Annotated in this window: 55 protein-coding genes and 1 tRNA gene (1 of these 56 running past the window's edge); 35 read left to right on the forward strand and 21 right to left on the reverse strand. The window is 52.6% G+C overall.

From position 1 onward, the window contains the following. Nucleotides 1–188: 188 nt before the first annotated feature. Both P9H32_RS00555 and P9H32_RS00560 read right to left on the reverse strand, forming a co-directional pair. A complete protein-coding gene (locus P9H32_RS00555; protein ID WP_322606907.1) occupies nt 189–1,352 on the reverse strand; it encodes a tetratricopeptide repeat protein in 1,164 nt (387 codons plus the stop codon). Next, nucleotides 1,349–1,747 (reverse strand): secondary thiamine-phosphate synthase enzyme YjbQ, encoded by a 399-nt coding sequence (locus tag P9H32_RS00560; protein WP_348534452.1) that lies wholly within the window; start codon nt 1,745–1,747, stop codon nt 1,349–1,351. The genes P9H32_RS00555 and P9H32_RS00560 overlap by 4 nt, the downstream gene beginning before the upstream one ends. 229 nt (nt 1,748–1,976) lie before the next feature. On the opposite strand from P9H32_RS00560, the gene P9H32_RS00565 reads away from it, so the two are divergent. Then, nucleotides 1,977–3,224: a hemolysin family protein gene (locus P9H32_RS00565; RefSeq protein ID WP_322606909.1), complete on the forward strand. Its 1,248-nt coding sequence runs from the start codon at nt 1,977–1,979 to the stop codon at nt 3,222–3,224. Then, nucleotides 3,221–4,207, forward strand: coding sequence for a CNNM domain-containing protein (locus P9H32_RS00570; RefSeq protein WP_322606910.1), 987 nt, complete (start codon nt 3,221–3,223; stop codon nt 4,205–4,207). Before P9H32_RS00565 ends, P9H32_RS00570 begins: the two co-directional genes overlap by 4 nt. Before the next feature lie 11 nt (nt 4,208–4,218). Here the strand turns inward: P9H32_RS00570 and P9H32_RS00575 are convergent, their stop codons facing one another. After that, nucleotides 4,219–4,992: an alpha/beta hydrolase gene (locus tag P9H32_RS00575; protein WP_322606911.1), complete on the reverse strand. Its 774-nt coding sequence runs from the start codon at nt 4,990–4,992 to the stop codon at nt 4,219–4,221. A gap of 9 nt (nt 4,993–5,001) precedes the next feature. Then, nucleotides 5,002–6,006 carry a potassium channel family protein gene (locus P9H32_RS00580; RefSeq protein ID WP_322606912.1) on the reverse strand — a complete coding sequence of 335 codons (1,005 nt, stop codon included), beginning with the start codon at nt 6,004–6,006 and terminating at the stop codon, nt 5,002–5,004. 239 nt (nt 6,007–6,245) lie between these two features. Between P9H32_RS00580 and P9H32_RS00585 the strand changes: the two genes are divergently transcribed. Then, nucleotides 6,246–7,055 (forward strand): N-acetylmuramoyl-L-alanine amidase family protein, encoded by an 810-nt coding sequence (locus P9H32_RS00585; RefSeq protein ID WP_322606913.1) that lies wholly within the window; start codon nt 6,246–6,248, stop codon nt 7,053–7,055. Nucleotides 7,056–7,256: 201 nt separating this feature from the next. Further along, complete coding sequence (thiC, locus tag P9H32_RS00590) at nt 7,257–8,888, forward strand: phosphomethylpyrimidine synthase ThiC (protein WP_348534440.1); 1,632 nt, start codon at nt 7,257–7,259, stop codon at nt 8,886–8,888. 19 nt (nt 8,889–8,907) lie between these two features. On the opposite strand, the gene P9H32_RS00595 is transcribed toward thiC, so the two are convergent. From P9H32_RS00595 to P9H32_RS00605, 3 genes are read right to left on the reverse strand one after another with little or no spacing between them, the layout of a single operon-like run. Continuing rightward, nucleotides 8,908–9,960, reverse strand: a complete 1,053-nt coding sequence (locus tag P9H32_RS00595) for a 2-oxoacid:ferredoxin oxidoreductase subunit beta (RefSeq protein WP_322606915.1) — start codon at nt 9,958–9,960, stop codon at nt 8,908–8,910. A 9-nt stretch (nt 9,961–9,969) separates the two neighbouring features. Next, nucleotides 9,970–11,817, reverse strand: coding sequence for a 2-oxoacid:acceptor oxidoreductase subunit alpha (locus P9H32_RS00600; protein WP_322606916.1), 1,848 nt, complete (start codon nt 11,815–11,817; stop codon nt 9,970–9,972). Nucleotides 11,818–11,846: 29 nt separating this feature from the next. Then, on the reverse strand, nt 11,847–13,640 hold the full coding sequence (locus P9H32_RS00605; RefSeq protein ID WP_348534441.1) for an FAD-dependent oxidoreductase: 1,794 nt from the start codon (nt 13,638–13,640) through the stop codon (nt 11,847–11,849). A gap of 574 nt (nt 13,641–14,214) precedes the next feature. Here P9H32_RS00605 and P9H32_RS00610 point away from each other — a divergent pair. From P9H32_RS00610 to P9H32_RS00675, 14 genes are all read left to right on the forward strand, one after another. Beyond that, nucleotides 14,215–14,670: a division/cell wall cluster transcriptional repressor MraZ gene (locus P9H32_RS00610; protein ID WP_322606918.1), complete on the forward strand. Its 456-nt coding sequence runs from the start codon at nt 14,215–14,217 to the stop codon at nt 14,668–14,670. A 68-nt stretch (nt 14,671–14,738) separates the two neighbouring features. Then, on the forward strand, nt 14,739–14,939 hold the full coding sequence (locus P9H32_RS00615; protein ID WP_322606919.1) for a hypothetical protein: 201 nt from the start codon (nt 14,739–14,741) through the stop codon (nt 14,937–14,939). After that, nucleotides 14,939–15,868: a 16S rRNA (cytosine(1402)-N(4))-methyltransferase RsmH gene (rsmH, locus tag P9H32_RS00620; protein WP_322606920.1), complete on the forward strand. Its 930-nt coding sequence runs from the start codon at nt 14,939–14,941 to the stop codon at nt 15,866–15,868. Before P9H32_RS00615 ends, rsmH begins: the two co-directional genes overlap by 1 nt. A gap of 1 nt (nt 15,869) precedes the next feature. Continuing rightward, nucleotides 15,870–16,250, forward strand: a complete 381-nt coding sequence (locus P9H32_RS00625) for a hypothetical protein (RefSeq protein ID WP_322606921.1) — start codon at nt 15,870–15,872, stop codon at nt 16,248–16,250. A gap of 43 nt (nt 16,251–16,293) precedes the next feature. Then, complete coding sequence (locus P9H32_RS00630; protein ID WP_322606922.1) at nt 16,294–16,431, forward strand: hypothetical protein; 138 nt, start codon at nt 16,294–16,296, stop codon at nt 16,429–16,431. Between the two features lie 130 nt (nt 16,432–16,561). Further along, on the forward strand, nt 16,562–18,382 hold the full coding sequence (locus P9H32_RS00635; RefSeq protein ID WP_322606923.1) for a peptidoglycan D,D-transpeptidase FtsI family protein: 1,821 nt from the start codon (nt 16,562–16,564) through the stop codon (nt 18,380–18,382). Next, the gene (locus tag P9H32_RS00640) at nt 18,379–19,836 is read left to right on the forward strand and encodes a UDP-N-acetylmuramoyl-L-alanyl-D-glutamate--2,6-diaminopimelate ligase (RefSeq protein WP_322606924.1); all 1,458 of its coding nucleotides are present in this window, start codon (nt 18,379–18,381) and stop codon (nt 19,834–19,836) included. The genes P9H32_RS00635 and P9H32_RS00640 overlap by 4 nt, the downstream gene beginning before the upstream one ends. Continuing rightward, nucleotides 19,836–21,182 carry a UDP-N-acetylmuramoyl-tripeptide--D-alanyl-D-alanine ligase gene (locus P9H32_RS00645; RefSeq protein WP_322606925.1) on the forward strand — a complete coding sequence of 449 codons (1,347 nt, stop codon included), beginning with the start codon at nt 19,836–19,838 and terminating at the stop codon, nt 21,180–21,182. Before P9H32_RS00640 ends, P9H32_RS00645 begins: the two co-directional genes overlap by 1 nt. Before the next feature lie 81 nt (nt 21,183–21,263). Next, the gene (gene mraY, locus P9H32_RS00650; RefSeq protein WP_322606926.1) at nt 21,264–22,403 is read left to right on the forward strand and encodes a phospho-N-acetylmuramoyl-pentapeptide-transferase; all 1,140 of its coding nucleotides are present in this window, start codon (nt 21,264–21,266) and stop codon (nt 22,401–22,403) included. Continuing rightward, nucleotides 22,403–23,689 carry a UDP-N-acetylmuramoyl-L-alanine--D-glutamate ligase gene (gene murD / locus P9H32_RS00655; protein ID WP_322606927.1) on the forward strand — a complete coding sequence of 429 codons (1,287 nt, stop codon included), beginning with the start codon at nt 22,403–22,405 and terminating at the stop codon, nt 23,687–23,689. Before mraY ends, murD begins: the two co-directional genes overlap by 1 nt. Before the next feature lie 59 nt (nt 23,690–23,748). Then, nucleotides 23,749–24,696 (forward strand): muramidase family protein, encoded by a 948-nt coding sequence (locus P9H32_RS00660; RefSeq protein WP_322606928.1) that lies wholly within the window; start codon nt 23,749–23,751, stop codon nt 24,694–24,696. A gap of 21 nt (nt 24,697–24,717) precedes the next feature. Then, a complete protein-coding gene (gene ftsW, locus P9H32_RS00665; protein ID WP_322606929.1) occupies nt 24,718–25,845 on the forward strand; it encodes a putative lipid II flippase FtsW in 1,128 nt (375 codons plus the stop codon). Between the two features lie 2 nt (nt 25,846–25,847). Then, nucleotides 25,848–26,693 carry a class I SAM-dependent methyltransferase gene (locus P9H32_RS00670; protein ID WP_322606930.1) on the forward strand — a complete coding sequence of 282 codons (846 nt, stop codon included), beginning with the start codon at nt 25,848–25,850 and terminating at the stop codon, nt 26,691–26,693. Beyond that, nucleotides 26,686–27,372, forward strand: a complete 687-nt coding sequence (locus P9H32_RS00675) for an RluA family pseudouridine synthase (protein WP_322606931.1) — start codon at nt 26,686–26,688, stop codon at nt 27,370–27,372. Before P9H32_RS00670 ends, P9H32_RS00675 begins: the two co-directional genes overlap by 8 nt. On the opposite strand, the gene rlmD is transcribed toward P9H32_RS00675, so the two are convergent. Next, nucleotides 27,369–28,802, reverse strand: a complete 1,434-nt coding sequence (gene rlmD, locus P9H32_RS00680; RefSeq protein WP_322606932.1) for a 23S rRNA (uracil(1939)-C(5))-methyltransferase RlmD — start codon at nt 28,800–28,802, stop codon at nt 27,369–27,371. The genes P9H32_RS00675 and rlmD overlap by 4 nt on opposite strands. A 115-nt stretch (nt 28,803–28,917) precedes the next feature. Between rlmD and P9H32_RS00685 the strand changes: the two genes are divergently transcribed. Together P9H32_RS00685 and trxA are read left to right on the forward strand one after the other, a co-directional pair. Then, a complete protein-coding gene (locus P9H32_RS00685; RefSeq protein ID WP_322606933.1) occupies nt 28,918–29,424 on the forward strand; it encodes a nitroreductase family protein in 507 nt (168 codons plus the stop codon). Between the two features lie 75 nt (nt 29,425–29,499). Further along, the gene (gene trxA, locus P9H32_RS00690) at nt 29,500–29,820 is read left to right on the forward strand and encodes a thioredoxin (protein ID WP_322606934.1); all 321 of its coding nucleotides are present in this window, start codon (nt 29,500–29,502) and stop codon (nt 29,818–29,820) included. A 359-nt stretch (nt 29,821–30,179) separates the two neighbouring features. Here the strand turns inward: trxA and P9H32_RS00695 are convergent. From P9H32_RS00695 to P9H32_RS00705, 3 genes are all read right to left on the reverse strand, one after another. Continuing rightward, nucleotides 30,180–30,257, reverse strand: a tRNA-Pro gene (locus P9H32_RS00695). A 100-nt stretch (nt 30,258–30,357) separates the two neighbouring features. After that, the gene (trhO, locus tag P9H32_RS00700; RefSeq protein WP_322606935.1) at nt 30,358–31,359 is read right to left on the reverse strand and encodes an oxygen-dependent tRNA uridine(34) hydroxylase TrhO; all 1,002 of its coding nucleotides are present in this window, start codon (nt 31,357–31,359) and stop codon (nt 30,358–30,360) included. Nucleotides 31,360–31,450: 91 nt separating this feature from the next. Next, nucleotides 31,451–31,756 (reverse strand): hypothetical protein, encoded by a 306-nt coding sequence (locus tag P9H32_RS00705; RefSeq protein WP_322606936.1) that lies wholly within the window; start codon nt 31,754–31,756, stop codon nt 31,451–31,453. A 305-nt stretch (nt 31,757–32,061) separates the two neighbouring features. Here P9H32_RS00705 and P9H32_RS00710 point away from each other — a divergent pair, with 305 nt between their 5' ends. From P9H32_RS00710 to P9H32_RS00765, 12 genes are all read left to right on the forward strand, one after another. Next, nucleotides 32,062–32,799: a DUF975 family protein gene (locus tag P9H32_RS00710; RefSeq protein WP_322606937.1), complete on the forward strand. Its 738-nt coding sequence runs from the start codon at nt 32,062–32,064 to the stop codon at nt 32,797–32,799. 23 nt (nt 32,800–32,822) lie between these two features. After that, nucleotides 32,823–33,974, forward strand: a complete 1,152-nt coding sequence (gene tgt, locus P9H32_RS00715; RefSeq protein WP_322606938.1) for a tRNA guanosine(34) transglycosylase Tgt — start codon at nt 32,823–32,825, stop codon at nt 33,972–33,974. Continuing rightward, nucleotides 33,975–34,322 (forward strand): preprotein translocase subunit YajC, encoded by a 348-nt coding sequence (yajC, locus tag P9H32_RS00720; RefSeq protein ID WP_322606939.1) that lies wholly within the window; start codon nt 33,975–33,977, stop codon nt 34,320–34,322. It begins immediately after the preceding gene. A gap of 14 nt (nt 34,323–34,336) precedes the next feature. Next, the gene (gene secD, locus P9H32_RS00725) at nt 34,337–36,784 is read left to right on the forward strand and encodes a protein translocase subunit SecD (protein WP_322606940.1); all 2,448 of its coding nucleotides are present in this window, start codon (nt 34,337–34,339) and stop codon (nt 36,782–36,784) included. 39 nt (nt 36,785–36,823) lie between these two features. Then, nucleotides 36,824–38,101 carry a cation diffusion facilitator family transporter gene (locus P9H32_RS00730; RefSeq protein ID WP_322606941.1) on the forward strand — a complete coding sequence of 426 codons (1,278 nt, stop codon included), beginning with the start codon at nt 36,824–36,826 and terminating at the stop codon, nt 38,099–38,101. An 80-nt stretch (nt 38,102–38,181) separates the two neighbouring features. Further along, nucleotides 38,182–38,541, forward strand: coding sequence for an Hpt domain-containing protein (locus P9H32_RS00735; protein WP_322606942.1), 360 nt, complete (start codon nt 38,182–38,184; stop codon nt 38,539–38,541). 20 nt (nt 38,542–38,561) lie between these two features. Beyond that, the gene (locus tag P9H32_RS00740; protein WP_322606943.1) at nt 38,562–40,178 is read left to right on the forward strand and encodes an ATP-binding SpoIIE family protein phosphatase; all 1,617 of its coding nucleotides are present in this window, start codon (nt 38,562–38,564) and stop codon (nt 40,176–40,178) included. Continuing rightward, nucleotides 40,178–40,912, forward strand: coding sequence for a sugar transferase (locus P9H32_RS00745; RefSeq protein WP_322606944.1), 735 nt, complete (start codon nt 40,178–40,180; stop codon nt 40,910–40,912). The genes P9H32_RS00740 and P9H32_RS00745 overlap by 1 nt, the downstream gene beginning before the upstream one ends. A gap of 15 nt (nt 40,913–40,927) precedes the next feature. Next, nucleotides 40,928–41,269 carry an STAS domain-containing protein gene (locus P9H32_RS00750; protein WP_322606945.1) on the forward strand — a complete coding sequence of 114 codons (342 nt, stop codon included), beginning with the start codon at nt 40,928–40,930 and terminating at the stop codon, nt 41,267–41,269. Nucleotides 41,270–41,280: 11 nt separating this feature from the next. Further along, nucleotides 41,281–42,699 carry an NDP-sugar synthase gene (locus P9H32_RS00755; protein ID WP_322606946.1) on the forward strand — a complete coding sequence of 473 codons (1,419 nt, stop codon included), beginning with the start codon at nt 41,281–41,283 and terminating at the stop codon, nt 42,697–42,699. Continuing rightward, nucleotides 42,696–44,414: a single-stranded-DNA-specific exonuclease RecJ gene (gene recJ / locus P9H32_RS00760; protein ID WP_322606947.1), complete on the forward strand. Its 1,719-nt coding sequence runs from the start codon at nt 42,696–42,698 to the stop codon at nt 44,412–44,414. The genes P9H32_RS00755 and recJ overlap by 4 nt, the downstream gene beginning before the upstream one ends. Nucleotides 44,415–44,556: 142 nt before the next feature. Beyond that, on the forward strand, nt 44,557–46,275 hold the full coding sequence (locus P9H32_RS00765; protein ID WP_322606948.1) for a PTS sugar transporter subunit IIA: 1,719 nt from the start codon (nt 44,557–44,559) through the stop codon (nt 46,273–46,275). A gap of 207 nt (nt 46,276–46,482) precedes the next feature. Here the strand turns inward: P9H32_RS00765 and P9H32_RS00770 are convergent, their stop codons facing one another. The 5 genes from P9H32_RS00770 to P9H32_RS00790 form a co-directional block, all read right to left on the reverse strand. After that, nucleotides 46,483–46,857, reverse strand: a complete 375-nt coding sequence (locus P9H32_RS00770) for a hypothetical protein (RefSeq protein ID WP_322606949.1) — start codon at nt 46,855–46,857, stop codon at nt 46,483–46,485. 1 nt (nt 46,858) lies between these two features. Next, nucleotides 46,859–48,289: an RIP metalloprotease RseP gene (gene rseP / locus P9H32_RS00775; RefSeq protein WP_322606950.1), complete on the reverse strand. Its 1,431-nt coding sequence runs from the start codon at nt 48,287–48,289 to the stop codon at nt 46,859–46,861. A gap of 35 nt (nt 48,290–48,324) precedes the next feature. After that, a complete protein-coding gene (locus tag P9H32_RS00780; RefSeq protein ID WP_322606951.1) occupies nt 48,325–49,200 on the reverse strand; it encodes a phosphatidate cytidylyltransferase in 876 nt (291 codons plus the stop codon). Between the two features lie 12 nt (nt 49,201–49,212). Beyond that, nucleotides 49,213–49,944: an undecaprenyl pyrophosphate synthase gene (gene uppS, locus P9H32_RS00785; protein ID WP_322606952.1), complete on the reverse strand. Its 732-nt coding sequence runs from the start codon at nt 49,942–49,944 to the stop codon at nt 49,213–49,215. 76 nt (nt 49,945–50,020) lie between these two features. Beyond that, nucleotides 50,021–51,298 (reverse strand): adenylosuccinate synthase, encoded by a 1,278-nt coding sequence (locus tag P9H32_RS00790; protein ID WP_322606953.1) that lies wholly within the window; start codon nt 51,296–51,298, stop codon nt 50,021–50,023. Between the two features lie 279 nt (nt 51,299–51,577). Between P9H32_RS00790 and P9H32_RS00795 the strand changes: the two genes are divergently transcribed. After that, entirely contained in the window at nt 51,578–51,823 is a 246-nt protein-coding gene (locus P9H32_RS00795) for a hypothetical protein (protein WP_322606954.1), read from the forward strand. Between the two features lie 73 nt (nt 51,824–51,896). On the opposite strand, the gene ribF is transcribed toward P9H32_RS00795, so the two are convergent. The 5 genes from ribF to P9H32_RS00820 form a co-directional block, all read right to left on the reverse strand. Beyond that, complete coding sequence (gene ribF, locus P9H32_RS00800) at nt 51,897–52,823, reverse strand: riboflavin biosynthesis protein RibF (RefSeq protein WP_322606955.1); 927 nt, start codon at nt 52,821–52,823, stop codon at nt 51,897–51,899. After that, a complete protein-coding gene (gene truB, locus P9H32_RS00805) occupies nt 52,820–53,548 on the reverse strand; it encodes a tRNA pseudouridine(55) synthase TruB (RefSeq protein WP_322606956.1) in 729 nt (242 codons plus the stop codon). Before truB ends, ribF begins: the two co-directional genes overlap by 4 nt. Beyond that, entirely contained in the window at nt 53,535–53,930 is a 396-nt protein-coding gene (rbfA, locus tag P9H32_RS00810) for a 30S ribosome-binding factor RbfA (RefSeq protein WP_322606957.1), read from the reverse strand. The genes truB and rbfA overlap by 14 nt, the downstream gene beginning before the upstream one ends. A 96-nt stretch (nt 53,931–54,026) precedes the next feature. Next, entirely contained in the window at nt 54,027–54,512 is a 486-nt protein-coding gene (locus P9H32_RS00815) for a 3D domain-containing protein (RefSeq protein ID WP_322606958.1), read from the reverse strand. Then, a complete protein-coding gene (locus P9H32_RS00820; RefSeq protein ID WP_322606959.1) occupies nt 54,509–55,234 on the reverse strand; it encodes a biotin--[acetyl-CoA-carboxylase] ligase in 726 nt (241 codons plus the stop codon). Before P9H32_RS00820 ends, P9H32_RS00815 begins: the two co-directional genes overlap by 4 nt. Nucleotides 55,235–55,367: 133 nt before the next feature. Between P9H32_RS00820 and P9H32_RS00825 the strand changes: the two genes are divergently transcribed. Continuing rightward, on the forward strand, nt 55,368–55,598 hold the full coding sequence (locus P9H32_RS00825) for an OadG family protein (protein ID WP_322606960.1): 231 nt from the start codon (nt 55,368–55,370) through the stop codon (nt 55,596–55,598). 35 nt (nt 55,599–55,633) lie between these two features. Continuing rightward, nucleotides 55,634–57,443, forward strand: partial view of a biotin/lipoyl-containing protein gene (locus P9H32_RS00830; RefSeq protein WP_322606961.1) — the 5' portion only. Its footprint extends 2 nt past the window's final position; the window shows 1,810 of its 1,812 coding nt (coding positions 1–1,810); it begins with the start codon at nt 55,634–55,636; the stop codon is cut by the window's right edge — 1 of its three bases falls inside, at nt 57,443.

Genomic DNA, 57,443 nt, shown 5'->3' on the forward strand with positions numbered 1-57,443 from the left:
GGGTGGTAAAAATATACCCGTATGTTTCAGCAAGTGGTATGACTTTTTATTCTCAGAATGAATGGATCGCCTCTGCCGAACTGAACAGTTTGCAGACTGTGCGGCGACGAACTTCTTTTCAATGAAGCCCGGAAAAATAACAAGATTGCCTTGTTATCCGCATGGTAAAAATTTCCGTCGGAAACGCATCAGCGTTTTCGGGCATCGGAAATATATTTCAGCATTTGTTCACCTTTTGCTGGGTCGCTGCTGACCAGTTCTTTGGCTTCACGTTCGGCATCATTCCATTTTTTCTGTTTGGCATACGCGAGCGAAAGCATGTAGCGCGCATCGGAAAAGGCGGGATCCAGATTTACGGCATTATTGCAGGCGGTGGCGGCGTTTCCGAAGTCGCCCTTCGCATAAAAGGCCAGCCCCATGTTGTAATAAGCACTTTTCTGTTTGGGGTCGGCCATGACGGCTTTTTTGTACTGGGCAATGGCTTCATCGTATTTCTTCTGGCTGTGCAGGCGGGAGCCTTCCGCGATATAACGGGCGGCTTCTGCAGGATTCACCCGTGTGGCTGTATTGCTGTTTGCGGGTGACGTTACCGGTTTTCCGCCGAGACGGGCAATGGCGTTGTTGGCGGCGGGGGTATGGCTTCCGTCAGAGCCGGCTTTCGCGAGGTATTGCTTGTAATAAGTCATGGCTGCGGTGGTGTTTTTGGCATACCACTCATAGATAGAGGCCAGATTGTACAGGGCCGGGGCGTAGTCGGGATAGGCGGCGGTTACCTGCTTCAGGCGGGCAATTGCGCGGTTGCTGTCTTTCGTCTGGTGCAGTATGGCCAATGCGAGTGCATTTTGAGTGGCTGGATCCTGCGGGTTCAGCGTTGCCGATTTGGTCAGTTCTTTCGTGGCTCCGGCCCAGTTTCGTTTGCGCAGTTCAATCATGCCGAGAATGGCGAGAGCGGTCTCGTTTTTCGGTTCTGCACCCAGCACATTCTGCAGGGCCACCTCTGCGTCATCCAGCTGGTCACTGTGATAGAGCGCAATGCCGAGGTTCAGGTTGGCTCCCGATAAGGTTTCGGTCAGGTTGACCGACTGACTGAAGGCCTCTGCTGCGGCATCCGCTTCGCCCAGTTCCCAGAGTACCAGGCCGAGTTCATTCAGTGCCGCAGATTTTTTTTCGTTTTCAGAGGTGCGGTTGATGGATTTTTCCAGCAGCGAGCGGGCGCGGACGAGATCACCGTTTTCCCAGGCGCTCATGGCTTTGGCATACTCTTTTTCACCGGTTTTGGATCCGCATCCGGCAAACATCACCAGTGCCGCAAAAATGCCGGTGCATGTGAATATCACGTTCTTTATCTTCATTGTTCCGAAATTCCTTTAACCCACACTTGCCGTGTGCGGGGTCCATCAAACTCACAAAAGTAGAGGCTTTGCCATGTTCCAAGCTGCAGTTTTCCGTTGGCAACAATGACCTGTACCGAATTACCCATCATACTCGCTTTTACATGGGCTGCCGTATTCCCTTCAAAATGCCGGTAGCCACCTTCCCAGGGCACCACACGGTCGAGTACCTGCTCCATGTCTGCTGAGACATCGGGGTCAGCATTCTCGTTAATGGTTATCCCCGCGGTCGTATGCGGGATGAAAACCGTAATTATACCTTCCTGAAGTCCTGTTTCTAGCACATATTCTGCCACTTGGTGATCGATCTTCAAAAAGTCTGTTCGTGCGCGAGTCTGGAGGGAAAAGCTCTTCATGAGTATGAACATATCCGAACCCTGCAGATTTAGAAGCGGAAAGTTTTGCAGAGGCTGAAAAATATGCCGCATGATGATGGGCTTTCATTCAGAGAGTATGATCGTGTCTCCCGAATGGACGGGCGGTATCGTATTTTTGCCGGCAGGATGGCTTTGAATTTATGGGGTATATCGCTTAAATGAGGGGATGAAAGGGAAGGGCTAATTGGGTTTTCCAGAGGAACATATTTTGACGTTGAGCGGGATGGCGGTACTGCTGTTGTGCTCTGCTTTTTTTTCGGGAACGGAAACGGCCTTGTTTTCGCTGAGTCGGGATCAGATTAAAAAACTGCGCGCCCACGGACGGCATGTTGATCGGTTGCTGGTTCTGTTACGGGACAATCCGGCGGGACTGCTGGTGGCTATTTTATTTGGCAACCTCGTCGTGAATATTCTGTTTTTCTGTATGAGTGCGTCCTTTGCGCTCGAAATCGGGAACACATACGGCGAGTGGTGGCAGGCGCTGATCGGTTTTGCGGTGCTGGTGACGGTTATCCTGAGCGGAGAGATCTTTCCGAAAGCGATTGGAATATCGTTTCCGGAACGTATCGTGAGGCTGAATTCACCGCTGTTGAGTTTCTGGTTTCATTTTATGGGTCCGGTTCGGATGGCGCTGGAAATCATTACCCGGAAAATGGAGCCTTCCGAAGAGCATGATAACCGCATCGATTCCCGGGAACTGAAAATGCTGATTGAGGTGACGCACCACGATCCAACCTTTGGAAAACAGGAAAAGGCGATTGTGGAGGATATTGTGAATCTGCCGGAAATTCGGTTGCGCGAAATTATGGTGCCGAGGGTGAGGCAGCTGTTTCGCCGGGCTGATGCCCCGGCTGGAGAGGCTTTGGCTGAGGCGGCGGAGCAGGAGCTTGAGCTGATTCCGATTTATGAAGAGGACGAGGATAATATTGTCGGTGTGGTGGAGGTGAGTGATCTATTTGCAAATTCAGATCCCGACAAACCCTTGAAGTTGTTTTCCCGTCCGGTGCGTTTTGTGCCGGAAACCAAACGCGCCGATGCCATGTTGCGTGAATTTATGGATGAAGAACTGCGGATGGTCTGCGTGGTGGATGAATATGGGGGACTTGCGGGAACGATTATGCTGGAAGATCTGCTTGAAGAGGTGGTGGGCGAGTTCGATGCCATGGAGGTTCCGCAGGTTGAGCAGCTCAGCGAAACGACATATCGGTTGCAGGGGAATCTAGGCATTCGCGAATGGCGCAGCCTGTTTGTCGGCTTTCTTCATGAAGAGATGATGCGCGATTTGGCGCTGGATACCTTGAGCGGTCTGGTGGTCTCGCTGTTGAAACGGCTTCCGGCTACGGGCGATGTGGTTGAGGTGGGCAACCTGCGTTTTACGGTGGAGCAGGTGCGCTCAAACCGGATCGAGACCGTTTTGCTGGAATTGGTTATGGCTGATGATGGAGGTGACGCATGATCAGTACCGTCACCGTCATTCTGCTCGGCTTTGCTTTTTCCGCCTTGTTTTCGGGAGTGGAAACGGGAAGCTATACGATCAATCGCATCCGGCTCGAAAGGCGGGTGCGGGAACGGAAGACATCGGCTGTGATTCTGCAGAACATGCTGGCGCAGTCGCACATCTTCATTTTCACCGTACTGATCGGAAATAATCTTGCCGTTTACCTGCTTTCCGCGGCCGTGACCGATCTTTATATTTCTTCCGGAGTTTCCTCGGGGAACCTGCTGCTCGGCTTTATTCCATGGAATGCTGAAACTGCCGCAACGCTCACCCTGATGTTTCCGCTTTTCCTGTTTGCAGAAGTCGGGCCGAAAAATCTGTTCCGGAAAAAGGCCGATGTGCTCATGTATCGTTTTGCCGGCCTGATGAAACTGCTGGTCTGGGGGTTTTATCCGTTCACCTGGCCGCTCAAGAAAATCTTCAGTCTGTTGACCCATGGCTCAAAAGACGCCGGGCGCGACCTGCACCGGCTGTCGCCCGATGCGCTCAAGGAATATTTTTCGACCAGTGAGCGGGAGGGGGTCATTTCTTCGGAGCAGAGCCGTATGATGGATAATGCAACAACGATGCATAGTATTCCGGTGCGTATGCTGATGTCGCCGATCAAAAAAGTGCCGGCGCTTCAGGATTCCGCCACCGTCGGTGACTTTAAAAGGCTCGTTGCCCGGCGCGAAACCACCGAGGCGATACTAATGCATCGGCACATGGCGGTGGGTATGATTACGATGTTTTCGCTCATCAACCGTAATCTGGAGGATGACGAACCGCTTAAACCCTATGCCGACGATCTGCTGTATATTGAAGAAAACCGCAATCTGAAATCGGCTTTTTACCGGCTTCGAAAACATCCGCGCCACCGAGCAGTGGTTACGGATGCCCGGGGGCATCCGGTCGGGTTTATCCGGCTCGAAGATATTGCGCGGTATATTGTGAAGAAATAGACGACTGCGGTTCAGCTGCCGGTCGGTGAAAGCGGTTCAACGGGCAGCCACTCCAGTACGCGCCGGATGGCTGCATCCCAGTAGTCCCATTTATGTGCACCTGCGGATTCCTCGTAGGTGAGATAAAGCCCTTTCTCCGACGCGGCCTCGCGAAAGCGGACCGAGTCGGGGTGGAGCCAGTCGTCGACTCCGCAACACACATAGAATTCGGTGTCGGGGATGGTTTCCAGATTCCGGACGGCATGGATCAGGTCGTTTCCAGACTCTGGAACTTTTTCGATGGAATCAAAGACCGCACCGAATGTGCGCAGTCGGGGTTCATCCCAATCGTCATTAATATGTGCGGCGAGATCGAGCGCGCCGGAAAGCGATGCCGCATGCGAAAAGAGATCGGGACGTCCCAGAGCCAGTTTCACGGCGCCGTATCCACCCATGGATGTGCCGGCCACAAACGTATTCTTCCACGTATTGGAAACCCGGAACCACTGGCTGATGCGGGCGGGAAGTTCTTCAGAGAAAAAGGTCCAGTAGTCCGAACCATGGGCCATATCGGTATAAAAACTCTTGTGGGCATCCGGCATGACCACAACGAGGTTGAGGTCCATTACATAACGTTCAATGGAGGAACGGCGGATCCATGAGGTGTGATCGCCGGAAAGGCCGTGCAGCAGATAGAGTACGGCGGGCGGCGTTTTCCAGGCCTCGGAACGTTCGGGCAAAATAATGTTCATGCCGACCGATTGCTGGAGAGAACGGGCATAAAAATGGGTTTGTAACAGGGCCATATTCAATTCCTATATGGATTGATCCGATTCGTCGGGCTGGCGGATGGCCACCAGGGTATCACCGAGGCGGAGACGCATTTCGGGACCGGGGTCGAATGCTGTGGTGCCATCGTTGTGTTTTACGGCAATCACCAGCGCGCCGAGGGTCTGACGAACACGTGCTTCGGCGAGCGACTGGTTGAGCATGGTGCTGTTATCTCCAATTTCATGTTCGATCACTTCGAGGGCAATGCTTTTATCGCTGGCCACCAGTTCCACCAGATCGACTACATACGGGCGGGTGAGGAGCTGCGTGATCTGATTGACCCCTGTGGAGATCGGCGAAACGACGCGGGATGCACCGGCTTTGTGAAATTTCCGCGTGTTGTCCGGATCGTGCACACGGGCAATTATCCGCAGTTCGCTACTCAGTCCGCTGGCCGTCAGGGTAAGAAAGAGATTGTCGGCATCGGTGCCCAGCGCGGCCACCAGGGATTCCGCCTGCTGCAGGTTGGCCTGCTCCAGAGTTTCTTCTTCTGTGGCGTCGCCGGGAATATGAGGAATACCCAGCTGATCCATCCGTTTGGCGGCATCCTCGTTATCATCAATGACCACAAAAGGTTTTCCTGCAGACATCATTTCGGAAACCAGCCGGGTGCCGGTCCTGCCGTAGCCGCAGATGATTATATGCTGTTTCATTGAGGCGATTTTTTTCATCATGGATCTTCTCCCGAGAACATTGGTTACGCTGCGCTGGAACATGAATTCGGCAAATCGGCCGAGGCTGTAGGCCATGACGCCGACGCCGCCGAAAATGAGCAAGGAGGTGAACATCCGGCCGGCATCGGAAAGGGGATGTACTTCGGTAATACCTACGGTGGAAATGGTGATGACGGTCATGTAGAAGGCGTCAAGAGCGCCCCAGCCTTCAAGTTGCATATAGCCCACGGTTCCGAAAATCAGAATCGCCAGAATCGCGCCGCCGCCGTTGCGGATTCCGGCCCGAAGCTGGTCGTTAATGAGCTTGGTATGCATGGAAACAGTAAAACGGATTCATTCGGCACTTTCCAAACCTAAATTCTTTTTAGTAGCTTGGGTTTTGAGGTTTTATGCATTCATTTACCAGAACAGTTTTTCTCGGCCGTGTGGCCCTTTTTGCGGGAGGATTCGCTGCAGTCAAGACCGAGGCCAGAGCGTCATCAGGGACGGTGTCATTGAGCTATATTGCGCGATTATACTCCATGAAGATCAGTATCTTCGGGAAGAAAATCCGCATGGAAAACAAATATAACCGGGTTGAAATTGAAACCAACAGCCGGCGGGCCTATGTCAACGGCGTTATGATCTGGCTGCATGAGCCTTGCCGGAAACAGAGCAGCGGGTGGGCCATTCGGGAAGTAGATTTTAAGAAGGGCATCGATCCTATTCTGCGTACCTACGCCTATGCGCCGAAACGTATGCCCCGGCTGGTGGTGTTGGATCCGGGGCACGGCGGAAAAGATACCGGATCGATCAGCCCGAAAGGCTATCGGGAAAAGGATATTGTGCTCGATATTTCCCATCGTGTCCGCAAGTTGCTGGAGGCCAAGGGAATCCGGGTTCGCATGACACGTACCGGTGATACTTATCCGCAGCTCGACGCCCGCACCGCATATGCTTACAAAAACGGGGCCGACCTGTTTGTCAGCGTCCATGCCAATGCAGCCGGCGCGACCTCTGCGAGCGGCGTGGAAACATTCATCACTGCCGCTGCCGGATATGATTCGAGCAATCATTACGGGCAGGCCGGCGATAAATTTGCATTTAAAAACAACACCTATGATGCGCTCAACGCCGCACTCGGCTTTTCCATCCACAGTAATATAATGAAAATGACCAAACGCGACGACCGCGGCTTGCGTCGGGCCCGCTATTCTGTGCTGAAGCATTGTTCCTGTCCGGCTGCGTTGGTGGAGTGCGGTTTTTTGACCAATCCCGACGAGGAATCACTGCTTAACACTTCCAGCTACCGGGAGAGCTGTGCGCGCGGTATTGCCAACGGGGTGCTTGGCTACTTTACACTGATGAAGCGGGCCTTGAGATAATGCAGGAATTTACACTCACCTAATACACCTTATTGCAATACGTCTTTTGCGGTTGCAACCCGGTGACGAAGCGCGTAGCTTGGATTTTTATTCGCTAGGGGTGCCTCCGTCGGTTCGGGGGCTGAGATTCCAACCCTTGGAACCTGCGCGGGTTATGCTGCGAAGGGAAGCGATGCTTCTTCCTTTCCGAACCGTGCATTGATGAAAGATTGGTGGTGTATTATGAGCGGTTACGGAAAATATTTTCCCAGGTCTGAAAAAACATACGTGGAAGGATCGCGCCCGGATATCCGGGTTCCGTTCCGGAAAATCAAATTGCACGGAGATAACGAAGATCTCAATGTTTACGACGTCAGCGGTCCCTATACCGACGCCTCCTATGAACCGGATCTGAAACTGGGATTGCCCGCTATTCGTGAACAATGGATTTCCGAGCGCGGGGATGTTGAAGCGCACACGGCCGGCGTTAAAATCCTGACCAATCCGGAAAAGGCCTTCAAAGGGCTTCAGCGCCAGCCGTTGCGCGCCAAAGGCGGTGCTTCCGTTACGCAGCTGACGTATGCGAAAAACGGCATCGTTACCCCGGAAATGGAATTTGTGGCGATCCGCGAGCGGGTCGATGCGGAATTTGTACGCGAAGAGGTCGCGGCCGGTCGTGCAGTTATTCCGCTTAATATCAACCATCCTGAGGCTGAGCCGATGATCATCGGCCGTAAATTTAAAACCAAGATCAATGCCAATATCGGCAATTCCGCGCTCGGGTCGTCCATTGAAGAAGAGGTCGAAAAAATGCGCTGGGCAACGCTCTGGGGCGCGGATACCGTGATGGACCTTTCCACCGGTACGGATATACATGATACGCGTGAGTGGATTGTCCGCAATTCGCCGACACCGATCGGTACCGTCCCGCTTTATCAGGCACTGAAGAAAATCGATGACAATGCCGACGGCCTCTGCTGGGAACTTTATCGGGATACACTCATTGAACAGGCGGAGCAGGGAATCGACTATTTCACCATTCATGCCGGTGTGCTGAAAAAAGATATTCCTGCCGCCAAAGAGCGGAAGCTGGGAATGGTCAGCCGCGGCGGTTCCATTATGGCGAAGTGGATGGTCGATAATGATCAGGAAAACTTTTTGTATACCCACTTCCGCGAAATCTGCGAAATCATGAAAGCCTATGATATTACCTTCTCACTGGGCGACGGCATGCGGCCGGGCTGTATTGCCGATGCCAACGACGAGGCCCAGCTTTCTGAGCTGAAAACGCTGGGTGAGCTGACGAAGATTGCCTGGGAATACGGCTGTCAGGTGATGATAGAAGGGCCGGGCCATGTGCCGCTCGATAAGATTAAAGTCAATATGGATAAGCAGCTTGAAGACTGTTATGAAGCACCGTTCTATACGCTCGGCCCGCTCGTGACGGATATTGCCGCCGGTTATGATCATATTAATTCCGCCATTGGTGGCGCGGTGATTGGCTGGTACGGCACATCAATGCTCTGTTATGTGACGCCGAAGGAACATCTTGGTCTGCCGAACCGTGATGATGTCAAAGAAGGGGTGATTGTTCATAAAATCGCTGCGCACGCTGCCGACCTCGCCAAAGGCGTTCCCGGGGCCATGGACTGGGATGAGGCGATGCGCAAGGCGCGCGGTGAATTTCGCTGGGTGGATCAGTTCAATTTGACGTTTGATCCGCTGCGGGCGAAGCAGTATCGGCTTGAGTCACTGCCGGAAGAAGAGCGCGATAAGACCGACCAGCATTACTGTTCGATGTGCGGTGAACAGTACTGCTCCATGCGGATTTCTGCACAGATCCGGAACTCTTAGTTTTCCAAACGCTGGAAATTCAGCGGTGAAGCTCGTTGATTTTCGCGAGTTCATCCGCTCCGGGGCAGAGCTTTTCCTCATCGAGATCACGCAGCGGGGTTGAGTTGGTATTCATGGTTTCGTGAATTTCCTGCGAACCTTCGTCCATGAACAGAATGCCGGTCAGCACTTTGTCCTGTGCTTTGCATTCCTGCATCATGGTCAGTGCGGATGTGCGGCTGTGAACATCATGCTTGGAATTCATTTTGTGCAGGTTGATCATGGAGCCGTCATGCATTGTGACGCGCTCATCGGTTCCTTCGTTATATTCGGCCGTTATTTCTTCCGCGTGGGGCACATAATCCACCGTATTGGTGGAGGCCATGTGCTGCCGTATGTAGTCATAGGCTTTGGTGGAGCCCGGCACGTTGTTGAACGTGACGCACGGCGAGATGACATTGATGAAGGCGAACCCTTTATGGGCAATGGCGGCCTGAATGATCGGAATCAGCTGTTCTTTGTCACCGGAAAAACTGTTGGCCACAAAGGTGGAGCCGAGCTGCAGGGCAATGGCGCAGAGATCAATCGGTTCGAGCGCATTGGGTTCACCTTTTTTTGATTTCGATCCGATATCCGTGGTGGCGGAATCCTGCCCTTTGGTCAGTCCGTAGACACCGTTGTTTTCACAGATGTACACCATGTTGACGTTGCGGCGGACCGCATGAACAAATTGGCCCATACCGATCGAGGCGGTGTCGCCGTCGCCGGAAACGCCGATGTAGAGCAGGTCGCGGTTGGCCATGTTGGCTCCGGTTGCGACGGATGGCATACGGCCGTGCACCGAATTGAAGCCGTGAGAATTTCCGAGAAAATAGGTCGGCGTTTTGGAAGAACAGCCAATCCCGGAAAGTTTGGCCACGCGGTGCGGAGGAATGGACATTTCGAAGCACGCCTCGATAATCGCGTTGCTGATCGAATCGTGACCGCAACCGGCGCAGAGCGTGGAGACTGCGCCTTCATAATCCTTGGTGGTATAGCCCAGCTCGTTTTTGGGCAGGTTCGGGTGACGGAATGCAGGAATTTTATAGCTCATGGTCAGCTCCTAGTAAAAACGGCTTCGGCGGCGCGGTGAAGTGGTGGTCTGTAAGATCCAGTCGCGGATTTCGTGGCGGATGAAACGGGCTGTGATGGGGCTGCCGTCAAAATGCAGCAACGGGACCAGGCGTTCCGGATCAAAATCATACTCATTGATCAGCAGGGTGCGCATCTGGGCATCGCGGTTTTGTTCAACCACAAAGACATATTCATGTTCCTCAATAAACTGCCCGACTTCATCGGAAAATGGAAATGCCTGAATGCCCATGCTGTCGAGTGAAATGCCGTGCAGGCTGTTGAGGTGGTGGAGGGCTTCCAGCGTCGAGGCCTCGGACGTGCCGTAGTGGATGACTCCCACGGTGCAAGGTTTGTTGGTTTTACGGATAATCGGTTTTGGCACATGTTCACTGGCCGTTTTCCATTTTTTCTGGAGGCGCTCCATATTCTCAATGTACTTCTCGCCGTTTTCCGTGTAGATCGCATATTCATCTTTGGATGTTCCGCGCGTAAAAAATGCCCCTTTTGTCGGATGGGTTCCGGGATAGGTGCGGTATGGTACGCCGTCTCCGTCTACATCCAGATAGCGTCCGAAGCGCTCCGTCATGTTTTCCAGATCTTCTTCCGTGTAGACTTTGCCCCGGTCATATTTCCGGGTGTCGTCCCATTCGAAGGGATCGGACATGTTGTCATTCATGCCGAGATCGAGATCGGACAGTAAAATGACGGGCGTCTGGAAACGTTCTGCCAGATCAAATGCCTTGGCGGTATATTCAAAACATTCTTTCGGCGTAGACGGATAAAGGCAGATGTGTTTGGTGTCGCCGTGCGAGGCATAGGCCGCGGCCAGCACGTCTGATTGCTGGGTGCGTGTCGGCATTCCGGTGGAGGGGCCCGAACGCTGGACATCAATCAGTACAGAAGGAATTTCCGCAAAATAGGCCAGCCCGAGAAATTCATTCATCAGGGAAAGTCCGGGGCCGCTGGTGGCTGTGAAAGCGCGCGACCCGTTCCAGGAGGCACCGATTACCATGCCGATGGCGGCCAGTTCGTCTTCGGCCTGAACGATGGCATAATTTTTCCGGCCGGTCTCCGGATCCATGCGGAATTTGCGGCAGTAGCGTGCAAAGTTATCAATGACGGATGTGGACGGCGTGATGGGATACCAGCCCGCCATGGTGGCACCGCCGTAAACGGCACCGAGACCACAGGCTTCGTTGCCGTCAATCAGGATTTTGTTGCCCACATTGTCGCGCCGCTCAATCCGGTAGGCGATAGGGCAGGCATGCATTTTTTTGGCCATTTCATAACCGGTGGTTACGGCATTGACGTTGGGGGCGATCAGCTTTTGCTTCCCTTTAAACTGGTCGCTGATCAGCTGTTTGAAAACATCAAGTTCCATATCGAACAGTGCGGCGAGCACTCCGACATACATGATGTTTCGGAAGAGCTGGCGGTGGCGGGGGTCATCGTAGAGTTCTCGGCATTTTTCGGTCAGCGGGATGCCGATAAAATCGATGTCGTTTCGGCGGAGAGCCGGTGGGAGCTGTTTGGTGGAGTCATAAATAAAGTAGCCGCCTTTCTCCACTTCGTTGATGTCGCGTTCCATGCTTTGCGGATTCATACCAACCATGATGTCGATGCCGCCGCGGCGTCCGAGGAATCCGTTTTCATTGATACGCACTTCGTACCAGGTGGGTAAGCCCTGGATGTTTGACGGGAAAATATTCTTGGGGCTGATCGGAATACCCATACGGAAAACGGCTCGGCTGAACAGTTTGTTGGCACTGGCCGAGCCGGTGCCGTTGACGTTGGCAAATTTGATGACAAATTTATTGGTGATGATGTCGCGTTTCATGACGGGGGCTCACTTCCAGGGGTTGGAAATTATTGATTTTCTTCATTTTTGCGGTGGTACGGCTTGGGCGAGATATAGAGAAATTTCTGCATATCCCAGGCTGAGGTCGGACAGCGTTCAGCGCACAGCCCGCAGTGCAGGCAGACATCTTCATCTTTCACCATCACCCGTCCGGTTTTCAGATTTTCCGAAACAAAAATCTGCTGTCCGAGGTTCAGTGCCGGAACGGTCAGGCTGCGGCGCAGTTCGGCTTCTTCTTTATTTTGTGTGAAGGTCAGGCAGTCAACCGGACAGATATCGATGCAGCCGTCGCACTCGATACACTTCTCTGCGGTGAATACGGTTTCAACATCGCAGTTCAGACAGCGTTCCGCTTCCTCAAAGGCAGTTGCGGCATCAAACCCGAGTTCCACTTCAACGGTATGACTTTTAATGGCTTCCTGCAGATCGAGGTGAGGTACGGCGTGGCGTTCCTCTTCGGTGACTGAGCTGGCGTAGCTCCAGTCATGAATGCCCATTTTCTGACTCAGCAGGTTGGTGCTCGGATCGGGGCGGTCGGTCAATTCCTGACCGTGGAGGAACATATCAATCGAAAGCGCGGCCTGATGCCCCTGGGCAACGGCGGTGATAATATTTTTCGGTCCGAAGGCGGCATCGCCCCCGAAGAACACCATAGGATTACTGGATTGATAGGTTACTTCATCGACGATTGCCATGCCGCGTTCATCAAAATCGATGCCGATATCCCGTTCAATCCACGGGAACGCATTGGCCTGGCCGATTGCCAATAACACCAGACTGCAGGGAATGGTTTCGGTGCGGCCAACCGGGGTGAACACCTCGCGGCCGTCTTCATCGATGGAATAGTCGATGACTTCGAACGTCATGGCTTTCAGTTCGCCGTCTTCCACAACGTATTCGAGCGGACTGTGGTTTTCAATGATCGGAATCCCTTCGGCCTGGGTGTCTTCAATTTCCCAGGGGGAAGCGACCATGGCGGAGATCGGCGTGCGCAACACGACTTTGACATTTTTGGCGCCAAGACGCAGTGCCGTGCGGCAGCAGTCCATGGCTGTGTTTCCTCCGCCGATTACAATAACGTCTTCCGGAGCTGTGGTAACGTGATCAAAAGCCACCTGAGCCAGCCACTGTACGCCGACCTGGATATTTTTTCCGCCGTCGTGTTCCCAGCCGGGGAGTTTGAGCTGGCGGCCGGTGGGGGCGCCGGTTCCCACAAAGACGGCGTCGTAGCCTTTGTCCGTGAGGGCCTTCATGCTTTCAATGCGCGTATTAAAGTGGGCGTTTACGCCCATATCCAGAATATAGCCGGTCTCTTCGTCGATGACTTCTTCCGGAAGCCGGAAAGAGGGGATCTGCTGACGCATAAAACCGCCGGCGCTGCCGGTGGCTTCGAAAAGATCAATTTCATAGCCGAGCGGCATAAGGTCGCGGCATACAGTTAAGGCGGAGGGGCCGGCACCGATGACGGCCAGTTTAAAGCCGTTTTTTATTTTTGGAATTTTGGGTAGCCGGTCTCTGATGTCCTCCTTCATATCGGCGCAGACGCGCTTCAGGCGGCAGATGGCCACCGGTTTTTCTTCAATGCGGCCCCGCCGGCAGGCCGGTTCGCAGGGGCGGTCGCAGGTTCGACCCAGAATTCCGGGGAAAACGTTCGATTCCCAATTGATCATATAGGCATCGGCATATCTGCCGGCTGCAATCAGTCGAATATACTCCGGAACGGGAGTGTGCGCAGGGCACGCGTGTTGACAGTCTACTACTTTGTGAAAGTACTCCGGGTGGCTCGTATCTGTGGGCTTCACTCTGTATTTCTCCATGCTGCCTGAAAATATGGGGTATTACGCACCAGCTTAACAGGCATTACCTTAGTTTAGGCAATATAAATCACAGAGTTATGAGCATTTCAGCATTAAAATACCTAAATCTGTAAAAAGTTATCACTTATGCCTCAATGGGTATTTTTATATCGGTAAAAAATAGGTTTTTACTGGGAAATTTTAATATTTCTTCATCGAGGGGATTTTTCGGGAAATGGAGTGTCAGGATCGTTAAATCAAGAAAAATACGGTTTGCGGGGCGCTCAGGGGGGAGATATTTCCGGGTGAATGGAATGGTTCTGCTGAAACAGGGGCTTAATCGATATTTTTAAATCGAATAATGGAAGGAGAGTTCCGGGGAGGGTGTTTTTCGGGGAGCAAGGGGGTGTGGGGGAGAGGGGTGGAGTATGTGCCCATTTGTGTTATATTCATTTTGAGGATTCGTGATTTTCCATCTGTAAGGCGAATTACCTTTGAAATAGTGGAATTAATCTTTTGACTGCGGCGGTCTTATGGTGGCATAAAATCCCATGAAAGGGAGCAAGGTGGAGTAAGGATCATGGAAGCACAACAGAATATAGCGTCACTGTTCGTGGGATCGTTTACGCATTCCCTTGATGCCAAGAGGCGTATGATCTTTCCGTCGGCCTGGCGGAATTTGGCGGGGGGATCGAATCAGCTGTTTGCTTTTCCGCATCCGGAGGAGAAGTGCCTCTATTTATATACTGCAGCGGAAATGATGCGGCGTATTGATGAGTTGCGGAACAGTGGATCCATCGATGCGGGCGATCAGCAGGCCATCCGGTCGATTACGGCCGGTGCGGAGTTGCTGACGTGGGATGCGCAGGGGCGTATTCGGATCGGCGAAAATCTGCTGGCCCATATAGAGGTTAAGGAGCAGCTGGTGCTGGTGGGTGCGCTGACGCGCATCGAGCTTTGGAGCGCGGAGAATTTTGATTTAGCGCTGCCGCAGGAATCATCTGCGGCAGAGAATGTGTTTTTTGGTGGATATTAAAAATTAGGAAGGAATGGATTGCCGGCGGTAAACGGATGAGTGGAACCGGCAGTTTTTGGGGAAACGGGATGAGTATGTTGGATGTGGCAAAGTATCTGAGTTATTCGCGTTCGATTGATAATTCAAAAGATCGTGAGCGGGTTTTCAGCCTTAAACAGGTGAATTCCGGCCATCTTTTCTCCTGTCTTTACAGCACGGGACGTCATTGGTGTTTTGGGCGAGAACAAGCTGAAAGCGAACAGTTTCCAACGTTTGGAAAAGGGGCTTAATGCATATTCCTGTCATGCTCAACGAGTGCCTTGAAGCGCTTATTACAGATCCGGCAGGGGTCTATGTGGATGGCACGCTGGGCAACGGCGGGCATTCGGCCGAAATTTTGAAGCGATTGAGTGATGGTGGAACGTTGATTGGGTTTGATCGGGATATTGAGGCCATTGAGCGGGTGCAGAAAAAGCTGTTTAGCGGCGAGGGTAAGCGAGTGGAGCTGGTCCACGATAACTATGCGAACATGGCGCTGCAGCTGGACCGTCTCGGGGTGGAAAAGGTGGACGGGCTGCTGCTGGATCTCGGGGTCAGTTCGTTCCAATTGGATGTGGCCGGTCGCGGATTCAGCTTTCAGCAGGATGCTCCGATTGATATGCGGATGGATCAGACGCAGGGCCGGACGGCGGGTGAGCTGGTGAACCATGCCCCGGAAGCTGAGCTGGCGGATATCATTTACCGGTACGGTGAGGAAAAGGCATCGCGCCGGATTGCCCGAGCCATTGCCGAGGCACGTGTGAAGAAGGAAATTGAAACGACGCTGGAACTGGCCGCGATTGTCGAGCGGGCCAAAGGTGGACGAAAAGGAAAGAAAACGCATCCGGCCACGAAGACCTTTCAGGCGTTGCGTATGGCGGTGAATGATGAGCTGGCGGGCATTGAACAGGTGCTCGAAACGATGATTGAAAATGTTGTGGAAGGCGGGCGCATTGTGGTGCTCACGTTCCACAGTCTGGAAGACCGGATGGTGAAACGTTTTTTTGCGCGGCATGTTCCGCGGGAGGAATCGCTTCAGCAGGGCGGAGTGAAGCGGATCTATGATGAACCGCCTGTGAAATGGATTTGGAAAAAACCGTTGACCGCAACGGAAGAGGAGCAAGCCGTTAATCCGCGGTCGCGTTCAGCTAAGCTGCGCGCTGTGGAGGTGGGAGTATAAAATGGCCGCAAAAAAACGAAAGACCACAAAACGAAAAATGAAGCAGAACCAGGTACAGGTGCCGTTTCCGGTGCTGCTTGCCAATGTTCTTGTGCTGGTGGCGGTCATGGGACTGAGCTACATGTGGCTCTGCTCGCGTTGCGATGCGCTCGGCAGGGACATTAAAGCCAAAGAGGCTGAGCTGGCGCAGGCGCAGAAGCGCCTGGTGAATGAGCAGGACCGCTGGTCTACCATCACATCGCCGGCTAATCTGGAGCGCGCCATTAAGCGGCATCGGCTTAAAATGTCGATGCCGGAGCTCAACCGTGTGGTCGAAGTGGGACACTGGGATGTGACTGCACGCACAGCCATGAATGGCGGAAGCCGCCGCAGCGTACAGTGAGTTCCGGACGCGATAAATTTTAACAAAGAAAGGAAACAGGTAAATGGAAACTGAAAAAGTAAACGTGCTGTATGATAAAAATGGCCAGGCGGTTCGGGTTCAGTTGGACTTCGACCTGTACCAGTGGCTGATCAATCAGGTTGCAGAGCCGGAGCAGTCTTTTGTTGCTGCTGCGCGTTAAGCATCGCCACAGAAAAGAAGGCCTGCATGGGGTATGCAGGCTGATTAGCGGATTTTTTGATTCATTCATTTCCCGTGGTGCGCAGGAGCGCATTGCGGGTTTTTCAGCTTAGAGGGAGCAGGTTTTACGGATGGCAGAGGTGCGGTTCAAGGGCAGGGTTGCCGTCTTGGTGAGCGTGGTGGCGCTGGTTTTTGTCGGTATTGCAAGCCGATTGGCCTTGCTGCATCTGCGCCCTGCGGAATGGGTGCTTGAACCTATTGAAGAGGGGCGCATGTATGAAACAAAGCCCATGGGCAGCCGGGGGCGTATTGTTGACCGCAATGGTGAAATTCTGGCGATGGATCTTGCGGCGTATCATGTTTATGTCGACCCGAAATACATTGCCGAGCATGGGGATCCGGACACCGTCTGCCGCTATCTTTCGCAGGAATTCCGGATTCCTGAATCTGAAATTCGGGAAAAACTGAACCGGACCAATCGGCAGTACGAGCGCATAAAAAAATTTGTTCCCGGGCATCAGTTGAAGCGGTTTACGCGTAAAAACCTGGGGTTGCTGTATACGGTCGCAGATGACCGTGGAAGTGAAACGAACATTTATTTACGTGGTGTCGGTTTGGAGGAGGCTCCGATTCGAAATTATCCGAAAGGGCCGCTGATGGCGCATGTGGTCGGATTTTCGAATCAGGAAGGCGTGGGCTCTGCCGGAATCGAGCAGCGGATGGATGCTTATCTGCGCGGAAAAGAGGGATTGCGAATCAGTAAAAAAGACGGGCGCCGCCGTGAAATCTACAGCGCACGAACGGTGGATATTAAGCCCGAGGATGGGGCGACGGTTACTCTCACGCTGGATCAGCAGTTGCAGTATGTAGTGGAAAAAACGGTGGAAAAAACATGTCGCGAATTCAATGCAAAAGCCGCATGGGCCATTGTGCAGCATGTGCGGACCGGTGAAATTCTGGCCATGGCCTCCTTTCCGACGTATGACCTGAACCGCTATGCCAAGGCTCCGGCGGAGTGGCGGCGCAATCGGGCCATTAGTTTTAACTATGAACCCGGTTCCACAATGAAGGCCGCAGTGATTGCCGCTGCACTGGATAACAACATCGTGAGTGAGGACGATGTTTTCGATTGCGAAAACGGCTATTGGGTCTATGGTGGGAAATCATTGCGCGACAGTCACGGTGAAGGCGAAATCAGCGTTGCGGAAATCATCAAAGTTTCGAGTAATATCGGTACGGCCAAAATTGCGCTTCAGATGGGAAATCAGCTGGTATATGACAGCCTGAAAAAATTTCATTTCGGGGAGCGGTTCAATGTCGGCATACCGGGAGAAGAGGGCGGAATTTTCTATTCGCCGAAACACTGGTCGAAAATTTCGGTTACCCGTATCGGTATGGGTCATGAGATTGGCGTGACGGCGCTGCAGATTGTTTCGATGATGAGTGCCATTGCTTATAACGGGGTTCAGATGCAGCCGTATGTGGTAAAGAAAGTAGTTGCCCCCGACGGTGCCGTTCTTGAAGAGAACAAGCCGAAAGTGCTGGGGCGGCCGATCACACCGGGAGTTGCGCGGCGTATGCAGAACCTGTTGGCCAGTGTGGTGATGGATGAAGGGGGAACCGGCAGCAAGGCCCGGGTGGCGGGGTATACCGTGGGGGGAAAAACCGGAACGGCTCAGAAGATTCGGCCGCGGGAAGAGGGCGGCGGATACTATGCTAAAAATTTCACCTCTTCGTTTGTCGGATTTCTTCCGGTTGAAGCACCGGAGCTTTGTATTGTGGTTGTGGCGGATGATCCGGGAACGTATACGGATACGGGACGCAAAACCGGTTATTACGGGGGCACGGTCTGCGGCCCTGCGTTTAAAGAGATTGCCGAGTTTGCAGTGCGTTATCTTCGGATTGCACCTGATGGAAACCGAATTTATGTGGCGGGGCCGGACGACGAATGAAATTGAAAGAACTGTTGGATAAAATTGAGGCCGTCGGTTTTTCCGGCGGCATGAAGGTCGAGTTCGGGGGAGTGACTTATGATTCGCGCAAGGTAAAGCCCGGGGATCTTTTTGTTGCTGTTTCGGGGTATCAGCTGGATGGCTCGGAGTTCATCACGCAGGCCGTTTCCGGAGGGGCCACGGTTGTCGTGTCTGAGAATCGTCTTGATTTGGGGTCCGGAGTGGCGCATGTGCAGGTTTCCGATTCGCGAAAAGCGCTGGCGGAAATTTCGGCGGTTTTTTACGGGGAGCTTTCTAAAAAAATGAAAGTGATCGGTGTGACGGGGACCAACGGAAAGACGACAACGACTTATATGATCCGCGATATTCTCCGGCATGCCGGTTATAAGACTGGCCTGCTGGGTACCGTGGCTTACGAAATCGGAGGGCGGTCTATTCCTGCTTCGCGTACAACACCGGAGGCTCCGGACATTCATTCCATGTTTGCTCAGATGGACGAGGCGGGGTGCGAGTATGTGGTAATGGAGGTGTCTTCGCATGCTCTCGCGCTGAAACGGGTTCATGGTATTGAATTCAGCATTTCTGTGTTCACCAATCTTACACAGGATCATCTGGACTATCATCACGACATGGAGACCTATTTTGACGTGAAGGCGGAGCTTTTCCGGACGATGGAAAAGAAACAGGGGGGCTCGGCGGTGATCAATATCGACGATTCCTGGGGGCGGAGGCTGATCGGCGAAAAACAGGTTGAGGCGGATATTGTTTCCTATGGTTTTCATGAAAAGGCCACCGCCTTTGTTACGGATGCAACCGTGAGTGCTGATGGGACGCGTTTTAATGTTTCCACCCCGTGGGGAGATACGAATATTCACTTGCAGCTGCTGGGGCGTTTTAATATCCACAATGCGCTCGCGGCGTTGTGTGTCGGCGGGCTGTGCGGGGTTGATTTGAAGACCGTTGTTCAGGCTTTGGAAAATATGGCAGCCGTTCCCGGCCGGCTGGAGGCCGTTCCGAATCGTAAAAATCGAAGTATTTTTGTGGATTATGCGCATACGGATGATGCGCTCAATAATGTGCTCACCACGCTGCGCGAAATCTGCAGAGGAAAGCTGGTGGTGGTCTTCGGCTGCGGAGGCAACCGCGATCAGGGCAAGCGGGAAAAGATGGGGCGTGTGGCGGCCGCGCTGGCGGATTGGAGTATTGTGACGTCCGATAATCCGCGCGATGAAGAACCTGAAGCGATTGCAATGGATATTTTGAAGGGGTTTGCGTTATGTCAGCAGGTTGAAGTTGTGCTGGATCGCCGCGAAGCGATTGCAAAGGGGATTGCTATGCTGGATCGTAAAGATGTGCTGGTGGTGGCGGGTAAAGGACACGAAACCTATCAGGAAATAAAAGGTGCGGTTATTCCCTTTGATGATCGGGATACCGTTAAGGAGTTGATTCGATAATGCGCAGCTTCCGGCCAGGAGAATTATCGCAGTGGGTTTCCAGACTCTGGAAAAACGGTATGCCGTCGCAAAGCATTACGGGAATTAGCCACGACACCCGTAAGATTCAATCCGGGGAGCTTTATGTGGCGATCCGGGGGGCGCATTTCGACGGGCATGAATTTGTGCAGACCGCTCTTGATAAAGGTGCGGTTGGTGCGTTGGTGGATGATCGTTTTCAGGGATTGGAAAACTGTCCGTTGCTTCAGGTTTCCGACACAATCAAGGGCTTGCAGGATATGGCGGCCGGTTATCGGAAAGAATGGATTTCGTCCACCGTTGGAATCACCGGGAGTGTTGGGAAAACCACCGTGAAAGAAATGTGTGCTGATGTGTTGTCGATGGACGGGCTGACGCACCGGACCGAAGGGAATTTCAACAACCATATCGGGCTGCCGCTCACGATGCTCAATATGCCGCAGCGCGCACGGTACGGCGTTTTTGAAATTGGAATGAATCAGCCCGGCGAGATCGGGCCGCTCACTGGCCTGCTGCGACCGAAATACGGTATTATTACCACCATTGGAAATGCACATCGGGAGGCATTTCAGTCGCTGGAGGATATTGCTCATGAGAAAATGAGGCTGGCGGAGCGGATTCCCGATTCGGGGCTTGTTTTTCTCGACCGTGATAGCCGATGGTTTTCGATGATTCGTCAGCACACGCCGGCGGAGGTTGTGACGGTTTCATTTGAAGGCGAGGCGGATTACACGGGCCGGCGAAGCGGGGAACGCATTATGACGGTGGAGGGGTTTGCTTATACGATCCCGAAACCCGGCGAGTATATGATGCGAAATGCACTCTTTGCTATTGCGCTGGGTCTTCAGCTGAAGCTCTCTCCGGAGGAAATCAATGAAGGGCTTTCCCGGTTCAAGGCTCCGCCGATGCGCTGGGAGAAAACGATCGTGCACGGCATTCATTTTATTAACGATGCCTACAATGCGAATCCCCTTTCAATGCGGGCCAGTCTGAAAACCTTTGCTCAACTTCCGGGGGTCGGGCGGCGCTGGGCGGTGATCGGCGGAATGCGTGAGCTGGGCGCGGTGTCCGGCGATGAGCATGCCGAGCTGGGTCGGTTTGTTGACGGGCTGGGACTTGACGGTGTGATTACGGTGGGCGAGCTTGGGGCGCAGATTCTATGCGACCGGGTGCCGGGATTTTTCCAGACCTTGGAAAAAGCCGAAGCGGCCGCGATATTAAAAGAACAGCTCTCTGCAGGAGCCCATGTGCTGCTGAAGGCATCGCGCGGCGAGGAGCTTGAAAAAGTGATTGGATATTTTGCTGAAATGTCCGGTCCGGAAGGCTAGACGGAACGCGGGCGGCCCGAAGAGGGCTGTTTTTCCGTCTTTTAATCTGAATGGAAATTTTTGAACTGAAGGAACATTGTAATGCTGTACTACCTTTCGCTGTTGGAGGGGACGCTCTCTGAGCTTCGCCTTTTTCAATACATCACTTTTCGCACGCTGGGTGCGGCCTCAACAGCTTTTATTATTTCGCTGCTTTTTGCTCCCTTTTTGATCCGGCAGCTGAAGATTGTCAATTTCGGGGATCAGGTTGAAGATGATCGGGTCGGGGCACTGGATAAAAGCAGGAAAGTGGGGACGCCCACGATGGGCGGACTGTTGATTATTCTTTCGACCTCGGCGGCAACGCTGCTCTGGGCGGTGCCGACGAATATCTATGTTTTGATTTCGCTCGGAACGTTTGTGCTTATGGGAATGATCGGTTTTGCCGATGATCTGCTGAAAATAAAACGCCGCAACGGGCTCAGTGTGAAAATGAAGTTCGGTGCTCAGCTGATTTGGGCTGTGGTTGTTTTTGCGGTGCTTTGGATGGTGCCTGAAACGCGTGAACGGGTGACCGATCTGATGGTGCCTTTTTTCAAAAATCCGGTGGTTCAACTGTCGATGATTCCGGCCTTTCTTTTTATGTTTTTTGTGCTCGTCGGAGCATCGAACGCGGTGAATCTGACGGACGGTCTGGATGGCCTGGCTATTGGGTGCTCAAATTCGGTGGCCGTGGCGTATCTGATTCTGACCTACATGGCGGGACATTATAACTTTGCCGAATACCTGCAGGTTCCTTTTGTTAAAGGCAGTGGTGAGTTGACGGTATTCTGCGGGGCCCTGCTGGGCTCCGGTCTTGGCTTCCTCTGGTACAATTGCCATCCCGCCAAAATTTTCATGGGCGATACCGGGTCGTTGGCGCTCGGCGGTGCAATCGCCATGCTGGCCATTCTGATCAAACAGGAACTGCTGCTTGTGATCGTGGGCGGTGTTTTTGTGGTGGAGGCTGCCAGCGTGGTTATTCAAAGCGGCTGGTTTAAATTTACAAAGAAAAAATACGGCGAAGGCCGCCGGGTTTTCAAATGCGCGCCGCTGCACCACCATTTTGAGTTTGTTGAAAAAGAGCGGGCTATGGATCAGAATCGCGCGCCGGAACTGGTGGAAACCATTATTGTAACCCGCTTCTGGATTCTCTCCATCATCTTTGCCCTCATCGGCGTGGCTACTTTGAAGATTCGATAATGACCGAATATCGTTCAGCATTGATTTTGGGATTCGGGCGGTCGGGCCGGGCGGCGGAGGCGTTGCTGCAGTCGGAGGGCTGCGCCACAGTGGTGGCATCAGATGACCGGATGGATGACGCAGCATTTTTCCAATGTCTGGAAACGGTGGATTTTGATGTATGCATTGTCAGTCCCGGTTTTGCGTTGGACCATCCTTGGATGATTGCCGTGCAAGGGGCGGAAATTCCGCTTTTATCTGAGCTGGAGCTGGGCTGGTCGCGGCATAAGGGAAAAACGATCGCGCTGACGGGATCCAACGGAAAGAGCACCGCCGTGAAATGGATCTGTGAGAGTCTGGTTGCATCCGGGTTGAAGGCGGAAATCGGCGGGAATTACGGCATTCCGGCAAGTGAGGTGGTGCTGGAATATCCGGATCTGGATTGGCTGGTATTGGAAGTCAGTTCATTCCAGCTGGAAACCGTACGGGAATTTTATGCCGATATTGCCGTCGTATTGAATGTGCTGCCGAATCATCTCAACCGCCACGGCACAATGACCTGTTATCTGGAAACCAAGGCCCGTATTTTCGGAATATCGGAGGCGAGTCGAATCTGCGTGATACCGCATGAGTTGCTGAGCGATTTCCGCGGTGCGGTTTCCGGCGAGCGAAATTGGGTGACGTTCGGAGCGGGCGGCGTTTATCAGTTTTGCAGCGGGCAGGTTTTCCATGGATTGAAAAATGTGCTGAATCTCACGGGAACTCTTTTTGATTCGCCGGTCATCGGTAGCTGCACGGGGGCCGCCGCTGCGGCCGCCTTTGAAGCTGGGGGGCTGGAAATGCAGACTTTGGAACGAAGTGCGAAGAGCTTTAAACCCTTGCGCCATCGGCTTCAACGACTGGGTGAAGTGCGCGGGGTGTTTTATGTAAATGACTCCAAGGCGACCAACCTTGCGGCCATGACGGCGGCGCTGGGGGCGATCGGCCGCGATATCCATTTGATAGCGGGAGGTTTGCCGAAGGAAAGCGACTACACTTTTGTTAAAGAAATACTGGCCGAACGGGTAAGGACGATATACGTTATCGGGCAAGCATCTCGAGCGATGTTTGAGGCTTGGAGTACGGTTTGTCCGTGCGTGGAGTGCGGTACACTCGAAGAGGCTTTCGGCCAGGCCGCGCAGGCGGCAGAAGCCGGGGAAACGGTTCTTCTTTCACCTGCTTGCGCAAGCTTCGACCAGTTTGACAGTTTTGAGGAACGCGGGGAATGTTTTGAAAGACTGTTTAATGGTGTGAAACATGCTGGATGAGGTGCTTCGTTTAGATAAGTAAACAGCGGGCGTCTGGGACGTCGAAACAGGAGTTTAACATGAAAATCGGATCTTCATTTTTTATGGCCGTCGCCGTATTGAGCGCATTGGCGCTGACGCAGGGCTGTGTCACTACGGAATCGCAGGGAAGTGTTCGCGGCCCGGGGGCTAAAACAAAAGGCCCTTTCTGGCACAATCACAAAAGTAAATCAGCTGACGAGGGCACGGCGGTTGCGCTGGAACCGTATGAGTCTTACGAAGACGCCGGAGCTGATCTTTATGTAATGGAAGATGATATCAGCACCTCCGATTACCAGGGCGGCCCGAATACCGGTGCGTCATCATATGGCGAAACCGAAGTGTATATTGTCCAGAAAGGCGATGTGCTTTCCCAGATCGCCGTGGACTGCGATACCACGACGGCCACGCTGGTTCAAATGAACGGTCTGTCTAATCCGGATGTGCTTTATGTCGGGCAGGAACTGCGGGTTCCGGCCGGCAGTAAGGGTACCGTATCCAAACCGACCGGAACGGTAAAATCCGGTGGAATCTACATTATCCAGAAAGGCGACACGCTATCCGAAATTGCGCTGGCCGCCGGAGTTACCCTCAACGATCTGCGTGAGGTCAACGGTCTCAAGGGCGATGTGATCATGGCTGGCGAGGAACTGAATATTCCGTCGTATGGCAAGGTGCCGAGCAGCGCAAGAAAGGCGAGATCGACGAAAACCGTTAAATCAGATCCGGAACCGCAAATGACTGAGCCGGAGCCGCAAATGACTGAACCGGAACCGCAGCCTTTGGCTGCATTTGAAGATTCTGCACCGGCTCCGATTGTTGAAGTGGATAATATCGTAGTTGATGAAGTCATGTATCCGGGGGAAACCCTCGACGACAAAGCGCGTCAGTATGGTGTTTCCAAAGCCGAAATCATGCGTTTGAACGGTATTACCGACGAGTCCCAGATTCGTGAAGGTCAGACCATCCGTATTCCGGTTTCCGACTAAAAAACCGTTTGGCGGGAATCAATGCGCAGAACGATTTCGCTGTTTATCGCTATTGTATTGATTCTCGTCACGATCGGCATTCTGATTCTCGCGAGCGCGAGCTCGGCGAAGTATGACGATGCCACCTATTTTGTGCGCCGCCAGCTGATGTGGCTGGCGGTTGCTTTTTGCGCGGGTGCTTTGGCTGCGCGTTTTGATTACAGTCACTATAAAAAGCTGGCCATACCACTGGCTGTTTTTTCCGTATTTCTGCTGGTTCTTGTCCGTATTCCGGGCATTGGCAGTAATATCAACGGAAGCTGGCGCTGGATCAAAATCGGGCCTATATCTGTCCAGCCTTCGGAAATCGCCAAGGTGGGCATCATTATGCTCTTTGCTTGGTGGCTTGCCCGGAATCAGCGGCGGATCGATGAGCTTAAACGCGGTATTCTCGTCCCGTTTGGTCTGCTCGGTATTTTTGCGATACTGCTGGTATTGGAGCCGGATTTCGGAACCACCATGTTGGTTTCGTCTGTGGCGGTCAGCATGATGTTTCTCGGCGGTGTGAGTGTGGCTCCACTGCTCATTACCGGTATCACCGGGCTGCTGGGCGTGGCGATTTTGATCTTTATGAATCCGGAGCGCATGAGCCGGATTCTTGCGTTTCTTGATCCGCAGAAATATGAAAAGGATAAGGCCTGGCAGCTCATCAATTCCCTGCGGGCCTTTGCCGGCGGGGAAGTCAGCGGCGTCGGTTTCGGAAACAGCATGCAGAAATATCACTATCTGCCGGAAGCGCACACCGATTTTATTTTTCCAATCATTGGAGAGGAACTCGGCCTGATTGCTTCGCTGATTGTGGTTTCCATGTATATGCTTCTTTTTATTTTCGGTCTGCGCATTGCGTTCAATGCCAAAGATGATTTCGGGCGGCTGCTGGCGTATGGGATAACGCTGATGATTACTGTTCAGGCGCTGATTAATTTTGCGGTGGTTACCGGCTGCGTGCCGACCAAAGGGCTGGCCCTGCCTTTCATCAGTTACGGGGGGTCAAGTCTGGCCATCTCCGGGGCGATGATCGGGATCCTGATCAATGTGGCGTATGCGGGAATGAAATCCCCGTCAAAATCGGCCCGCAACCCCTTTAAAGACCGTGTGAGGAAAGTTTAACCATGAACGATGAATATGAACTGCTCGACAGTGGAAACGGAAAAAAGCTGGAACGCTATGGCGATATTATTCTGGAGCGTCCCGCTGCGCAGGCAGTCTGGGCCCCCCAGTTTTCCAATCGCTGGAAAAATGCGACGGCGCGTTTCGACCGGGTAGGCGGGCTGAACTGGGAGGGGCGGAATAAAGTGTCCAAACCCTGGAATGTGAATGTTGCCGGGGTCACGATGAAATTATCGGCCACCGATTTCGGTCACATCGGTGTTTTTCCGGAAACGCGTGCGCTCTGGAAATGGATTCGTGAAATGCTGGATAAACAGGCAAAGAAAAAAGGACGAGCTCTTAAATTTCTGAATCTATTTGCTTATTCGGGGGGAGCGACACTGGCGGCGGCGCAGTCGGGGGCGCAATGCTGCCATTTGGATGCTTCGAAAGGGATGGTGGACTGGGCACGCGAAAATGCAGTGCTCAATAATTTGACCGATGCGCCGATCCGCTGGATTGTGGATGATGTGATTAAATTTCTGCGCCGTGAAGTGAAGCGTGGTAATCGGTATGACGGGATTCTGTTGGATCCGCCGTCGTTCGGGCGCGGCAAAAAAGGCGAGCTTTATAAAATTGAAGATCAGTTGAGAACCACGCTCGATCTGGTGGATCAGGTGGTTTCCGATGACCCCTCATTTGTGATTCTTACATCGCATACGCCCGGCTTTTCGCCGATTGTGCTACGTAATCTGCTGGCGCAGTATCATGACCGCGGCACCTTTGAATGTGGCGAAATGCTGCTGACGGGTAAGCCGGATGTGAATGACTTGCCGAATGGGAACTGGGCCCGCTGGATTAATGAATGAGATTCAATATAACGCTGCAGAACTTGATGAATTGATTCTGTTTGCAGATAACCATCTGCTGGCCGTGAATAAGCCGGCCGGCCTGCTGACGCAGGACAGCGGCACGGGGCTGCGGAATCTTGAAGACTGGGCGCGTGAGTGGGTTCGGGTGGATAAAAACAAACCCGGCGCAGTTTTTCTGAATGCGGTACACCGGATCGATAAAGTAGTGAGCGGCGTTGTGTTGTTTGCCCGTACCAGCAAAGCGCTCAGCCGGCTGAACGAAGATGTCCGCAAGCGTAACGTGAAAAAAGTCTATCATGTATTGGTGGAAGGGGATCCGGGGAAACCAACGGATAAGCTGGTTCACTGGCTTTCCCATGAAAATCATAAAGCCCGAATCTGTAAAGAGGGGCATAAAGGTGCTCAGCGCGCGGTCCTCAGCTACCGGAAACGTCCACCGGTTGGAAACTTCCAGTGTTTGGAAGTGGATCTTGAAACCGGGCGCTATCACCAGATCCGTGCACAGCTTTCGGCCATCGGATGTCCGATTGTCGGTGATGCAAAATACGGCTCAAAAACGAAGTCGCCCGACGGAGCAATCGCCCTCCACAGCAGGGAGCTGCATGTGATGCATCCTACGCAGAAAGAGTGGATCAAAATCGAGGCTCCGTATCCGGAGCATTCTTTCTGGCATTAAATCCGTTCGAAACGGGCGACGGATTCGACATGGTTGGTCTGGGGAAACATGTCGATGGGCTGGCAGGAGACGAGCCGGTATTTTCCTTCTTCGCAGAACATCTGTCCGTCGCGGGCGAGTGAGGCCGGGTTGCAACTGACGTAGACGATGACGGGCGGAGCGATTTCCAGAAGCATTTTGACGGCTTTGGGATTCATTCCGGCGCGTGGCGGATCGGTGATGACGACGTCGGGAGCGCCGAAGGCATCGAGCTCGGGTTTGATGGTTTTGAAGTCCTTCATATCGAGCTGGATAAATTCACAGTTTTCGACAGCGTGGCGTTTGGCGTTTTCGCGGGCATCGTTCACGGAGCTTTCAACCAGTTCAACACCGAGCACTTTTTTGCAATGGCTGGAAGCAAAGAGGGTGATAGAACCCGTGCCGCAGAAGAGGTCATACACCAGATCGGTCGTTTTGAGCTGTGCGGCTTCCAGGATCTGGAAATAGAGTTTTTCAGCCTGGACGGTATTCGTCTGGAAAAAGGAGTTTGCTGAAATGCGATACGTGTAGTCGCCGAGGGTGTCCTGAATATAACCGGGACCGTGGAGGATGTATTCTTTTTCTCCGAATGCCACGGTATTTTTGGCGGAGGTGATATTGTTGACAAAGGTGGTCAGTTTTTCGCCAAGTGCATCCTGCAGTTTGGCGCTCAGTTTTTCCATCAGCTCCGGGTTGTGCGATGAGGTGACGAGGTTGACCATAAATTCGCCGGTGTTTCCGCCGTGGCGGACGACGAGGTTGCGCAGTTCACCGGTATGAGTGTGGGTGGAGTAGATGGGGAGGTCTGCTTTGTGTTCGAGGCAGAACGCACGGACCGTGTTTAGGGTCTGATTCATTTCCGGGGTGGAGAGGTCGCAGTGGTCGATGTCGATGGCTTTTGAAAAGCAACCGGGGGCGTGGAAGCCGAGGGCGAAATCGAGAGGTTTTTCGTGTTCGTCGGGCTCCAGGTTCATTTCATCAGGCGTGAGATAACGCAGATCGGTGAATGAGAAGTCCATTTTGTTGCGGTAGCCGAAGAGTTCCGGGGCGGGCAGGCAGGTGCGGCATTCAATATCCTTGAATCCGCCGAGGTGGTGGAGTGCATCCTGCACCTGTTTGCGTTTGAGGCGAAGTTGTTCGGCATAGTCCATATGCTGCCATTTGCACCCGCCGCATAGACCGAAGTAGGGACAGACCGGATCGATGCGGTGGGGGGAGGGTTTAACCAGTTCGCGCATCCGGGCTACGAGATATTTCTTTTTTATTTTGAAAATCTCTGCTTTCACCGTGTCGCCGACGGCGGCGGGACCTTGTACGAATATGGAAATTCCGTCATCCAGCCGCCCGAAGCTCTGATTCTTGTCGCCCAGATCGAGAATTTCGACCTCCACCATCTGTTTCTTTTTATACATAGCGGGCGAGACCATAGTGGAGCAGGGCGGTTGGGGCAAAAGTAAAGTCGGGGGGAATTCGGATTGATGCCGTGCGGCAGGGGCGTATTCTATGTTTTTTAACTACGGGGAAATTATGGAAACGATTAAAAATATCATGTCGCGCAGAAGTGTGCGCAGCTGGACGAAAGAGCCGGTTGCGGAGGAAAAAAAGAAAATCATTCTGGAGGCGGCCATGAATGCGCCGTCGGCCGCCGATGCACGGCCCTGGCATTTTGTGACGATGGATGATCCGGAAATTATCGGGCAGTTCACCGCGATGGGCGGAACGGAGATGCTCGCGGAATCGACCTTTATGGTGCTGGTCTGCGGGGAGCAGGCGAAAGAGATCTATCCGGGGTTCTGGCCGCAGGACTGTTCGTGTGCAGCGCAGAATATGCAGCTGGCGGCGCATGACCTTGGGGTTGGCTGTGTGTGGATTGCTGTTCATCCTCTGGAAGAGCGGGAAAAAACCTTTCGTGAAATTCTGGGGATTCCGGATCAGATCACGCCGTTTGCGTTGCTGGCCATGGGTATGCCGGCGGAAAAGCATGCGCCGGAATACCGATACGACGCAGCACGGATTCATTTAAACAAATGGTAACGTTTTGGTATTTTATTTTTGAACACAACGTGGAATGATTCGTCTGAGCTTGTAATTAACAATTGGAGAATAAAAATGGCAGAAGGCGTAATTGAACTGGATGGCAACGGCTATGAGGACGCAACCAAGAGCGGTGTCGTGTTGGTTGATTTCTGGGCACCTTGGTGCGGGCCTTGCAAAATGCAGACCCCGATTTTGGAAAAAGTTGCGGCAGAAGTTGGTGAAAAAGCGGTAATTGCCAAGGTCAATGTCGATGAAAATCCGGAGCTGGCTGCCAAATACGGCATTCGCTCCATTCCGACTTTGATTCTGCTCAAGGATGGCGAAAACAAACAGCAGTTTGTCGGCCTCCAACAGCAGGCGGCGCTGGTTTCCGCAATCGATGCCGAACAGTAAATTTTCCACACGCTGGAATTATAGAAATCCCGTCTTGCCGACGGGATTTTTTTGGTTTTGAGGGCTTTTGTATTGAGCATAACGCTGATGTATATCAGCAATCTGAGCAACGTGCTTATGAAATAAGCCGCTTTGGGCATACCTGGGGAGCTATACCTTTCAGAATCTGCATCGAACGCTTGCTACAATATCGGCTCGAACCATGTTCAATGGTGCGGTGAACGGGGTTCTGATCGGTTGCTTCGGAGTTTTTGCCGGCGCCGACTTTTCAACAGGAGTCGAAAGTTACACATTTTTGCCGTCAATGCGTGTGAAAAAAATACTGCGGCAAACTCATTCGAGTTTGCCGCAGTAAAGGTTGGTCGGAGTGACAAGATTTGAACTTGCGACCTCTACCACCCCAAGGTAGCGCTCTAGCCAGGCTGAGCTACACCCCGACACTTAAAGTGGTCAAGAAGGCGCAGAAAGTAGCACGGTGCCGGGGGAGCGTCAATGTCCGGATGAGATAAAAAGAAGCTGGCCGGGGCCGTTCCCGGATTAAGGGGAATCGGTGGTTTTTTTTCGGGCGATTAGGGCCTGTTCTTTTTGCTTCTGTTTCATGAGTCGACGCTGTTCCGCAAGTGTTTTGACTTTTCCTCCGATGTGCTCTTCACCACGTTCGCGGGCAAGGGCGATCTGGCGTTCGCGTTCCTGGAAGCGCGCTTTCCGCTCGGCGGAATAGCGGTCGTGGCAGTGGGGGCAGCTGACGCCTTTGACGTAAAGTTTGCTTTTTTTATCGTCTTCCGTGATAGGCATGCGGCAAGCGTGGCATTGGTCGTATTCACCTTTTTCAAGGTTATGCTTCACAGCAACCCGGTTGTCGAAAACGAAGCATTCACCTTTCCACATGGAGTTCTCTTCGGGCACTTCTTCGAGGTATTTGAGGATGCCGCCTTTCAAGTGGTAGACATCGTCAAATCCAAGTTCTTTGAGGTAGGCCGTGGATTTTTCGCAGCGGATTCCGCCGGTGCAGAACATGGCCACCTTCCGATGTTTGGAAGGATCGAGGTTTTTTTTCACATATTCGGGAAATTCGCGGAAAGATTCCGTATTCGGATTTATCGCATTTTCGAAGGTTCCAATACTGATTTCATAGTCATTTCTCGTATCGATCAGCAGGGTTTCGGGGTCGCTGATCAGTTCGTTCCAGCTCTGAGGTTCTACGTAGGTTCCGACGCTTTTTCGCGGATCGATTCCCTCGATACCGAGGGTTACAATCTCTTTTTTGAGCCGGACTTTGGTGCGGTAGAAGGGGTTGGTTTCATCGCAGGATTCCTTGCAGTCAAGCGTTGCGAGCCGTTCGTCGGTCCTGAGGTAGGCCAGCAGCTCATCAATGGCCGCGCGTGTTCCGGCCACTGTACCGTTAATTCCTTCAGCCGCCAGCAGCAGGGTGCCGCGAATGTCGCGTTCGGTCATAAACTGCAGTAGCGGCTCGCGCAGCGATTCATAATTATTCAGCTCAACAAACTTATATAATGCACATACAACAATCGGTTTCATGGCGCGCGCTTTTAATGACAGGGTTACAGAATTTCAATTCACAATAGGGGAAAATAAGCAATGAAGTATTCGGCTGTCGGAAGCGGGCGGTTTAAAAAACCGTAGAATGAATGAAGAACATCACGGCGAGGGCAAGGTAAAGGCCGCCGGCGCAGGTCATCGGAATCCAGACGAGGATGCGGTGTTTGAAGTGAATCTTCATGCTGCGTTCAGCAAACCAGGTAAGCGCAAAACCGACGGGATAAAGGAAAATGTAGGGCACGATTAGAAATCCTTTGATTTCTTCCAGTGACTGGAATCCGCCGTAGATTAACAGAATGCGGTGAATAACGATTATGATTGCCCAGCTCACAAATAATCCAGATGCCGCGATGTAGGTTTTTCCATATGGACTCATGGTTAGGTCTCTTTGCTGTTTTTTTTAAGCTATCGGGAGTGGCGCATTAGCGCACGTTCTTTTTTGGATTCACTGTAACAGCGGATGGTTGCGGAGGAATCAAATGATTCCGCAGGGGCCGTCGGACGGCGAATGATGTGCCGTTCCGCACGGAACGGCTGTGGGTATTCTGCTGCGGAAATGGAATAAAGTATTTTCAGTCTGCCGGAAGTCAGACTGAGGTGCCGCCGTTACTGTTTGTTTTTCTTGGTTTGGCACGCTGTTTTGGGCAATATGCGCCGTCTTACAATTTTCAAGGGGAAAACATGACGGGATTAAACGATGATGGCGGAGTGCCGAAAATATCGATACCCTCGACCGGCGGGGCGCCCAGTGGCGGGGTCAGCGGCGGCGGGGTAACGCCCAATGGTGATTTAACGGCAGAAGCCCGGGAATCGCTGAGGGGAAACTGGGGCATGGCTGTTCTGGGTTATGTACTTTATACCGCGTTGTCTTTTGCCATTTCCTTTTTTGTCATTGCGGCCACAATCTTTGTGGGCGCGGTTGCCGGATTGGGGGGGGGCGATGCTGAAGCCGCGGGAACGATGATCAGCGGGGTGGCGCAGTTGTTTCAGCTTTTTGTAATGCCGCCGGTGATGGTTGGTTTTTTTGCCTATTATCTCGGGCTTGCTCAGGAGGACGAGGCCCGTCTGGAACTGTTGTTTGCCGGGTTTAAGCGGTTCTGGAAATCGCTGGGTGTTTATTTCTTTTATATGCTCTTTATTTATCTGTGGATGTTGCTGCTGATTATTCCCGGAATTATCAAGTGTTTCAGTTATTCGCAGGCCTTTTTTATTATTGCCGACGATGAAGGCTGCGGGCCGCTGGAGGCCATCAGTCGGAGTAAGGAGATGATGGCGGGGAATAAATGGAAATTTTTCTGCCTCAATCTGCGCTTTATCGGGTGGAGTCTGCTGGCGTTGTTGACGTTGGGGATTGGGTATCTATGGCTGGTGCCCTACATGCAGACCTCTTTGGCCAAATTTTATGAAGATGTGAAGTAAACTCTGAAACTGGAATTTTGAATTTGAAAACCGGAACATTCGAACTGCAAAACACCGACCCCTCCTGCAAAGCGAGGCGCGGAACCTTTCATACGAAACACGGAAAAGTGGAGACCCCCGTTTTTATGCCGGTCGGCACCCAGGCTACGGTCAAGAGCATGTCGCCGGCGGAAATGCACGAGCTGGATTGTGAAATTCTGCTGGGCAATACCTATCATTTGAATGACCGGCCGGGGCCGGATCTGATTGAGCGGCTCGGCGGGCTGCATGAATTTATGGGCTGGGACCGGGCGATTCTGACCGACAGCGGCGGTTATCAGGTGTTCAGTCTGGGTTCGATGAATAAAATCACGGATGAGGGGGTTTCGTTCCGGTCGCATTCGGACGGTTCGAAGCACTTTATCGGCCCGAAGGAATCGATGGAAATTCAGCGGAAACTGGGGTCGGATATTGCCATGGTTTTTGACGAGTGTCCGCCGTATCCGAGCGAGAAGGAATACGCTTGCAAAGCGGTACGCAGAACCCTAGATTGGGCGGCTATTTGCAGGGAAGCGCCCCGGGCGGAAGGCCAGCTGTTTTTCGGTATTGCGCAGGGGAGTGTCTATGCGGATTTGCGTGAGGAGTGTGCAAAGGCGTTGGTCGACATGGAATTTGACGGCTATGCCATCGGCGGTGTGAGTGTCGGCGAACCGGATGAACTGATTATCCGGGGCGTTGAAGATACGGTGGATCATCTGCCGGTTGAAAAACCGCGCTATCTGATGGGGGTTGGTGAAATGGCCCAGATGGTGGAGTCGGTTGCGCGGGGTGTTGATATGTTCGATTGTGTCATGCCCACCCGCCAGGCCCGTAACGGCACGGTTTCCACCCGGCGTGGACGCTACCCTGTGAAAGCGGCCCTCTATAAGGAGGATACGCGCCCGTTGGAGGAAGGATGCACCTGTTATGCGTGTAAGAATTTTACACGTGCTTATGTGCGCCATCTGCTTAATGTCGGCGAGATTCTGGGGCTGAGGCTGATAACGATGCATAATCTGCATTGCTATCTTGAATTTATGAGAGAGATGAGAAAATCGATTGAAGAGGGCCGGTTTGCTGAATTCCGTGCGGAATTCCATGCAGGCTATTCGGTCGTTTGCAAGGAGCACGTTTTAAACGTAAAGGAGAACAACTAGATGAATCTATTACCCCTTACCATCGCGCAGGCTGAGGCGGCTCCGGCGACTGGCGGGTCACCGCTGCAGTTTCCGATCATGATGGTTATTCTGTTCGCGATCATGTATTTCATGATGATCCGTCCGCAGAAGCGCCGCGAAAAGGAACGTAAGGAAATGATCAATTCGGTGAAGAGCGGCGCACGCGTCCTGCTCACGAGTGGAATCATCGGTGAAGTGATCAACGTGAAAGAGAATACGCTGATTATTAAAATTTCGGATAACACCAAAGTTGAGTGTGTTCGCGCAGCCATTTCCCAGATTCTGGAAAAAGGTGAAACACCGGCCGAAATCGAAGCAACGAAGTAAGAAAGGTTTCTGAGATGGACAAAAATAAACTCTGGAAATGGATTACGCTCTTTGCATTGACCGGAATGTCGGTCTGGATGGTGGCGGATTTGGGAGTGACCTGGGGATTGGACCTGCAGGGCGGCTCCAGTTTTACGATTCAGGTTGATGAAGCGGACGTGCGTCAGAAACTGGTGGAAGGCGATGAAACCGTCTCTTCAGTTGATGCGCTCAAGGTGGCTGACGTAAAGAAAAAGGTTCAGGAAACCCAGCAGATTGCGGTGGAAATTATCCGTAACCGTATTGATGGCCTGGGCACTGCCGAGCCGGAAATTTATCCGCAGGGGAACGATCGGATTGTGGTCCGGCTTCCCGGTGTTGATCCGGAAACCCGTGCGGATGCAAAAGCACAGATTTCGCGCGATGCCGTGCTGAGTTTCAAGCTGGTACACAACGACAGTGCACAGTGGGTTGCGGAAGTTTTCGGCGCAGGCCAGATGCCGCCCGGCTTTAAGATGGGCGGACAGGATGGTGCCGGTATCTTTCTGGTGCGTGACCGTGAAGCCATGGCCGATGAAGAGCTTGATCGCGCATTCTTTAAGCGTTTGCGTCGGTTCGGTGACAAACCGGCTGACTTCATGCTGATGGAGGATCGGCATAAGGATAATTCCAAAATTTACCGCCCGGAATTCATCGAGCGCCGCCGCCAAATGGGGGGTGACCGAGTGCAGAATGCATCGGTTATGCCGGATCCGATGACCGGACTGCCGACTATCTCGCTTGAGTTTGATGCTGAAGGCCGTAATGAGTTCGGTCGCGTAACGGAGGAGAATGTGAACCGCCGTCTTGCGGTGATTCTCGATGATAAGCTCTACTCTGCGCCGAATATCAATGAAGCGATTTATGGCAATGCGTCCATTTCCGGAAGTTTCAGTAATGCCGAGGCCCGTAAACTGGCCAATGTGCTGAAAGCCGGTGCTTTGCCGGGCCGGGTGAAAATTGTTGAAGAACGCACGGTTGCGCCGACACTGGGGCACGATTCAATCAGCAGCGGGATCAAGGCGATCGTGATAGGCGGTGTTGCCGTGCTCCTCTTTATGGGAATCTACTATCTGATTCCGGGCATGATTGCGAACTTCTCGCTGATCTTTGTGCTGTTGCTGCTGCCCATCGGCATGGTGGTTTCGTCCGGATTTCTCGGAGCGGCCACGGGATCGTTGCAGGGTGGAGGAATCAGCCTGCCGACTCTGACACTTTACGGTATTGCCGGTATTGTTTTGACCGTGGGTATGGCGGTGGATGCCAATGTGCTTACTTTTGAGCGTATGCGTGAAGAATGGGCCGTCGGGAAGTCCGTTTCCGGAGCGATCAACGCCGGTTACAATAAAGCCTTCAGCACCATTCTGGATGCGAATATCACGACGTTGCTTACTGCCATTATTCTGTTCTGGCAGGGTTCCGGGCCGATTCGCGGTTTTGCGGTGACACTGAGTGCCGGTATTATTGTTTCGATGTTTATCGTGCTGGTTATTACGCGGCTCGGTTTCAATACGCTGGCGGATAACGGCATGCTGAAGAGCATCAAGATGCTGTCTATTCCGGGATTGAAGAATGCAAACTTCAATTTCCTGGGCAGTCGGAAAATTGCCGGAGTGATTTCATTGCTGATTATTATCGGTTCCTGGGGTGTTTTCTTTAAGAAAGGCGATGCCAACTTTGGTGTGGATTTCAAAGGCGGTTCTGTGATCACCTTTGAATTCGATCAGAAGCAGGATATCGAAGTGGTTCGTGCCGCACTGGGTGAGGCCGGATTCCCGACCGCAGGTATTGCTTATCAGTCCGATGTTTCGGGGGGAGAAGTGCTGGAGTTGAAAATCAGTGATTCCGGAGAGGATGCGGAGCCGGCGCTTCAGGCGATTAAAGCGCTCGACGGGGGATATGTTGACGTCAAAAACGACAGCGTCGGTTCCCAGATCGGTTCTGAACTGAAGCGAAAAGGATTGCTGGCCATTATCTGGTCGCTGGTCGGTATTATTATTTATATTTCGATTCGCTTCGAATTTGCTTTTGCCTGCGGCGCAATTACCGCGTTGGCGCATGACGTGTTGATTACGGTTGGTATCTTCTGCGCGCTGGGCAATGAGCTCAGCATGCCGATTATTGCGGCCCTGCTGACGATCGTCGGTTATTCGGTGAACGATACCATTGTTGTGTTCGACCGTATTCGTGAGGATCTGAAACTGGAGAAAGGTAAATCCTATCAGGAAATCGCCAACCTCTCGATCAACCAGACGCTCAGCCGTACATTGCTGACCTCAGTTACCACATTGCTTACCGTCATCATGCTGCTGTTTTTCGGCGGCGGTGCGGTGCAGGATTTTGCACTGGCACTGACGATCGGTATTCTGGTGGGCACGTATTCTTCGGTCTTTGTGGCCACACCGGTGGTGCTGCTTTGGCACAAGGAGAAAAAGGTTCAGTAGACTTCGCATACTGAATTGTTCTATCTTCAGGGCGTTCCAATGATTGGAACGCCCTTTTTAATTATGTCGTTCAGAAAACACAGTTTGCCGTTTCCGATTATGAACTTTCTGCTTCAGCGGGTGGTGCTTCAGGACCTTCCGGCTGAGAGTCATGAGAACCGCACACGGCTCGGTATGCTGGCTGGGTGGGTCAGCGTGGTAATCAGTATTTTCATGGGGAGCGGTAAGTTGTTGCTGGGCATGGCTTCGGGGTCGGTCTCGATGCTGGCGGATGCCACGAATAATTTTACCGATGCCGGAAGTTCATTGGTCATCGCTTTAGGCTTTCAGTGGTCGAGAAAACCGCGTGATGAAGCTCACCCTTTCGGTCACGGGCGCATTGAAGCGGTGGCGACACTGGTTTTGTCCCTTGCTCTGGTTCTAGTGGGTGCTGAAGTTGGGCGGACCGGATTTTCGCGTCTGATTAATCCGCAGCCGGTCGAAGCTCCGCTGTGGGTGCTGGTCATGGTCGGAGTGACCGTTGCGGTTAAGGCCTGGATGGCGGTTTTCGCGCGTCAGCTGGCCCGACTTACAAAATCAAAAGTGCTGGAGGCTGATGCCTGGAACCATGCGTTCGATATTGTCTGCACGCTTATGGTGTTGGGGGCCTTGCTCTGCTCCAGATACGGGTGGGGTGCCGTTGATGGATGGACCGCGATCGGAGTGGCGGCGTTTATCCTCTATACGGGTATTTCTTTTGCAAGAGAGGCCATTGATATTCTTCTGGGCAAACGGCCGGATCCGGAAACTGTCCGCGAAATTCACGATGTGGTTCTCGAAGTGGATGGGGTGATGGGGGTTCATGAAATCATGGTGCATCATTATGGTGATGTGAAGATGGTATCGTTTCATGTGGAAGTGGATGCCCGAATGAGTCTGGTGGACGCTCATTTAATCTCTGAAGATGCTGAGGCAACTGTGGAGAAAACGTTTAACTGGCGGGCGCTGGCTCATTTGGATCCGGTTGATCGGTCGCATCCGTTTTTCGATGTGCTCAGTCGCTGTGTACATGAGTATCTTGAGCAGGAGGATTGTCTGGTGGATGCACATGATCTGCGGGCGGAAGGAGAACATGCCCCCTTTAATGTTTCATTCGACCTGGTTACGGATATGGAAACATCCCGTGCTGAATATGATGGAATTTATGAGCGGGCGCTTCAATGGTTGGAAAGGCGTATTGGCGGACAGGTGAGCGGGGTTGAAATCGGGATTGAAGCCGCCGTGGAGAGTGCCCCGATGGCCCGCAGAGAATTCCAGCTTCCAAGTTCCGGAAAATGATCCATTGCGTATTTGCCACGACCTGTATTGCTGTTATTATTTCAGCCACTTTCACAATTCGATTATAAGCGGAGAAAAACATGGCGCAGATACAGGGAAATACAACCTGGGTAAAAGAATTGATTCCTGAGCTCGAAGCACGAAAAAGCCAGTTTGTTGTCGATACCGATGAAGTGGATGATGAGCTGATTGAGGTTTTTGTGGATGAGCTTCACCGTTTGTCTGGAGAGTTGCAGGAAGGGCTCGATCAAAAAAATACCGAGATGGTCCGCATGGCTGCTCATTCTATTAAAGGCATGGGGGGGACGATCGGTCTTCCCGAAATTTCCGTGCTGGGCCTCGAAATTGAAAACTGTGCAAAAGAAGACCGGCTTTCAGATGCCCGGCGGTTGGTCTCGGCGCTCGCAGACTGGATGAAAAATCTGGTTAATGCCGAATGATTTCCGTATCCAAGGATAATATGCAGGATCTCCCTACCTCCAGGCTGGCTCAACAGTTGTCGGGCCGTGTGCTTGTGGTGGACGATGAATTGCCAAACCGGCTCTATCTTCGAAAACTGTTGGAAGCCAGAGGGTGTGAGGTTTCTGATGCTGTTGACGGCCTGACTGCGTGTGACATTGCGGTCCGTCAGGCCCCGGACCTTATTCTGGTCGATGTAATTATGCCGGGGATGAATGGTTTTGAGCTTTGTGATTTGCTGCGCAAGGAGCCGCGTACATCGCATATACCGGTGATCATGGTGACGGCGAAATCGAAAATTGAAGACATCGAAACCGGTTTTGAACTCGGTGCGATGGATTACATTCGTAAACCGTTTAATCCCCGTGAGTTGGTGTTGCGGGTCGGCAATGCGCTGGCGTTGAAAAAAAGTAATGATGAAATCACCATCTGGAATAAACGTGTTTCGCGTGATCTTTCATTGGCCGGGGCCATTCAGCGGTCGCTCTTTTCCGATATTCCTCATTTTTCACATCGTTTTGAAGTCCGCATTGCCTATGAACCCTGCATGGACGTGGGGGGCGATGCATTTGATATCATTTCACTGCCGAATGGAAAGCATGCGGTCTATGTGGCTGATGTGTCCGGTCATGGGGTTGCGCCGGCGATGATTTCATCGTTGTTGAAAGCGACGGCCAGCGAAATGATTCATCGGTATGCTGACCGGGGTCCGGCAGCAGTCTGCAATGCGCTGAATATGATGTTCCGTCGGCGGATTGATAATCCCTCCTATTTTGCAACCTTGTTTATGGCCATTCATGATGCGGAAACGCTGGAGTGGCGGTGTATGAACTGCGGTCATCCTAACCCGGTGCTGATCCGCGACGGCGAATACGTCAGCCTCGGCCGTGAAGGTGAGGGCGGAGGTGCTCCCGTAGGGTTTCCATTTGGTCCGGAACGTCCGTATACGGAAGAGGATGAGGTTGTTATTCAGGATGAGGGGAATTCTTTTCTCCTTCTTTACACCGATGGTCTCATGGAAGCGCGCCATCGCGAAAGTGGAGAAGAATGCGGCGATTTCATGAAGAAAACCTATCAGAAGGTGGTCTCTCAGCCGGAGCATCCCAATAAGGCGGTGCGACTGCTGCGCGAGCTGGAGGGGTTTGATTTTGATATTGCGGCCGACGATTGCACGGCCATATCGATTCACATGCTTGATCCCCGGCGCATTGTGCTTGAACAAACTGTTCCGAGGAATATTTATCTGGTTTCCGAAGTTGCCCGCCAATCCGAAGCCGCCGTGACCGCGGTCGGGATCTCAGCGAACACCGCGGCCATGCTGCGGCTGCTGGTGATGGAGCTGGGAGCGAACCTCGTGGACCACAGCGGGTTGGGGGAGGAGGATTCTTTCTGGCTGCAGATTCGCGTCGATGGAAAAACCTGTCAGCTCGTATTGCGCGACGAAGGCGCGGAATGGGATCTGGAGGAAGCACTGAATCGGGAGCTCGATGATTCCTACATGGGCGAGCGGGGGCGCGGACTGGCCATAACCAACACCATTACCGACCGGATTGAACGGTATCGCATTCAGACGCAGAATCTGACCTATTGCACCATTGTGGACGAGGAACGGGATTAATGGAGCGTCCCGTATACAGAGCCCGTCGGGAGCTGTTTGACCGGATGGATATTCCGATCACCAAAGCCGATGCACATATTCTCAAGTTTAAACAGCGTTCACGTCTGCTGGTCTGGGAGGGGATGCTGCGCAGTCTGTTGGTGGTAAAACGGGCGGTGGATATTCTGGGAAGTATTGTGGCAATTCTTGTTCTGATGCCCGTGTTTTTTCTGGTGTCGCTCTGTATCCTGGTGGAGGACGGTTTTCCGGTGATCTACATGCAGAAACGTGTAGGATTAAACGGCCGCGAATTCCGGTTCTATAAATTCCGAACCATGGTTCGGAACGCTGATGAACTGCGCCAAGAACTTGAAAATCAGAATGAATCGGGCAATAGCGTTACATTCAAAATGAAGAACGATCCGCGCATTCTGAAGGGCGGTCGCTTTCTCCGCCGTTCGAGCTTGGATGAAATTCCGCAGTTTTTCAATGTGCTCATCGGGGACCTTTCATTGGTCGGCCCCCGGCCGCCGTTACCGGAGGAAGTGCGCAAATACACACTGGCGGAACGCAAGCGTTTGCACGTAAAGCCAGGGCTGACGTGCCTTTGGCAGATCGGCGGCCGAGCGGATGTTCCGTTTAACGAACAGGTCGGCCTGGATATGCAGTATATCCAGAGCCAGAGCTTATTTAAAGATGTCATAATCATGTTGAAAACCATCCCCGCTGTATTATTCGGTCGAGGGGCATATTAGGGAGGTACTTGCGTTATGTTGGTGAATTGCGAGAAGCAGGATGGAATTGGGGTTATACAGGTCAGTAAAGCGCTTACGGCGGCAACGGTGGATGCTTTCCGCGATCAGTTTAATCACTGGTCCATGGCGGAGACGGAAGTGAAGAATTATGTGATTGATCTGGCGGAAGTGGATTTTATGGATTCCGCCGGACTGGGTACGCTGATTGCGGTGCTGAAGCGGATCACGGAGCAGGGAGGCGATATGAAGATTGCCAATCTGCAGAAGAAACCACGGATGGTCTTTGAGATTACACGGGCATACAAGGTGTTTGAGATCTATGAATCCGTGGAAGATGCCATTAAAGGTTTTGAATAGAGTGCTGGTCGATGATTGCCGTAATCAACACCTCTATTCCCTGCGCATGGGCAGGGGATATCAGCGAAAAGCCGTGGGTGCTGCTGCCCATTGCGAACCGGCCGCTGATTGATTACTGGCTGGAGGCCTGCACCGAACAGCACATCAGATCGGTCCATATTGTACTGCACGACGGCGCGGAAGAGGTGGAGCAGTATGTGGGGTCCGGCACCCGGTGGAATGTCAGCGTGGAATATGTTTTTGCGCGCAGCACCGAGACCCCTGTGGATTATCTGCGCTCGATTTCCAGCTATTGGAAAAAGGGACTGCTCTATTTTGGTGGACCTTTCTTTATGCGTCGGCGCCAGGCATTCCGTCCGGAGCGCTTCCGAGAACTTACGGCCTGTCGCAACGATTTCGGAAATCTGCCGTATTTTCTCTATGGTCAAAACGGGGATGATGTGAGCCGGTTGCTGGATGGCTTTGAGGCACCCGGCCGCGGGCTTGAGGCAATACATGTTCATCCCTTCGTCATTGGAACTGTCGGCGATTATTTTGACATCAATATGAAAATGGTTTCGGGTGAATTCACGCGCTACGTTACAGCGGGGTTTGCAACGGCGGATCAATCTTCTGTCGGGTTCAATGTCCGGACGCCGCCATCGAGTTACCTGCGGGCACCGATTATTGTGGGGGACGATTGCCGATTCGGGGCCATGACGACGGTTGGACCCAATGCACTTGTGGCCAATCATGTTATCGTGGATGCCTTCAGTGAGCTGTCCAACTGCCTTGTTCTGGAGGATACATATATTGGTCGGAATCTCGAAATCCGAAACAAAATTGTGGCGGGAAACCGGGTGATTGATCCCGCGGATGGTGCTTTTATTCAGATTGATGATTCGTGGCTGGTTGCCCGGAACCGGCCTGAACTGATGACCGAAGATGTGGTGCGGTTGACGGTGTTGTGGTGTGTGGCATTGGTGCTGGCTGCATTGCAGTTCATTCCGTTTCTGGTGCTGTACCCCTTTATTAAATTATCTGGAGTTGCCGCATTCCGCCGGGAGCTTTTTCATGATCCGCACACGGGATATATCTCGTTGCTGATTTTTGGGAAAATAGCGAACCGCAAATCATTGCTATATCGTATTTTCCGAGCGTTGTCGCTCGACCGTTTTCCGCTCATAATACTGGTGCTTCGCGGCCGCATGTTTCTGTGCGGACAGCCGCCGCTGCGTCATCCCAAGGATGATGCTGTCGTGAAGCAGCTCAAGCGTTACTACCCCGGCGTGTTCTGCTACCGCGATTACAACCACGATTCCGATCTGCTCACCGATGCCCTATGGTATGCGCACATTCGTTCGCTCTATGAGGATCTGAAGATTCTGGTCAAAGCGTTCGTCAGCCGGTTTCTCACGGCCGGCCGTCAAATTCCGGCGGATTCCGAGTGAGCTTCTCTTTCAGACATTGGAAAATTCGGCCGGTTGATGAGGAAACGGTCCGGAAACTCAGTCTGCAGTCGGAACTTCCGTTGCCGTTGGCCCGTGTGCTTGCATTACGTGGTTTCCACACGCCGGAGATGGTTGAGAGGTTTCTGCATCCGAAACTTTCCGGATTGTCTGATCCCTTTTTACTGCCCGATATGGAGAAAGCGGTTTCCAGACTTTGGAAGGCCTTTCAGGGCGGAGAGATCATTACGGTTTTCGGAGACTATGATGTCGACGGAGTCACATCAGCGGCCTTGCTTACCCGCATTTTTGTGGCGCTGGGCGCAAATGTTAAGCCGTTTATTCCGGACCGGCTCGATGAAGGCTATGGACTGTCTGTCCAGGCTCTGGAGCGCTGCATTTCCGAGCATGGATCATCTGTGGTGGTATCGGTCGATTGCGGAGTCAATTCGGTGGACAGTGTCCGGATGGCTCAGACTAGGGGAGTGGATGTGATCGTGACCGATCATCATGAACCCGGTGAGGAGACAGCTCCGGCGTTTGCGCTCATTAATCCAAAATTGGGAACAGTTAAGTCGTTGGAAATGCTCTCGGGCGTTGGTGTGGCTTTTAAACTGGCGCATGCGCTGGTGAAACGCGGCCGCGAACTCGGCGATGCGGCGGCCGCTGTACTCGAGCTGCGTGAATATCTCGATATTGTTTCGTTGGGAACCGTTGCGGATATTGTTCCGCTTCGGGAGGAAAACCGGATTTTGGTCCGCCACGGCCTGACCCAGTTGGCTCGGACGCGATGGCCGGGGTTGGAGGCTCTGAAAAATGTTGCGGGAGTGAAAGGGGAACTCGAAACCTATCATCTTGGATTTCAGCTCGGGCCGCGTATCAACGCTTCGGGACGGATCGGCCAGCCGATGGAGGCGCTTTCTTTGCTGATTACTCCGGATTCGGCACAGGCACAGCGGATTGCCCGGGTTCTTGATGAAACCAATGCGGAGCGTCGGAAAATTGAACGGGAAATGGCTGATGCGGCTTTTGAAGAAATCGACACGTATTTTGATCCTGAAAAACATTTCGGTCTGGTGGTGGCCCGTGAGGGATGGCATCCGGGCGTTGTCGGAATTGTGGCTTCGCGGGTGTCCCGGCATTATAACCGCCCGGCCATTATCATGGGGATCGAAGAGGAAGGGCATGCACGTGGATCGTGCCGAAGTATTGCGGAGTATAACATGCTCGATGGCCTGCAGGCCTGTGCGGATCTGCTCAGTAAATTCGGCGGGCATAAAATGGCGGCCGGGCTGGAAGTGAAACCCGGGAAGCTGGATGATTTCAAAGAACAGTTTAACCGTGCGGTTTTCCAATCGCTGGAAAACGTGGATCTGACTCCGGTTCAGCCTATTGATGCTGTTCTGGAACCGCGGGATGTTAATCAGGAATTTTACTGCGAAATGAAAAAGCTCCGGCCGTTCGGGCAGGATAATCCTGAACCGGTCTGGGCGATGGAAAAAATGTCGGTTTCAGGTTCGCCGCGTGTAGTCGGAGAAAATCATCTGAAACTTTCGCTCGTTTCAAAGGGGTGTAAATTTGATGCAATCGCTTTCAATTTTCCACTCGAAGACCTGCCGCCCGGAAGAGTGGATGTTGCTTTCGTACTCAAGGAAAACTGCTGGATGGGGAATACTACGCTGCAACTGCAGGTGCTGGATATCCGACCAACGAACTAAGCGGCAGTGGTGCGGTTGAGCCGCAACCGCCGTTGCGGAAGAAGTTGCTGTTTAGATCATATATTGATTGCTTGTCTGTCGGGGTGGGGTCTGCCAAAATTGAACGCAATACGCAGAGCGTGCAGTTTACGAAGGGACCAGCGTGGAAGCATTACAGCAGATTTTTGATTCGATTTTACATAATTCGGGACACCTGAGTCCTTTTCTTGTCGTCGGGATATTGATTCTTGCCGGTTTTACGGGCGATTTTTTCGGAAAATTTCTGAAACTGCCGCATGTGACCGGAAATATTCTCGGTGGAATTATTATTGGTCCCACCTGCATGGGGCTGATCGGAACCCATGAACAGCTCGATGACCTGCAACCGATCGCGACGTTTGCCATGAGTCTGGTGGCTGTGAGTATCGGTGGTCACCTGTCGTATCGCCGGATTCATAATTCACTGCGACGCATCATTTCAATTTCGGTGTTTGAGGTGACGTTTTCGGTCATCACTGTGATCTGTGCGGGTAAAATATTCGGAATGGACTGGCCGACCACGCTGCTGCTCGGAGGGATTGCCGCTTCCACAGCACCGGCCACCACGATTGCGCTTATCCGTGAGTCGCGTGCCAAAGGGCCGTTTGTGAAGACGCTTATTTCGGCTGTGGCGCTGAACAATATACTCTGTATCTTGATTTTTGTAATGATGCGCACATTTGTCTCCGCGTATTTCGAGAGCGGGGAAACCATCGGAAAAATCGATGATGCACTGATTTTGTCGGGCTATCATCTTCTGGGTGCTGTGGTGCTGGGCCTGGGGATGGGGTGGATGACTAAATTTCTGGTTTCAAAACCTAAATTTCATGATTTTACCACGATCCTGCTGGCGATCATGCTACTGGATGGATTGGCAGCCTACCTGACCCTCAGTCCGCTGCTGGTCTGTCTGTTTTTCGGAGTCTATTTGGGGAATAGTTCAGAAGTGGCGGAAAAGCAGCTGGGTACGCTCACCCCGTTGGAGCCGACGCTGTACGTCATATTTTTTACGCTGGCCGGGGTCTCCCTGCATCTCGATGCGCTGCTGGCGGTAGGGCTGGTGGCCATGGTTTATATCGGATCGCGGATGCTGGGAAAAACGCTGGGGGCGGCTATCGGCGGAATGGTCGGGAAATGTTCAAAACGGATGTGGACGAATATGTCGTATGCGCTTTATCCGCAGTCCGGCATTGCTATCGGTCTGGTGGTTTTGCTGAGTGATGATGGCTTTGTTCCTGAAGATATCAAACAGGCGGTTGGAGCGATTGTTCTGGCCGGGGTGACGGTGGCTGAAATCATCGGGCCTTTTGCCACGAAAGCGGCGCTGGCCCGTTCGGGAGAAGCAAACCGGGATCGGCAGCGGCTGGTTGAATTTCTGGCCGAGGAATTTATTATGATCAATTTGAGGGCGCTCGATAAGTGGGATGCCATCCGTCAGATGGTCGCTTTTCTGATGAAAACGCACCGGGTTGAGCATATGAGTCAGGACGAGCTGTATCAGTCCGTCGTTGCACGTGAAAAGGAAATGTCCACCGCCATGGGGAAGGGCATCGCTATTCCGCATGGGCATATTGAAAAAGGGCCGGCCATTCAGGGGGTCATGGCCATTTGCCGGGAAGGACTGGAGTTTGATGCTCCCGACGACGGACCGGTGAAGCTGATTATGCTGATCATTACCCCGAAGGATAAAAAGGACATGCACCTGAAAGTGCTCTCCAGTCTTTCCTCTATGATTTCTGACGATGCCATCCGCGACCGGTTAATCTCCGCCATGAGTCCTGAAGATGCCATGGAAGTCATCGAATCCAAAGAAGCCCGCGATTATAATTATTTCCTGGAATAATCGAATTTCGGTCTGCGGTATTATTTCGCAGCGAGCAGGATTTAAAAAAGAGAGGCGGTGTAAGGAAAAGAGGAGGGAAACCTTACACCGCCCAAGTGTGCGCCAAGGCACATACTTATAATCAAGAACGGAGCATCCGGGTTATTATGGACAGCGTTTGCATTTTTTTTCCAGAGGCTGGAATTGGTATGGCTCGACAGGACTGCTCTATTCCGAAAATGTCTGATGCCAGATTGAACTTCCACCAATCACAAAGTTAAGGCGTGCAGAGTTTTCTGACCATTGTATGACCGGGTGGTGTGCATCTGCCGGAACATTGGTATATGCCGGAATATAATGCAGGGTATCCCAGTGTTTTTGGCCGGGTTCGCGGATGTAGATTTTATACGAAGGCTGATGGTCGAAATAAAACTCCGTTTTCAGACGCGCCGTTCTGGAGCCGTTTGGTGACGTCACAATCAGGGTATCTTCGCTGGGCGGGGTAAGAATTTTGTACGCAATAAAGACGATAAAAAGTGAGAAAACGACTTTGCCCAGGTTTCTTGGATCGAAAAAAGGGCGCCTTTTATAGGTGCGCTTCATATTACTTCGCTACTGGCTCTGTCGTCTTCGGTATTTGCGGCGTGGGTTCAGCAACCTGCTCGGTTTTCTGCTCATCACCTTTGAAGAAGCGGCTGATATTCCAGATCCGGTCCGAGTCGCGCCAGGTGAGGATCACCATGGCGGACAGCAGCAGGATGGCGAAAACATTGACCAGCGAAGCCACCAGTTTGGGGTGTACTTTGCGTTTGGTGATGCCTTCCCATAGGGCAAAGCAGATGTGGCCGCCGTCGAGTACCGGAAGCGGCAGGAGGTTAAGCACCGCCAGGTTGATGTTGATGAAACGGATCAGCCCTAGTGTGGTCAGGAGTCCGATCTGCAGGGAAACAAAGATCATCTGGAAAATGGATACCGGCCCGCCGAGTCCGCTGGCCGCCTGTTTGGATTCACTGGGCGTTACCAATGCTTTGAGCAGACGGAAAATGGAGGAGGAATCGCTGTAGATCTGTTTGAAGGGATTTCCGGTCAGGGTCCAGGGCAGACCCAGTGAGCCGCCGAACTGAATGCCGATCATGACCATGTCGTTTTCTTCGCTGTATTCCGGAACGACCGGAATGGTGAGTTTCTCGCCGGCGCGGTCAACATGCATCACAATTTCCGTATCCGGATTTTCCTGAATCAATTCACGGAAATGATTCATTCCGGTAATGACTGTGGCGTTCACTCGATAAATCAGGTCGTTGGCCTGAAGCCCCGCTTTTGCAGCCGGCATATCGGAAACCACAGAAAAAATCTGGCAGGGCTCGGCCTGCTTTACACCGTCGATCAACTGTTCGGGATTTTCTTCCGGGTGGTTGACAGCAAGTTGAAGGGTTCGTTCGCCATCGGTTTCATTATAAACCTCAAAATCAACATCACCGTCGTTTCCGCTGCCGAGCAGACTTTCCACCTGAGTGTCATACCAGCTTTTTACCGTTGTACCGTTCACCGCGCGGACTTCGTCACCAGGGCGCAGGCCCGCAGCGTAAGCAGGACTGTTTTCGGCTACTTCTGCAATGAATACGCCGTTCTCTTCGCGAATTTCCTGCTGGGGCAGCAGCATGACGCCGGTGCCGAGGATCAGGGCAAAAACAATATTGCAGGCCGGTCCGGCAACAGCTACCGCAATTTTGGCCCACGGGGAAACATCGGGCAGTTCTTCGCGCGGGGTTTCGTCGTTATCGCCCTGTACCTTTTCCATACCGGCAGGGTCGAGCTGCGGCAGTGAGACATAGCCGCCGATGGGCAGGGCTCCGATTTTATAGACGATGCCGTCGACCTCTTTTTTCCAGACGGCCGGACCCATGCCGATAGAGAACGCCTCCACTTTCAGACCGCATTTTTTAGCAACGATGAAGTGGCCCCATTCGTGGACAAAAACAGTGATTCCGAACAGGAAGATCATCATGAAGATAATGAAAATGATACCGAGCATTGGAGGGTTCCTTTGTTAAACTGAAAAAGTGAAGATTAAGACAGTGCGAATTTCATGAAGATGTAGAGCAGGGGAGAGGCAAACAGAATACTGTCGATCATGTCCAGGATACCGCCCAGACCATAGACCATGGTGTTGGAATCCTTTACGCCCACGGCCCGTTTAAACATCGATTCCACCAGATCGCCGGCCGTCCCGACAATGGGAATCAGGATGCTGAGAATCAGCGCATGGCCCAGATTGAAACTGAATGCGCCGAGTTTTCCGCCAGAGAGAACCAGCCACAGAATGTTGATGATGAGGCAGAAAACAATACCACCGATCAGGCCCTCCCAGCTTTTGTTCGGGGAAATGACAGGAGACAGTTTATGTTTTCCGAATTTTGTGCCGAAAAAATAACCTCCGGAATCCGACAGTTTCATGCAGGCCAGCAGATAAAGTCCGGCCCAGGCCGGTTCGGAGGGGGCGCCACTGAGAAAGACGCGGATGAAAAAACTCCAGAGAAACGGCACATACATGAAGCCGAGCAGGGTGCCCAGAGCATTGTCGAGGCCCTCGCGCATATCCGGGTAGGCCAGTATGCGGAAAAAGATGGAAACCACCGCCAGCAGAATAGTGGACCAGAGCAGGGTGTCGTGCGGCAGATTACTGCCGGTCAGCGTCGGCAAAACCGGGAATTTGTTCATATACTGCCAGGTAGCGGCCACAAACAGGACCCCGCAGGTGGTGCCCCATTTTTTAGACGCTTTCAGGCCGCCGGCTTCAAGCATGTTGTAGAATTCCCAGGTTGCGACACCGCAGACAGCGGAGAGGACAATCAGACAGACAAAATGACTGGAGGGAACCACACTCATCAGGAAGACGAGAACGGAAGCGATTGATACCCCTATGATGATCCGTTTTTTATCCATACAAAACTCCGGTCACAGTTTCTTGACTCCACCATACCTGCGATCCCGTCCGTTGAAAGCTTCCAGTGCTTGGAAAAACTGTTCTTCCCGGAAATCGGGCCAGTAGGTTTCAGTAATATAAAATTCGGAATAGGAGAGCTGCCAAAGCAGGAAATTGCTCAGCCGCAGTTCGCCGCTGGTCCGGATCATCAGTTCCGGATCGGGAACGTCCGGGAGGTATAGATGATTCGTTATGCTCTCTTCGTTAATCTCCTTGGGCTTCATTGTGCCCGCCTGGACTTTTTCAGCAATTTTCCTGGCGGCCATGGTGATTTCATTTCGTGAACCATAGCTCAGCGCAATGACCAGTGTATGGTCGGTATAATGCGCTGTGGCATCCATGGTTTTCTGTACCCGCATGCGGACCGGAAAGGGGAGGCGTTCAAACTGCCCCATCACACGCAGGCGAATTTTATTATCGTGAAGCTCCTGCTCATATTCATTCAGTGAATGGATCAGCAGTTTCATCAGTCCGTCCACTTCAGCCGGCGGTCGCTTCCAGTTCTCGGTGCTGAAGGCATAAACGGTAATGAATTCAACCCCCGCCTGTGCCGCCGCACGCAATACGGCGCGGACGGATTGGGCACCTTCCTTATGACCTTCGATCCGCGGCAGCCCGCGTTCCTGCGCCCAGCGTCCGTTGCCATCCATAATGAGGGCGACGTGGCGGGGAATTTTTTCCAGGGATTTTAAGTCGAAGTCCATAAGGAATTTGAAGGGTTAAGGTTCAGGTTTTAAGCGGCCTTATTTTTTAATTCAGCCACTTAAAACCTAAAACGGATCAGCGATTCAGAACCAGCGTGCTCGAACGCTTGGGACCAACGGAGAGAATGCTGACGTTTACGCCGGTGATCTTTTCGAGGTATTCGACGTATTTTCTGCACTGCTCAGGAAGTTCGTCCCAGCTGGTGCATTCGGTGGTCGGGGTATTCCATCCTTTAAATTCTTCATAGATCGGTTTGCAGCGTGCCAGCTTGCTGATGGAGGCGGGTACGGTGTCGATGCGTTCGCCGTCGCATTCGTAGGCTACGCAGATCTTGATGGTTTCAACAGCATCGAGAACGTCGAGTTTCATCAGAGCCCATTCGTTGATTCCGCCGACCATGGCCGAATATTTGGCAACGACCGCATCAAACCAGCCGCAGCGGCGCGGGCGGCCGGTGGTGGCGCCGAATTCATCGCCGACTTTGGCGAGATGCATGCCCATATCGTCGAACAGTTCGGTTGGGAAAGGGCCCTCGCCGACACGGGTGGTGTAGGCTTTGACGATGCCGATGCAGCGATCAATGGCCCCCGGAGCAATGCCGGAACCGGCCGGGGCGCCGCCGGCACCGGTACTTGACGAGGTGACAAAGGGGTACGTGCCGAAATCGACATCGAGCATTACGCCCTGCGCTCCTTCGAAAAGAATTTCGTCGTCGTTTTTAACCGCTTCGTTAAGCATCGGAATGGTGTCGCGGATAAACGGTTTCAGATAATCGGCCGCTTCTGAAATGTCTTTAACGACTTCGTCGATATCCAGCGGTTCGCCGCCTAGGGATTCAATAATAGTATTTTTGTCGGCCGTTAATGTACGGACGCGATCGAGGAAATCGGCTTCGAGAATGTCGCCGATACGCAGGCCGATACGGTCGGCTTTATCCATGTAGCAGGGGCCGATGCCGCGCTTGGTGGTGCCGATCTTTTTGCCTTTTTCAAGATTGCCTTCTTTGGTGCCGTCAAGAGCCTTGTGATAGGGCAGTACAATGTGAGCGCGGTCGGAAATAAAGAGGCGGTTTTCAAGTTTGATGCCGCGCTCGACGAGCTCGGAAAGTTCGCTCTGCAGGCCGACGATGTCGACGACGAGGCCATTGCCGATGACGCATTTGCAGTGTTCGCGGAGAATCCCGGAAGGGGTGAGGTGGAGAACGTATTTTTCATCGCCGATTTTTACGGTGTGGCCGGCGTTGTTGCCGCCTTGGTAGCGGACCACCCAGTCAACGTCAGCGGTCAGAACGTCAATAATTTTGCCTTTGCCTTCATCGCCCCACTGGGAGCCGATCAATACTGTCTTGGACATTTTGCAACTATCTCCATTAGTAATTATCCGGTTATCGGAAGATCCGCATCATTCCGCCTTTTTTCTGATAACCACTAAAAAAGCCCGCTTTCACAAGGGGGCTCATGAAGCGGGGAACTTAGGGAAATGGGGGATTCAGGTCAAGTTTTGAGGGGGGTGAATGCATGCCGGATTCGGGGTGGACATGGGCATAAGCATGCGTAATACTTACCGAGATTTTAGTCGTACTGTGGGTTGCAGTGCAAAAAAAATAAAATCCCTAACGAAATAGGAGAGATTATGTTTCTTGAAGTTTATGCCGTAAAACGCAGTGAGTATACCGAGGCCACCGGCGTCTCCCAGGTTCCGGAAAATAAACGCCTTATTGAAATGACCGGTGCGCGAGTGCGTCATTCGAGTCTTTTCCCGGACCGTGCGGAAATTATTCTGCCCAGCAAGTCGACCTTTCTGGCCGCGGAAAGTTATGAGGAAATTCTTCAGCGTATTGCCGAATCCACCGATGGTATCGCGCGTGTAGAAGGCTGATTTTTTCCAGTCTTCGGAAACGGGCCGATCCATTGGGTCGGCCTTTTTTTTGTTTAATCGGTGGCGATAGCGATCAGGCGAGGACTGTGCGTATGGCGGTGATGTCAGCTTCGATCTGTTTTTTCAAGGCATCGGCGTTTTCGAATACTTCGTCGCCACGGATGTATTCAATATAGCTGACTTCGACATGCTGGCCGTAGAGGTCGAGTCCTTCTTTATCAATTAGATGCACTTCCAGCACCTGCGGCTCATTTTCATGAAAGGTTCTTCGATGCCCGATATAGGCCGCGGCGTTATACAGGTTTTGTCCGACGCGCAGTCGGGCTGCATAAATGCCGCGCGGCGGAAGCATCTCATTTTCCGGATCAATGTTGGCAGTTGGAAAACCCAGTTGCCGTCCGAGTTTTTCACCGTGCTCCACTTTTCCAATGGTTGAAACCGGTCGGCCGAGCATGGCCGTGGCATCGGCCAGATGGCCGAGGCGGATGGCTTCGCGGATGCGGGTGCTGGAGACCCGTTCTCCGTTCCATTGTACCTCGGCCAGTGTGGAAAACCATATGTCGCGTTCTGTACAGAGTTTGGTCAGCAGTGTTGCATTGCCGGCGCGATTGCGGCCGAAGGTCCAGTCCTCGCCGACCGAAATTCCAGAGAGGTGAGGAATGGCGGTGCAGAGATTCTCAAAGAAATCGACCGGTTCCTGTTTCATAAAATCTACGGTGAACGGTTGGAGGATGCAGCCGTCGACACCGAGTTTCTGCAGGTAGAGGCTCTGCTGGCCGGTTGTAAAAATAAGCGGCGGCGCTCGATCGGGCATCAGGATTTTGGCGGGGTGCGGGTCAAACGTGAAAACCCAGGTTTCGCCGCCGATGGCCCGGGCATGTTCGCGTGCTTTTTCCACTACGGCACTGTGGCCGATGTGTATGCCGTCGAAACTGCCTGCCGCCAGCACCACCGGGGTATCTTTTTCGTGAAACTCTTCCAGTGCATGGATTATTTTCATTTGATCAAATCTTCCAGAAGGATCATTTTTTCGCAGAGGGTCTCGCGGTCGCACGCGAGAATTTCGTCCATCGTATAGGCTTTGTCAACCGAGAGCGGTCCGGAGGCGGTCCGGCGCAGTGCATCGAGGCTCCCGCCGACGCCGAGTGTTTGGCCGATGTCGAAGGCAAGCGTGCGTACATAGGTTCCCTTTGTACTTTTTACGCGGAATTTCACCAGCGGATTTTCGAAGGAAAGAACGTCGAATTCAAAGACCTCGATTTTGCGCGGCTCCCGTTCGATTTCCTGCCCTTTACGCGCCATTTTATACAGCGGGACGCCATCCTTTTTGATGGCTGAAACCATCGGGGGAATCTGCTCAATCGGGCCCATGAATTTTTCAGCAATCACCTTTTCAACCATTTCGCGGGTGATGTGCGAAGCATCTTTTTCATCCAGGATTTCACCGTCGGCATCCTGGGTATTGGTGGTCACACCAAGGTGCAGAGTGCCTTCGTATACCTTGTCGCCGTTCATGATGCGGTCCGACAGTTTGGTGCCTTTCCCGATCAGCAGTACCAGCAGGCCGGTGGCGAGAGGATCGAGCGTTCCGCCGTGGCCGCATTTGCTCAGTTTGAAATAGTTGCGGATTTTTGCCACCACGTCGTGCGAGGTCCAGTCGGTCGGTTTATCAACCAACAGGATGCCGTCGTAGGGGTCCGGAGCGCGGCGCCTACGATTTCTCATCGTTCTTTTCGCTGTCTTTAAACGCGTCCGGATTTTCGCGTTCCATTTCGTCGAGCATAGCAAGAATATGGTCTCCGCCTTCCAGCGATTCATCCAGAATAAAGTGAAGGCGGGGAGTATATTTGAGTTTAACGCGTTTCACCATCATCCGGATGATTTCCTGCCGGTGACGGTTAAGATAGGCGATCATGCCTTCGCGTTCATCTTCGTGCTCGAAAATGGAGACATAAACATTGGCATCGCGCAGGTCCGGTGCACATTCAACCCGTGTGACCGTTACCGCGGAGGCTTCGAAATCTGACCCCGCATAATTACGGTAGAGATCTTCCGCAATTTCGCGTTTCAGCAATTCATTTACTCTGACTAAGCGTGGTGTTCCCATAATTTCCTCGAAAAACGCGCTACTATAGGGCCCTTTCGGTGAAATGCAATGCAGGTATTTTTCAATTTTCGGCGGAGCGGCGCTTCGGTTCTGTTTCTACCCTCGCGGTTTCCAGACTTTGACGTCTTTCCATACCCGGCCCCAGTGCAGTGCTTTTTTATGCGAGGGGAAGTGGAGATCGATGTGCTGGCCTTTGATGGCCCCGCCGATGTCTTCAACGCGGCCCCAGCCGTAGTCCGGAATATACATAATTGTGCCGAAGGGATAGTAGCGGGTGTCGGCGGCAATGGTGCCCCAGCCGGCTTCGGTGCCGGCGGCGGTGATGCCGACTGCTTTCGGCTGGCCTTTATTCGGGCCGTAGGCGACAACCGGCTGAAATTTCCAGTTGCGTTTCCATCCGCAGCATTTGCCGCAGTTGCAATAACCGGTGGTTTCCATATGAATCACCTCCGGTTTCTGGCTGCGCGGGATTCGGTAGCGTTTTCTGTTGGTTGCGCAACCGGATAGCAGAACAATACATATTGAAATGAAGAGGTACTGCACTGCGGCGCTGCACGCACTCCTATGCTTTGAAATCATCATGAAACATCTCCCGACCAGATGGTTTCCAATCCCTGGGAAGTTTGCAACAGTAATTCGCCGTGATTGCCGAAGCCGGCGAGTGTGCCTTCTTTGTAGAATGCTCCGTCATGTACTTTAAGCGGTTTGCCGATGGGGCCCGCTTTTTCGGTCCAGCTGTTCCGAAGGCTGGAAAATCCTCCGGCATTCCACTGTTCGATCCAGTGCTTTAAAAAGGGAATCAGTTCCTCCAGAGTCCGGGACAGGTTGCCGGCGCGCCCGGATTCGATCAGCATGGAGGTGGCGGGACGGTCAATGGCAGCGGCCTCCTCGGAACTCATGTTCACATTCAGTCCGATTCCCACAATAATTCCGCGTGAGGCTGGCACATCGACGCGTTCGGAGAGAATGCCGCAGATTTTTCGGGTTCCCACGAGTACGTCGTTGGGCCATTTGGGTGCGGCAGCAATATTCCGGCCGTTGAGATAGTCGGCGATGCCCAATGCGGCGGCCATGGTTGAAGAGGCGACTTCAATGAGCGGGCAGTCGGTTTCGACAAACAGTGAAAAGCAGAGGTTGGTGTCGGGCCCGGAGGTCCAGCGACGCTGGGATCTGCCTCTACCTGCTGTCTGATCGCGGGTTGCAAAAACGGTCCCATTTTCCGGGGGAGAATTCTGATAAAAACACTCCTTCATATAGGCATTTGTGGAGGGCAGCCGATCGAACCACTCAATACGATAACTCATTTTTATTAATCCTTTATTTAGATTGGGTTCTATTAATTGGAATTGCTAGCGTTTATCTGTTTTTCACTAGGCATATAAATGGGAAATCCGTATACATGGGGCTCATTTTATCAAAATCAAGGAGATGATAAAGATGGAACTACTGATGCAGGGGGTCACCCTGATGGTTATCGGTATGGCAACAGTGTTTGTCTTCCTCGTTCTGTTGATCGCCGTGATGGCTGCATCAGCAGGATTCTTCAAAAAATTCGCCCATCTCTTCCCGGAAGAAGTGGTCGAAACCAGGTCATCTGCAGCGGCAACTGCAGATCCTTCAGAGGAAGTCGCAGCCATTATCGCAGCCATTCGGGCCAAACGGGGTTAATGGGTATTTAATTTTAAGTAATCAGGAGAAATATTGTGGCAAAAAAAACAATTCATATCATGAACACCGCGTTCCGCGACGGCTTCCAGTCCGTCTACGGCGCCCGCGTTTTTACCAAAGACTTCATGCCGGCCGTCAAGGTCTGCTGTGAAGCCGGACAGACTCACTTCGAAGCCGGCGGAGGCGCGCGTTTCCAGGCGCCCTTCTTCTACTGTAATGAATCGGCCTTCGATATGATGGACACCTTCCGCGAAACCGTCGGCCCGGATGCCGATCTGCAGACGCTGGCCCGCGGTATTAATGTGGTTTCTCTGGATTCCCAGTCGCGCGATATCATCGACCTGCATGCGAAGATGTTCAAAAAGCATGGTATGACCACGATCCGCAACTTCGACGCCCTGAACGACGTCAACAACCTGATCGACTCCGGAAAATCCATCATGAAGCACGGCCTCAATCATGAAGTGGTGGTCACGATGATGGAACTGCCGCCCGGCTGCTCCGGCGCGCACGATGTTGCATTTTACATTAAAACGCTGAAGGATATTCTCGCCGCTGAAATTCCGTTCACCAGCGTCTGCTTTAAGGATGCTTCCGGAACGTCGGCACCGAAAAAAGTCTACGACACCATTCTGGAAGCCCGTAAAATTCTGCCGGGCGACACTAAAATCTCTTTCCACTCCCACGAAACCGCCGGTGTGGCCACCATGGGCTACGTGGCAGCGATTAAAGCCGGTGCTGATCAGGTCGACTGCTCGCTGGCTCCGGCCTCCGGCGGTACCTGCCAGCCGGATGTGGCGACCCTCTGGCACGCATTGCGCGGCGAAGATTACGAGCTCGATGTGGACATCGATAAAATGATGGAAGCTTCCAACGTCTTTAAAGAATGTATGGAAGATTACATTATTCCGCCTGAAGCGCTCGCCGTTGAACCGCTGATTCCCTGGTCTCCGATGCCGGGTGGTGCTCTGACGGCCAACACGCAGATGATGCGCGATAATAATCTGATGGATAAATATGAAGACTGCATTAAGGCGATGGGCGAAGTGGTCCGCCGCGGCGGTTTTGCAACGTCTGTGACTCCGGTTTCGCAGTTCTATTTCCAGCAGGCATTCAATAATGTGATGTTCGGTCCTTGGGAAAAATTTGCGGAAGGCTACGGAAAAATGATCCTCGGCTATTTCGGAAAAACCCCGTGCGAGCCGGATCCGGAACTGGTGAAACTTGCTTCCGAAAAAATGGGCCTTGAGCCGACCACCGAAAATCCGGTGGATCTTAATGACGCCGATCCGAACAAAGGGATTGATGCCGCCAAAAAAATGCTCGACGAAGCCGGTATTTCCGATCATTCCGAAGAGAATATTTTCATTGCTTCCTGCTGTGAACAGAAGGGGATCGACTTCCTGCTCGGAAAATCCGTGGTGAACGGCGTGCGTAAAAAATCGCTTATGCCGAAAGAGAAAACTGCGGAACCCGGCGGTGACGGCGGTTACACCGTTTCCGTCAACGGCAAAAAGTTCGCGGTCGAAGTTAAAGGCGATGCAGCGATTGTTAACGGAAAATCGTATGACATCGCTATTCAGGATGGAGTGGAAACTTCCGGCACGGGTACGGTTGCTCATGAAACGGCCGATTCCACCGAAGTTCCTGCTCCGATGAATGCCAAGGTGATCAAGGTGCTTGTAAATGTCGGTGACTCAGTGAATGAAGGCGATGTTCTTTTCATTGTCGAAGCCATGAAGATGGAAGTTGAAGTGAAAGCTTCTGTTTCAGGAACCGTTTCCTCGGTCGCCGCCGAAGCCGGCGCGCAGGTCACGTCCGGCGAAGCTCTGGCATCCATTAACT

It is taken from the genome of Pontiella agarivorans (assembly GCF_034531395.1).
Classification (GTDB): domain Bacteria; phylum Verrucomicrobiota; class Kiritimatiellia; order Kiritimatiellales; family Pontiellaceae; genus Pontiella; species Pontiella agarivorans.

Coding starts and splice junctions, on each gene's coding strand:
- P9H32_RS00555 (WP_322606907.1), bottom strand. CDS start 1,352: ATGAAGATAAAGAACGTGATATTCACATGCACCGGCATTTTTGCGGCA.
- P9H32_RS00560 (WP_348534452.1), bottom strand. CDS start 1,747: ATGAAGAGCTTTTCCCTCCAGACTCGCGCACGAACAGACTTTTTGAAG.
- P9H32_RS00570 (WP_322606910.1), top strand. CDS start 3,221: ATGATCAGTACCGTCACCGTCATTCTGCTCGGCTTTGCTTTTTCCGCC.
- P9H32_RS00575 (WP_322606911.1), bottom strand. CDS start 4,992: ATGGCCCTGTTACAAACCCATTTTTATGCCCGTTCTCTCCAGCAATCG.
- P9H32_RS00580 (WP_322606912.1), bottom strand. CDS start 6,006: ATGCATACCAAGCTCATTAACGACCAGCTTCGGGCCGGAATCCGCAAC.
- P9H32_RS00585 (WP_322606913.1), top strand. CDS start 6,246: ATGGAAAACAAATATAACCGGGTTGAAATTGAAACCAACAGCCGGCGG.
- thiC (WP_348534440.1), top strand. CDS start 7,257: ATGAAAGATTGGTGGTGTATTATGAGCGGTTACGGAAAATATTTTCCC.
- P9H32_RS00595 (WP_322606915.1), bottom strand. CDS start 9,960: ATGAGCTATAAAATTCCTGCATTCCGTCACCCGAACCTGCCCAAAAAC.
- P9H32_RS00600 (WP_322606916.1), bottom strand. CDS start 11,817: ATGAAACGCGACATCATCACCAATAAATTTGTCATCAAATTTGCCAAC.
- P9H32_RS00610 (WP_322606918.1), top strand. CDS start 14,215: ATGGAAGCACAACAGAATATAGCGTCACTGTTCGTGGGATCGTTTACG.
- P9H32_RS00615 (WP_322606919.1), top strand. CDS start 14,739: ATGAGTATGTTGGATGTGGCAAAGTATCTGAGTTATTCGCGTTCGATT.
- rsmH (WP_322606920.1), top strand. CDS start 14,939: ATGCATATTCCTGTCATGCTCAACGAGTGCCTTGAAGCGCTTATTACA.
- P9H32_RS00625 (WP_322606921.1), top strand. CDS start 15,870: ATGGCCGCAAAAAAACGAAAGACCACAAAACGAAAAATGAAGCAGAAC.
- P9H32_RS00630 (WP_322606922.1), top strand. CDS start 16,294: ATGGAAACTGAAAAAGTAAACGTGCTGTATGATAAAAATGGCCAGGCG.
- P9H32_RS00635 (WP_322606923.1), top strand. CDS start 16,562: ATGGCAGAGGTGCGGTTCAAGGGCAGGGTTGCCGTCTTGGTGAGCGTG.
- P9H32_RS00640 (WP_322606924.1), top strand. CDS start 18,379: ATGAAATTGAAAGAACTGTTGGATAAAATTGAGGCCGTCGGTTTTTCC.
- P9H32_RS00645 (WP_322606925.1), top strand. CDS start 19,836: ATGCGCAGCTTCCGGCCAGGAGAATTATCGCAGTGGGTTTCCAGACTC.
- mraY (WP_322606926.1), top strand. CDS start 21,264: ATGCTGTACTACCTTTCGCTGTTGGAGGGGACGCTCTCTGAGCTTCGC.
- murD (WP_322606927.1), top strand. CDS start 22,403: ATGACCGAATATCGTTCAGCATTGATTTTGGGATTCGGGCGGTCGGGC.
- P9H32_RS00660 (WP_322606928.1), top strand. CDS start 23,749: ATGAAAATCGGATCTTCATTTTTTATGGCCGTCGCCGTATTGAGCGCA.
- ftsW (WP_322606929.1), top strand. CDS start 24,718: ATGCGCAGAACGATTTCGCTGTTTATCGCTATTGTATTGATTCTCGTC.
- P9H32_RS00670 (WP_322606930.1), top strand. CDS start 25,848: ATGAACGATGAATATGAACTGCTCGACAGTGGAAACGGAAAAAAGCTG.
- P9H32_RS00675 (WP_322606931.1), top strand. CDS start 26,686: ATGAATGAGATTCAATATAACGCTGCAGAACTTGATGAATTGATTCTG.
- rlmD (WP_322606932.1), bottom strand. CDS start 28,802: ATGTATAAAAAGAAACAGATGGTGGAGGTCGAAATTCTCGATCTGGGC.
- P9H32_RS00685 (WP_322606933.1), top strand. CDS start 28,918: ATGGAAACGATTAAAAATATCATGTCGCGCAGAAGTGTGCGCAGCTGG.
- trxA (WP_322606934.1), top strand. CDS start 29,500: ATGGCAGAAGGCGTAATTGAACTGGATGGCAACGGCTATGAGGACGCA.
- trhO (WP_322606935.1), bottom strand. CDS start 31,359: ATGAAACCGATTGTTGTATGTGCATTATATAAGTTTGTTGAGCTGAAT.
- P9H32_RS00705 (WP_322606936.1), bottom strand. CDS start 31,756: ATGAGTCCATATGGAAAAACCTACATCGCGGCATCTGGATTATTTGTG.
- P9H32_RS00710 (WP_322606937.1), top strand. CDS start 32,062: ATGACGGGATTAAACGATGATGGCGGAGTGCCGAAAATATCGATACCC.
- yajC (WP_322606939.1), top strand. CDS start 33,975: ATGAATCTATTACCCCTTACCATCGCGCAGGCTGAGGCGGCTCCGGCG.
- secD (WP_322606940.1), top strand. CDS start 34,337: ATGGACAAAAATAAACTCTGGAAATGGATTACGCTCTTTGCATTGACC.
- P9H32_RS00730 (WP_322606941.1), top strand. CDS start 36,824: ATGATTGGAACGCCCTTTTTAATTATGTCGTTCAGAAAACACAGTTTG.
- P9H32_RS00735 (WP_322606942.1), top strand. CDS start 38,182: ATGGCGCAGATACAGGGAAATACAACCTGGGTAAAAGAATTGATTCCT.
- P9H32_RS00740 (WP_322606943.1), top strand. CDS start 38,562: ATGCAGGATCTCCCTACCTCCAGGCTGGCTCAACAGTTGTCGGGCCGT.
- P9H32_RS00745 (WP_322606944.1), top strand. CDS start 40,178: ATGGAGCGTCCCGTATACAGAGCCCGTCGGGAGCTGTTTGACCGGATG.
- P9H32_RS00750 (WP_322606945.1), top strand. CDS start 40,928: ATGTTGGTGAATTGCGAGAAGCAGGATGGAATTGGGGTTATACAGGTC.
- P9H32_RS00755 (WP_322606946.1), top strand. CDS start 41,281: ATGATTGCCGTAATCAACACCTCTATTCCCTGCGCATGGGCAGGGGAT.
- P9H32_RS00770 (WP_322606949.1), bottom strand. CDS start 46,857: ATGAAGCGCACCTATAAAAGGCGCCCTTTTTTCGATCCAAGAAACCTG.
- rseP (WP_322606950.1), bottom strand. CDS start 48,289: ATGCTCGGTATCATTTTCATTATCTTCATGATGATCTTCCTGTTCGGA.
- P9H32_RS00780 (WP_322606951.1), bottom strand. CDS start 49,200: ATGGATAAAAAACGGATCATCATAGGGGTATCAATCGCTTCCGTTCTC.
- uppS (WP_322606952.1), bottom strand. CDS start 49,944: ATGGACTTCGACTTAAAATCCCTGGAAAAAATTCCCCGCCACGTCGCC.
- P9H32_RS00790 (WP_322606953.1), bottom strand. CDS start 51,298: ATGTCCAAGACAGTATTGATCGGCTCCCAGTGGGGCGATGAAGGCAAA.
- P9H32_RS00795 (WP_322606954.1), top strand. CDS start 51,578: ATGTTTCTTGAAGTTTATGCCGTAAAACGCAGTGAGTATACCGAGGCC.
- ribF (WP_322606955.1), bottom strand. CDS start 52,823: ATGAAAATAATCCATGCACTGGAAGAGTTTCACGAAAAAGATACCCCG.
- truB (WP_322606956.1), bottom strand. CDS start 53,548: ATGAGAAATCGTAGGCGCCGCGCTCCGGACCCCTACGACGGCATCCTG.
- rbfA (WP_322606957.1), bottom strand. CDS start 53,930: ATGGGAACACCACGCTTAGTCAGAGTAAATGAATTGCTGAAACGCGAA.
- P9H32_RS00815 (WP_322606958.1), bottom strand. CDS start 54,512: ATGATGATTTCAAAGCATAGGAGTGCGTGCAGCGCCGCAGTGCAGTAC.
- P9H32_RS00820 (WP_322606959.1), bottom strand. CDS start 55,234: ATGAGTTATCGTATTGAGTGGTTCGATCGGCTGCCCTCCACAAATGCC.
- P9H32_RS00825 (WP_322606960.1), top strand. CDS start 55,368: ATGGAACTACTGATGCAGGGGGTCACCCTGATGGTTATCGGTATGGCA.